Source organism: Nocardioides albidus, assembly GCF_006335005.1.
In the GTDB taxonomy this organism is placed as follows: Bacteria; Actinomycetota; Actinomycetes; order Propionibacteriales; family Nocardioidaceae; genus Nocardioides; species Nocardioides albidus.
The window spans coordinates 268,599-320,386 of sequence record NZ_VDMP01000027.1 but is presented as its reverse complement, the minus strand read 5'-3'; the positions used below and the strand labels follow the sequence as shown (position 1 = coordinate 320,386).

The following is a 51,788-nucleotide window of genomic DNA, read 5'->3' as shown; positions in this document are numbered from 1 at the left end:
GCCGGGTCGGTGCGATTCCGAGGTCAGCTTGCGCCGGGTCGACGCGATTCCCAGGTGAGTTAGGGCCGGGTCGACGCGCCTGCAGAGTCAGCCGAGCAGCCTGCCGAAGCAGCGCGAGAGCGGGGCGTCGCGGTAGAAGCCGAAGCCGGGGATCTCCTGGTAGCCGGCGCTGCGGTAGAGCTCGATCGCCTCGGGCTGGCGCAGGCCGGTCTCGAGGACGACGAGGTCGTGGCCGGCCGCGGCGGCGCTCCGTTCCAGCTCGGCGAGCACGGCCCGGGCGAAGCCCCGGCCGCGCTGCTCCGGTACGACGTACATCCGCTTCACCTCGACCGCGCTGGTCCCGCCGAGTGCGCGCACCGCCGAGCGGCGCCAGGCACCGGTGGCGACCGGCTCCCCCGCGGCGTCGTACCCGACGACGAAGAGTCCCGCGGGCGGGTCGAAGACCGCCGGGTCGACGGGCGTCTCGTCGGGCGTGCCGTAGCGGGCGACGTACTCCTGCTGGACGCGGGCGACGAGGGCGACCGCGTCCGGGTGGAGGTAGCCGACGGCGCGGAGGTCGAGGGTGGGCTGCATGGCGAAACCGATTGAACAGGGGCCGGACCGGCCTGTCACAATGGGCCCATCCCTGACAGCGTCGTCAGCCCACTCTCCGCCTCTGCCGATCGAGAAGGTTGACCCTGTGACCGACATCCAGATCCCTGCCGAGCTGAAGCCCGCGGACGGCCGGTTCGGCGCCGGCCCGTCGAAGATCCAGACCAGCCACCTCGACGCGCTCGCCGCGACCGGTGACGCGCTGATGGGTACGTCGCACCGCCAGGCTCCGGTCCGCAACGTCGTCGGCCGCGTGCTCGAGGGCCTCGGCGACCTGTTCTCCCTGCCCGACGGCCACGAGGTCGTCGTCGGCAACGGCGGCGCGACGGCGTTCTGGGACATCGCGGCTTTCGGCCTGATCGAGCAGAAGTCGCAGCACCTGACCTTCGGCGAGTTCTCGAGCAAGTTCGCCTCGTCGGTGAAGGCGGCGCCGTGGCTGGACGCACCGTCGGTCATCTCGGCCGACCCGGGCTCGCGGCCCGACGCGGTGGCCGAGGCGGGCGTCGACGCCTACGCCTGGGCTCACAACGAGACCTCCACCGCCGTGATGGCGCCGGTCCTGCGGCCCGAGGGGGCCGACGAGGGCGCGCTCGTGCTGATCGACGCGACGTCGGGTGCGGGCGGCCTGCCCGTCGACCTCGCCGAGACCGACGTCTACTACTTCGCGCCTCAGAAGTGCTTCGCCTCGGACGGCGGCCTGTGGTTCGCCGTCTTCAGCCCCACCGCGATCGAGCGCGCCGAGCGGATCGCCGCCTCGGACCGCTACATCCCGCCGTTCTTCAACCTCAAGACGGCCATCGACAACAGCCGGCTCAACCAGACCTACAACACCCCGTCGGTCGCCACGCTCTTCCTGATGGCCGAGCAGCTGGACTGGATGAACGGCCAGGGCGGGCTCAAGGGCATGGTCGAGCGGACCACCGCGTCGTCCGACGCGCTCTACGGCTGGGCCGAGCGGACGTCGTACACGACGCCCTATGTCACCGACCCCAGCCACCGCTCGCTCGTCATCGGCACCATCGACTTCGACGACGCCATCGACGCGGCGCAGGTCGCGAAGGTGCTGCGCGCCAACGGGATCGTCGACACCGAGCCCTACCGCAAGCTCGGCCGCAACCAGCTGCGGATCGCGATGTACCCCGCCATCGACCCGGCCGACGTCGAGGCGCTGACGGGTTCGATCGACTACGTCGTCGAGCAGCTTCAGGCGTAGAGGTCCACCCGGCGCGCACCGAGCGCGACGAACAGCTCGGTGCGGGCCGGACCGCGGACGGCGCCCGGCGTGGACAGCACGTCGGCGACGGTGCGCTCGAGCTCGCGGTGCTCCTGGAAGTGCCGCAGCGCCGCGGAGCGCCACTCCTCGATGTCCGGCCCCGTGCCCGGCATCGACGTGACCGCGCCGCGCGACCGGGCCAGCCAGCCCGCGCAGAGGAGAGCGAACGCCATCAGCAGGGCTGCGGTGGTGAGCTCCATCGACATGGTCGTCTCCTCTGTCGTCCGGCGGGCGGTGGACGGTGGTTCGGTGCTGGACCAACGACCCCGGGTACGACGGGTGACGACCGTGCCGCGAAGTCAGGACCGGGTCCCAGGCCGGCCACGGCCGTCGCGCGGACGTCATACGAAGCGGGGGCTCTGACCCTCGGGACGTATGACGTCCCGACCTCACCCCAGGCGTGCCGCGATGAGCTCGTACGCCGGCCGCCCGAACGCCACCATCCGGGCCAGCTCGACCGAGGTCGGTGTGGCCCGCAGCGTCTCGAGCGCCGCGTCCACGGCGTCCTCCTTGGGCCAGCCGTAGACGCCGGCGCTGACCAGCGGGAAGGCGATCGAGCGCGCGCCGAGCCCGTCGGCGACCTCGAGGGCGCGGCGGTAGCAGGACGTCAGCAGACTCCGATCGGTCTCCCCGGCGTTGCGGTTGGGGCCGACCACGTGGATCACCCAGCGTGCGGGCATCAGGCCCGCCGTGGTCCACCCCGCATCGCCGGTCGCGAGCCCCTGCGGGAAGCGGCGCACGCAGTCCGCGAGGATCTCCGGACCGCCGGCGGCGTGGATCGCGCCGTCGACGCCGCCGCCTCCGCGCATCCGCCGGTTGGCCGCGTTGACGACCGCGTCCACGTCCTGCTGGGTGATGTCGCCCTCGACGACCTCGATCTCCATCACTCGACCGTACGGAGCCGGACCGTGCACGGTCCACCCTCGACGAGGCCCTCCGCGGTCCGCACCGCCTTCTTCACCGGGAGGACGAACGTCCTCTCCTCCGCACTGGGGAACACCGAGGTCCGCCACGTGCTGGCACCGACGCTGACCTCGACGCGCACGCTTCCGAACCCCTTGCCGGGCGCGCTCTCGTCGATCGCGTCGGACACCTCGAACGGCAGGCTGACGAAGAACCACGCCCCGCCGCTCTCCTCGGCGCGGGCCCGCCACCGCCACAGCTCGGCGGTGAACTCGTACGCCTCCTCGGCCATGGGCCGATCCTGCCATCGAGCGCCGACGAGCCGGCTCGGTCCACTTCGAGGTTCCGCTTAGCGCGTCGACAGCAGCCGCAGCGTCGCCCGCTCCAGCCCGGCGCGGCGGGCGTCCTCGTCATCGTAGGTTCGCCGGACCGCAGCACGGATCGTGCGTCCCTCCTCGTAAGCGTCGATCACTCGCGGGTCGACGTACGCCGAGCGCGCCAGGGCCGGCGTGTTGCCGAGGAACTCCGCGACCTCCCGCATGGCGCCCGCGATCGCCCGCTTGCGTGCGGTCTTCGAGGCCTCCGGGCCGGGCGCATCGGCGAGCGCGGCCGCGGCCAGCACGGTGCCGTGCCAGGTGCGGAAGTCCTTCGCGGTGACGTCGAGACCGCTCGCCTCGCGCAGGTAGTCGTTGACGTCGGTGCCGCTCACGTCGAGTAGGCGCCGGTCGGCGCGTCGCCGGCGCCGCCGCCGGTCGAGCGCCTCGACCGCGATCGCGTCGTCGATCTCGACGTGGTGCTCGATCCCCGACTTGCCGGTGAACTCGAAGACGAGCACGTCGCCGGATCGCCGTACGTGCTGGCGTTCGAGCGTGGTGAGGCCGAACGAGCCGTACTCCTCGGCGTACACGTCGTTGCCGATGCGGAAGCAGCCCAGGTCGATCAGCCTCACCGCCAGCGCGCAGGTGGCGCGCGGCGCGAGGTCGTCGTCGGCCAGGTCGGCGAGCACCCGCGACCGCAGCCGCGGCAGGCGGCGCCCGAGCCCCACCACCCGGACGTGCTTCTCCGCCGCCCGCTGCTCGACCCACGCCGGGTGGTAGATGTACTGTCGCCGCCCCGCCGCGTCGGTCCCCACCACCTGCAGGTGGCCGTTGGGCCGCGGGCAGATCCACACCTCGCTCCACGCCGGCGGGATGACCAGCGCCTTGCAGCGCGCGGCGTCCTCGGGCGGCAGCGGCCGGCCGTCGACGTCGAGGTGCACGAAGCCGCGGCCCGCGCGGCGCCGCGTCCAGCCCGGCTCGTCAGGAGAGGTACGACGCAGCCGGGCCACGTCGGTCAGGTGCCCGGAAGTCGGCGGCTCAGACGGTCAGCGCGGCCGCAGCGAGCGGATGAGGACGACGACGATCACCAGCCCGGCGACACCGCCGAGGGCCCAGGGCCACAGCTGCCGCTCGATCTCGACCGGGCCGCGCCCGCTGCCGTCGTCGGTCTCCTGCAGCGGCGGGGGTGCGGCCGGGGCGTCCCCGACGGGCAGGTCGACGCGCAGCACCTCGGCGCCCGCACCCTCGGAGCCGACCAACACCTCGCCGTCCTCGCTGATCGCGATCCCCTCGCCCTGCTGCTGACGCGGCAGGTCCACCTGCGCGACCCGCTGCAGCTCGGGCCAGGTGTAGACGGCCGCCTGGCCGTAGTTGCGCAGCACGAGGCGCTCGCCGTCGGGCGAGAAGGTGCCGTCGGTCGCGATGCCGAGGACCTGGCCGACCTCGGAGAGCTCGTTGGGCCGGTCGGGGTCGAGGCGCTCGGGCGCCGCGTAGAGCCGGCCGATGAACTCCTTGGCCACCAGGTAGAGGCGGCCCGTCGCGGGGTCGGCGAGCAGCGCCTCGGCGTCGTGCGGGCCGTCGGGATAGGCGAGCTGGTACGTCGGCGCGTCGACCTCGCGCTCGCCCCGGCCGAACGGCACGCGGGCCACCTCGACGTGGTCGCGGGAGGCCGCGTTGTCGCCGATGTCGCCGACCCACACCTCGCCCCTGCCCGCGGGGGCCAGCGCCTCGATGTCCGTCGCGTCGCCCTGCCACCGGGTCACGCCCACGGTGTCGCCGGTGGCCGGGTCGACGGTGAAGATCCGGTTGCCGTCGCCGGAGTCGTTGACGGTGACGACCAGTCCGTCGCGGGCCACGAGCCCGCTGGACTCGGTGATGTCGGGGTCGGTGAAGCGGAAGACCGGGTCGCCCGGGGGCGGCTCGACCGCGGCGCCCGGCGCGAGGAGGCCGATCGCGAAGGGCGCCAGCAGGACCAGCCCGAGCAGGCCCCTCACCCGAGGAGCTCCCCCAGCCGGGGCCGGATGCCCCACGCGGCCACCAGGTCGTCGTACTCGCCGTCGTCGGTGGCGCTCCCGGTCCGGACCGCGCGCAGCAGGGTGTTGCGCGGCGTGTGCTGGCTGTCGACGAACTCCATCACGTCGACGCGGTAGCCCGCCCGGCGCAGCAGCAGCGCGCGCAGCGTGTCGGTCAGGGTGTCCGCGAAGCGCTCGCGCAGGATGCCGTCGCGCACGAGGGAGGAGTACGGCGCCGGCGCTGTCGAGCCGCGCAGCTGGGCCGCGATGTCGTGGTGGCAGCAGGGGGCGGCGAGCACGAGCGGCGCCTCCCACTCGACCGCGCGGGCGAGCGCGTCGTCGGTGGCGGTGTCGCAGGCGTGCAGGGCGAGCACGACGTCGGGCGCCTGCTCGAGCACCGCGCCGCCGATGGTTCCGGCCACGAAGGTGGCCTCGATGCCGAGCTCCCGCGCCACGGACGCGTTGTGGTCGCGCGACTGCTCCTTGACGTCGACCCCGGTCAGCCGCACGGGCAGGCCACGTCGCTCGCTGAGATAGCGCTGCGCGGCGAAGGTGAGATAGCCGTTGCCGCAGCCGAGGTCGACCACGCGCAGCGGGTCGGCGTCGGTCGGCCTCCGGAGGCGGCCCTTGGCCATGGCCTCGGTGAGCGAGCGGTCGAGGATGCGCAGGAAGTCCTCGACCTGGCGGTACTTCGCCATCCGGCTGGGCTTGATCCGGCCCTGCGCGTCGGCGAGGCCGAGCGCGGCGAACACGGGATCGTCCTCGGGCAGCAGCCGGTCCTTGGCCCGGTCGTGGCCACGCTCGACCGGCACCTCGCCGGACCGGGCGGCGACGTGCACCGCCGCGGCCCCCTTCTTGGTCACCCGCAGGCTGAGCTGCTGCTCGGCGGTCTCCACCGTCCAGTTCCCGAACGGCTCGGCCAGCAGGCCGTCGACGGCCTCCTCGGCCGCCTCCCCGACCGGGTGGTTGGCCGTGTGGGCCTGGGTGGCGTCGTACCGGACGATCTGGAGGTGCCGGCCGGCCTTGAGGTCCACCCAGCGCAGCTCGACCCGCCGCCACGGAGGTACGGCGCCGCGCCGCCGTCCCGAGGCGACGGCGCGCACCAGGCGCTGGTCGGCCAGCAGGTCGGCGCGGACCCGGGCCAGCCCCTCGTCGAGGGAGAGCGTGCTCATTTGACGAGCGCCGCCACGATCACGATGAGCAGGAGCGCCACCAACGCGGCCGGGATGATCAGGCGGCGGTGGCGTGGGTTCACCCGTCGATCCTACGGGGGCGATCTGCTCGGGCCGCGATCACCAGTGCTCGAGCGAGGCGGTCATGATCGTGGCGAGGTCCTCACCGGCGACGTCCTTGGGCGCGGTGGCGAGCAGGCGCTGCTGCTGGAGGGCGCCCTCGACGAGAGCATCGACGTCCCCGGCGCCGTATCCCACCTCGCCGAGGCCGTTGGGGATGCCGATGTCGCGCATCAGCGACGCGATCACGCCGGGCAGCACGTCGGCGTCCGCGCCGGAGGCGGACGGGTCGAGGAGGCGTGCGGCCCGCAGGTGGCGCTCGGGGGCGGCGTCGAAGGTGAACCGGAACGCCTCCGGCGCGGTGAGCGCGACGGCCATGCCGTGCGGCACCATCGCCTCGTCCTGCGGATAGTCCGCCGGGCGGAAGTCGCGCACCCGGCCGGCGATCGGGTACGCGTTGGCGTGCGGGATGTGCACGCCGGCGTTGCCGAAGCCGAGTCCGGCGAAGGTCGCGGCGAGCGCCATCTGCTCGGCCGCCTCACCCGACGACGCCGGCCCGTCCTCGCGCGCCTCCCGTACGGCGGCCCGGAACGCCGTCGACAGCATCCCCATCGCGCGCTCCGACCACAGGTCCGAGATCGGGTTCGAGCCGCAGTAAGGCACCCGCTGCTGGGGCTCCTTGGCCGCGAAGTCGGCGTACCAGCGGGCCGTGTAGCTCTCGAGCGCGTGACACAGGATGTCCATCCCCGCGGCGGCGATGACGCCCGGCGGCTGGGTCGCGGACAGGGACGGGTCGACGACCGCCAGGCGCGGGCGCAGCGCGGGGTGACTGATCCCGGTCTTCACCTTGAGCGCGAGCACGTCCATCACGCAGATCGTCGTGGACTCCGCGCCGGTCCCGGTCGTGGTCGGCACCGCCGCGAGCGGCAGCACCGGCTGCTGGGGGGCGCGGGCCTTGCCGATGGGCGCGTTGACGTAGTCCATCAGCTCACCGGGGTTGGTCACCAGCAGCGCGACGGCCTTCGCGGTGTCGATCGCCGACCCTCCGCCGACCGCGACGACCGCGTCGAACGGGCCCTCGCCGCGCGCGAACGCGACCGCCTCCTCCAGCGAGGCGTCGGTCGGCTCGACCCGGGCGCCGGCGTAGGTGACGACGTCGACGTCGTGGGCGCGCAGGGAGGACGCGACCGTCTCCGCGTGTCCGGCGGCCTCCACGCCGGGGTCGGTGACGAGCAGGGCCCGGCGCGCGCCCCAGCCGCGGACGTCGTACCCGACCTCCGCGGCGGCACCCCGGCCGAACTTGAGCGCCGGTGCGGCGTAGGTGAAGACGGTCTCGTTCAGCTGGCTCACACGGTCACGTTATCGCCGGCCGCCTCGATCGCTGCACGGACCGAGCCGTAGACCTTCAGCCGACCGGCCGCGATGTCGGCCAGCGGCACCCACGCCACGGCGTCGGTGGTGCCGCCCTCCTCCACGACACGCGGCTCCCCCGGTCCGACCTCAGCCCGGTAGATGACCCCGATCGCGTGGAAGTCCTCCTCGCGACCGTTGGGCGCGGTGCCGGTGAAGTGGTGATCGAGCACGGTCAGCAGGTCGACGGCCTCCCCCTCGAGCCCGCACTCCTCCCACAGCTCGCGGCGGATCGTGTCGCGCGGCGACTCGCCGTGGTCGATCCCGCCGCCCGGCAGGTGCCACGTGCCGGGGTCCGGCGCCAGGTCCGAGGTCCGGGTCAGCAGGAGCGCGCCGTCCTTGACGACATACGCATAGGCGGCCGTGCGCTGGCGCTGACGCACGGCGTACGACGCCAGCGCCTCGCTCACCAGGCCGACCGTGGGCACGGTGCCGTCGAGCACGGCCGCGATCGGCTTCCACGCCGCCTCCGCGGTCGATCCGTCGACCTCGGTGACGTGTGGCTCGGGCGCGTCGGCCGGCACCCAGCCCTCGTAGACGATCCGCACCGAGTGCGCGTCGACGCGCCGTCCCCGCCGCCACGAGTCCGCGACGTGCAGGGAGTAGACGTGGGCGGTCTCGCCGACCTGCGCGTGCAGCCCGGTCTCCTCGAAGATCTCCCGCACCACCGCGTCGCGCGGGTCCTCGCCGTGGTCGACCCCGCCCCCCGGCAGCGACCACAGCTCCCGCTTGGTCACCCGCTCCGCGAGGCGTGAGAGCAGGATCTGGTCGCCACGGACGATGACGGCGTACGCCGCCAATCGCTGCACCCGCTGCACCATGCCCCGCCCCGTCCGTTGAGTTGCCGCTTTCTCACCCTCGAGTTGCCGCATCCGAGCCTATGCCGTCCCGCCGCGTGCCGAGGGGGCGGGCGCGCGGGCAACTCGAGGGTGAGATCGGGGCGACTCGACGGTGAGAAAGCGGCAACTCAACTGAAGGGGGGACGGCTGTCGCGGGCCAGGGAGTGGCGCCCGGCCCAGCGCCAGATCCGGGCCGAGCGGTCGCGGTCCTCGTCGGTGACCAGGTTGCCCATCCAGCGCAGGGCGAGGGTCATGAGGAGGTCGGAGCGCATGCCGACCGGGCCCAGGGCGGGCAGCAGGCGGGGAACGGTCACCAGCCCGGCGAGACGGCGCGCGATCGAGAAGGACTCGCCGTAGTGCTCGCGCAGCAGCTGCGGCCATGCCGTCCCCAGGTCGACGTCGGCGGACGCGGCGAGCAGCTCGGCGACGACCCGGCCGGTCTCGAGGCCGTAGTCGATGCCCTCGCCGTTGAGCGGGTTGACGCAGGCCGCGGCGTCACCGATCAGCGCCCAGTTGCGCCCCGCGACGTTGGACACCGCTCCCCCCATCGGCAGGAGGGCCGAGGTGGGGGCGCGCAGCTCCTCGCCCAGCCCGAACTCCTCGCGGAGCCGGTCGGCGTAGAGCCTCATCAGCGGCTTGATGGCCACGTCGGCGGGCCGCTTCGCGGTCGCGAGCGTGCCGGCGCCGAGGTTGACCTCGCCGCTCTGCTTGCCGAGGGGGAAGATCCAGCCGTAGCCGGAGAGGATCTCGTTCTGCTCGCCGCGCAGCTCGAGGTGCGAGCTGATCCAGGGGTCGTCGGCGCGGGTCGAGGCGACGTACGAGCGCCCGGCCACGCCGTACACCGTGTCGCGGTGCCACTCCCGTCCGAGCACCTTGCCCAGCGGCGAACGGACGCCGTCGGCCACGATCAGCCGCTTGCAGGCGACCTCACGGCCGTCCTTGAGGACGACCGCCACGACCCGCTCGCCGTCCCTGCGTACGTCGACCGCCCGGGCCCCGTCGAGGGCGGTCGCCCCCGCCTTGAGCGCGGTGGTGCGCAGGTGGTCGTCGAGCTCGGTGCGTGCCACGGCGCTGCCCCAGTCGGGCAGGTTGCCGCCCGGCCACGGCAGGTGCAGGGTCTGGCCGAAGCCGTGGGCGCGCAGACCCTGGTTGACCGTGTGCGAGCGGACCCAGTCGCGCAGCCCGAGCCGCTCGAGCTCGCCGATGGCGCGCGGCGTCAGCCCGTCGCCGCAGGTCTTGTCGCGCGGGAACACCGCCGCGTCGGCCAGCACCACGTCGAGGCCCGCGCGCGCCGCCCACGCGGCCGCCGCCGACCCGGCGGGACCGGCGCCGACGACGAGGACGTCGGTGCTCAGGTCTCCTGCTGCGCTCATGGGCGCCATTGTCGCAGCGCAGGCGTCAGCGCCCGCCTTCGGGACCGACGAGTGCGGACGGCACGAGGGTCAACCACCCAGTACGCCGGGATGCCTGCCCGCTCGTAGCGCTTGAACTTCGTGTTGAGGTCGTAGAGGGCCGTGCTGGGCGAGAGGATCTCGATCACCAGGGTCGGCAGCACCGCGATGGGTTCTTCCCCGACCAACGCGGTCGGGTCGAACACCACGACGTCGGGTTGGACCGCCGTGTCCACGGACAGAACGTCGAAAGGTTCTGCCAGCACCTCGAGGTGGGACGGTTGACTTGCGAACAACAGGCGCAGCAACTTCGCCTGGGTGGCGGTGCGGCTCCCACAGCTCCGCGACGTCGTACGCCGTCAGCACCTGCCCGTGAGGCAGGTCGTGTCCACCGTCATGGCTCCCATTGTGTGCCTCGCCTCCTCGACCCGAGTCATGCGTCGATCCTCGGCCGCGTCGACCAGCACGACGAACAGCTCTCCGCAGCCCCGAATGCCCGTAGTCCGCGGTGGCTCGCTACGCACAAGGCCCTCGCGAGCAAGCTCGCGAGGGCCTTGTGCTACTCGATCCGGCTCGTCACACCAGACCTGACGACTTCGTCGTCAGTTCTGGTAGGAGCCGAAGTCGAAGTCGTCCAGGGCCACGGCCTGGCCCTGGTTGCCGAACTCGTAGTCGTAGGACTCGTAGCCCGTGACGGCGTACGCCGCGGCGCGCGCCTCCTCGGTCGGCTCGACGCGGATGTTGCGGTAGCGCTCCAGGCCGGTGCCGGCCGGGATGAGCTTTCCGATGATCACGTTCTCCTTCAGGCCACGCAGGCTGTCGGAGCGGCCGTTGATCGCGGCGTCGGTGAGGACCCGGGTGGTCTCCTGGAAGGAGGCCGCCGAGAGCCACGACTCGGTCGCGAGCGAGGCCTTGGTGATGCCCATGAGCTCGGGACGACCCGAGGCCGGCTTGCCGCCCTCGGAGACCACGCGGCGGTTCTCCTCCTCGAAGCGGACCCGGTCGACGAGGTCGGACGGGAGCAGGTTGGTCTCGCCCGACTCGAGCACCGTGATCCGGCGCAGCATCTGCCGCACGATGATCTCGATGTGCTTGTCGTGGATCGACACGCCCTGCGACCGGTAGACCTCCTGGACCTGGTCGACGAGGTGCTGCTGGGTACGGCGGACGCCGAGGATGCGCAGCACCTCCTTCGGGTCCTCGGTGCCGGCGGTGAACTTGTCGCCGACCTCGACCCGGCCGCCGTCCTCCACCAGGAGGCGCGAGCGGCGGGACACCGGGTACTCCTTGACCTCGCTGCCGTCGTCGGGGGTGACGACGATGATGCGGGCCTTGTCGGTCTCCTCGATCTGCACGCGGCCGGCGGCCTCGGAGATCTGGGCGTGACCCTTGGGGGTGCGGGCCTCGAAGAGCTCGACCACGCGGGGCAGACCCTGCGTGATGTCGTCGGCCGAGGCCACACCACCGGTGTGGAAGGTACGCATCGTCAGCTGCGTGCCGGGCTCACCGATCGACTGGGCCGCGATGATGCCGACGGCCTCGCCGATGTCGACGAGTTTGCCGGTGGCCAGCGAGCGGCCGTAGCACTTCGCGCAGGTGCCTGTGCGGGCGTCGCAGGTCAGGACCGAGCGGACCGTGACCTCCTCGATGCCGGCCTCGATGAGCTCGGCGATCTTGACGTCGCCGAGGTCCTCGCCGGCGACGGCGAGGATCTCACCGGTCGTCGGGTGCGCGATGTCCTTGGCGGCCGAGCGGGCGTACGCCGCGGTCTCGGCGTTCTCGTCCTTGACGACCACGCCGTTCTCGTCCTTGACGCCGATGACCTTGGGCAGGCCACGCTCGGTGCCGCAGTCGTCCTCACGGATGATGACGTCCTGCGACACGTCGACCAGACGACGGGTCAGGTAGCCCGAGTCGGCGGTCCGCAGCGCGGTGTCCGCCAGACCCTTGCGGGCGCCGTGCGTGGAGATGAAGTACTCCAGGACGGACAGACCCTCGCGGAAGTTGGCCTTGATCGGGCGCGGGATGATCTCGCCCTTCGGGTTGGCCACCAGACCGCGCATGGCGCCGACCTGGTTGATCTGGTTGAAGTTACCCGAGGCGCCCGAGTGGACCTGGACGTAGATCGGGTTGGTCGGGTTCGCCTCGAAGGTCGAGCGCAGCGCCCGGCCGACCTCCTGGCTGGCCTTCGTCCAGATCTCGATGAGCTCCTGGCGGCGCTCCTCGTCGGTGACCAGACCGCGCTCGTACTGCTTCTGGATCTTCGCCGCCGACTCCTCGTGCACGGCCAGGATCTCGGCCTTGTTGGGAGGCGTGATGACGTCGTCGATCGAGACGGTGACACCGGAGCGGGTCGCCCAGTAGAAGCCGTTGTCCTTGAGGGCGTCCAGGGACGCCGCGACGACGACCTTGGGGTAGCGCTCGGCGAGGTCGTTGACGATCGCGCCGAGGCGCTTCTTGCCGACCTCCTCGTTGATGTAGGGGTAGTCGGCCGGCAGCGCGTCGTTGAAGATCGTGCGGCCCAGCGTCGTCTCGACCAGCGTGGTCTCGCCGGCCTCGACACCCTCGAGGGCGTAGTCGGTGAGGCGGATGCGGACCCGGTCCTGCAGCGCGATCTCGCCGCGGTCGTAGGCCATGATCGCCTCGGCCGGGGAGGTGAAGGTGCGCAGGCGCACCTCGCCGTCGATCTCGACCGTCGCCTCGCCACGCTCGGTGGTGAGGAAGAACAGGCCGATGATCATGTCCTGGGTCGGCATGGTCACCGGACGGCCGTCCGACGGCTTGAGGATGTTGTTGGTCGACAGCATCAAGATCCGCGCCTCGGCCTGGGCCTCGGCCGACAGCGGCAGGTGCACGGCCATCTGGTCACCGTCGAAGTCCGCGTTGAACGCGGTGCACACGAGCGGGTGGAGCTGGATGGCCTTGCCCTCGATCAGCTGCGGCTCGAAGGCCTGGATGCCGAGGCGGTGCAGGGTGGGCGCACGGTTGAGCAGCACCGGGTGCTCGGTGATGACCTCTTCGAGGACGTCCCACACGACCGGGCGCGCACGCTCGACCATCCGCTTGGCGGACTTGATGTTCTGCGCGTGCGAGAGGTCGACGAGCCGCTTCATGACGAACGGCTTGAAGAGCTCCAGCGCCATCTGCTTGGGCAGACCGCACTGGTGCAGCTTCAGCTGCGGACCCGACACGATGACCGAGCGACCCGAGTAGTCGACGCGCTTGCCGAGCAGGTTCTGGCGGAAGCGACCCTGCTTGCCCTTGAGCATGTCGGAGAGCGACTTCAGCGGCCGGTTGCCCGGGCCGGTGACCGGACGACCGCGGCGGCCGTTGTCGAACAGCGAGTCGACGGCCTCCTGGAGCATCCGCTTCTCGTTGTTGACGATGATCTCCGGCGCGCCGAGGTCGAGCAGCCGCTTGAGGCGGTTGTTGCGGTTGATGACGCGTCGGTAGAGGTCGTTGAGGTCGGAGGTCGCGAACCGGCCACCGTCGAGCTGCACCATCGGGCGCAGGTCCGGCGGGATGACCGGGACGGCGTCGAGGACCATGCCCTCGGGCTTGTTGCCCGTCTTGCGGAAGGCCTCGACGACCTTGAGCCGCTTGAGGGCGCGGACCTTGCGCTGACCCTTGCCGGTGGCGATGGTCTCGCGCAGGCTCTCCACCTCGGCGTCGAGGTCGAAGCTCTGCAGGCGCTTCTGGATCGCCGTGGCGCCCATGTGGCCCTCGAAGTACTTGCCGAACCAGTTCTTCATCTCGCGGTAGAGGACCTCGTCACCCATGAGGTCCTGCACCTTGAGGGTCTTGAACGTGTCCCAGACCTCGTCGAGGCGGTCCAGCTCGCGCTGGGCGCGGTCGCGCAGCTGCTTGAGCTCGCGCTCGGCGCCGTCGCGCACCTTGCGGCGCTGGTCGGCCTTGGCACCCTCGGCCTCGAGCGCGGCGATGTCCTCCTCCAGCTTCTTGGTGCGGTCCTCGAGACCGGCGTCGCGCCGCTTCTCGATGGACTCGCGCTGGAGCTGGATCTTGCCCTCGAGCGAGGACAGGTCGCGGTGACGCGCCTCCTCGTCGACGGCGGTGATCATGTACGCCGCGAAGTAGATGACCTTCTCGAGGTCCTTCGGGGCGAGGTCGAGCAGGTAGCCGAGCCGGCTCGGGACGCCCTTGAAGTACCAGATGTGGGTCACCGGGGCGGCGAGCTCGATGTGGCCCATCCGCTCGCGGCGGACCTTCGAGCGGGTCACCTCGACGCCGCAGCGCTCGCAGATGATGCCCTTGAAGCGCACGCGCTTGTACTTGCCGCAGTAGCACTCCCAGTCCCGGGTGGGACCGAAGATCTTCTCGCAGAAGAGGCCGTCACGCTCGGGCTTGAGCGTGCGGTAGTTGATGGTCTCGGGCTTCTTGACCTCGCCGTGGCTCCACGTGCGGATGTCGTCCGCGGTGGCCAGGCCGATCTGAAGCTGGTCGAAGAAATTGACGTCGAGCAACGTTGTTCCTTAGTTCGCTCTGAAGAAAGAAGAGAGGGAGGACTTCAGCGGGGAGGTACGCCGGCGGGGCCGGCGCACCTCCGCACGCATCAGACTTCTTCGACCGAGGGGTTCTCGCGACGCGACAGGTCGATGCCGAGCTCCTCCGCCGCGCGGAAGACGTCCTCGTCGGCGTCCTTCAACGCGATGGTGGAGCCGTCCTGGGACAGCACCTCCACGTTGAGGCACAGCGACTGCATCTCCTTGACGAGAACCTTGAACGACTCCGGGATGCCCGAGTCGGGGATGTTCTCGCCCTTCACGATGGCCTCGTAGACCTTGACGCGACCGGGCACGTCGTCGGACTTGATGGTCAGCAGCTCCTGCAGGGCGTAGGCGGCGCCGTACGCCTCCATCGCCCAGACCTCCATCTCGCCGAACCGCTGGCCACCGAACTGGGCCTTACCGCCCAGCGGCTGCTGCGTGATCATCGAGTAGGGGCCGGTCGAGCGAGCGTGGATCTTGTCGTCGACCAGGTGGTGGAGCTTGAGGATGTACATGTAGCCGACCGACACCGGGGACTTGAACGGCTCGCCGGAGCGGCCGTCGAAGAGGTTGGCCTTGCCGTCCTCCTTGATCATCCGCTCGCCGTCACGGTTCTTGTGCGTGACCCGGAGCAGACCGGTGATCTCGTCCTCGCGCGCGCCGTCGAAGACCGGCGTGGCCAGCTTCGTGTTGGGCGCGGCCTCGTCGGCGCCGATCGCGATCAGGCGCTTGGCCCACTCCTCGTCGCGCAGGTCGGCGTCGATGTGCCAGCCCTGCTTGCCGAGCCAGCCGAGGTGCAGCTCGAGGATCTGGCCGATGTTCATGCGTCGCGGCACACCCAGCGGGTTGAGCACGACGTCGACCGGCGTGCCGTCCTCCATGAACGGCATGTCCTCGATCGGCAGGATCTTCGCGATGACGCCCTTGTTGCCGTGACGGCCGGCGAGCTTGTCACCCACGGAGATCTTGCGCTTCTGCGCGACGTAGACGCGCACCAGCTGGTTGACGCCCGGCGGCAGCTCGTCGCCCTCCTCGCGGTCGAAGACGCGCACGCCGATGACCGTTCCGGACTCGCCGTGCGGCACCTTCATCGAGGTGTCGCGGACCTCGCGCGCCTTCTCACCGAAGATCGCGCGGAGCAGGCGCTCCTCGGGGGTCAGCTCGGTCTCGCCCTTGGGCGTGACCTTGCCGACGAGGATGTCACCGGTCGACACCTCGGCGCCGATGCGGATGATGCCGCGCTCGTCGAGGTCGGCGAGCATCTCCTCGCTGACGTTGGGGATGTCGCGGGTGATCTCCTCCGGACCCAGCTTGGTGTCGCGGGCGTCGACCTCGTGCTCCTCGATGTGGATCGAGGTGAGGACGTCCTCCTGCACCAGGCGCTGGCTGAGGATGATCGCGTCCTCGTAGTTGTGGCCCTCCCACGGCATGAACGCGACGAGCAGGTTGGTGCCCAGCGCCATCTCGGCCATGTCGGTGCACGGACCGTCGGCGATCGGCGAGCCGACCTCGAGCCGGTCCCCGGCCTCGACCAGCGGACGCTGGTTGATGCAGGTGCCCTGGTTGGAGCGCTTGAACTTCGCGAGGCGGTACGACGAGTAGGTGCCGTCGTCGTTCATGGTCTCGACGAGGTCGGCGGAGACCTCCTTGACCACACCGGCCTTGTCGGCCACCACGACGTCACCGGCGTCGACCGCGGCACGGAACTCGATGCCGGTGCCGACGATGGGCGAGTCGCTCTTGATGAGCGGCACGGCCTGACGCTGCATGTTGGCGCCCATGAGCGCGCGGTTGGCGTCGTCGTGCTCGAGGAACGGGATCAGCGCGGTCGCGACCGACACCATCTGGCGCGGCGAGACGTCCATGTAGTCGACGTCGTCGCCCGGGATCTCGGAGACCTCGCCGTGGCGCAGGCGCACGAGCACCCGGTCCTCGGCGAACCTGCCCTCGGCGTCGAGCACCGCGTTGGCCTGCGCGATGACGTACTTGTCCTCGTCGTCGGCGGTGAGGTAGTCGATCTGGTCGGTGACCTTGCCGTCGACGACCTTGCGGTACGGCGTCTCGACGAACCCGAACGGGTTGATCCGGCCGTAGGAGGCGAGCGAGCCGATCAGACCGATGTTGGGGCCTTCCGGCGTCTCGATCGGGCACATGCGGCCGTAGTGCGACGGGTGGACGTCGCGGACCTCCATGCCGGCGCGGTCACGGGAGAGACCGCCCGGGCCGAGCGCGGAGAGGCGACGCTTGTGCGTCAGGCCCGCGATCGGGTTGGTCTGGTCCATGAACTGCGAGAGCTGCGAGGTGCCGAAGAACTCCTTCAGCGCCGCGACCACGGGACGGATGTTGATCAGGGACTGCGGCGTGATGGCCTCGACGTCCTGGGTCGTCATCCGCTCGCGGACCACCCGCTCCATGCGGGCCAGGCCGGTGCGGAGCTGGTTCTGGATCAGCTCGCCGACCGTGCGCATGCGCCGGTTGCCGAAGTGGTCGATGTCGTCGGCCAGGACCGGCAGGTCCTTGCCGTCGGCGTCCTTGAGGATCTCGCCGCCGATGGCGGTGACGAACTCGTCGTTGTTGTGCAGCTGGACGATGTACTTGATGGTCGCGACCATGTCGGCGATCGTCATCGTCTGCTGGTCGAAGGCCTCGTGCTGACCGAGCTTCTTGTTGACCTTGTAGCGGCCGACCTTGGCCAGGTCGTAGCGCTTCGGGTTGAAGTAGTAGTTCTTCAGCAGCGTCAGCGCGGCCTCGCGCGTCGGCGGCTCGCCCGGGCGGAGCTTGCGGTAGATGTCGAGCAGGGCGTCGTCCGGGCCCTGGGTGTTGTCCTTCTCCTCGGTCAGCTGGATCGACTCGTACTGACGCAGGTCGGCCATGACGGCCTCGTAGTCGTACTCCTCGCCGGTGTCCTCGGCGATGGCCTGGAGGGCCTTGAGCAGGACCGTGACGTTCTGCTTGCGCTTGCGGTCGAGGCGCACGCCGACCATGTCGCGCTTGTCGATCTCGAACTCCAGCCACGCGCCGCGGCTCGGGATCAGCTTGGCGGTGAAGATGTCCTTGTCGGACGTCTTGTCGGCGGTGCGCTCGAAGTAGACACCGGGCGAGCGGACCAGCTGCGAGACGACGACGCGCTCGGTGCCGTTGATGACGAAGGTGCCCTTGGGCGTCATGAGCGGGAAGTCGCCCATGAAGACCGTCTGGCCCTTGATCTCACCGGTCTCGTTGTTGGTGAACTCGGCGGAGACGTAGAGCGGGGCGGAGTAGGTGAGGTCCTTCTCCTTGCACTCGTCGACGGTGTACTTCGGGTCGTAGAACACCGGGTTCTCGAACGAGAGCGACATCGTCTCGGAGAAGTCCTCGATCGGGGAGATCTCCTCGAAGATCTCCTCGAGTCCGGACTTGAACGTGGCGGCGACGCCGGATGCGATCCGGGCCTCGATGCGGGCCTTGTGGGCCTCGTTGCCGATCAGCCAGTCGAAGCTGTCGGTCTGGAGCGAGAGGAGCTGTGGAAGCTCCAGCGGCTCGGTGATCTTCGCAAAGGAGATGCGGGACTTACCGGGGGTGGTGCGCGCGGCCAAGAGTTGTCCTTCGACGGGTTCGACTCTTCGAGAGCGCCCGGCCCACCACGTCATCGGCCACCGGGCAGGCCGAAGCGCATCTGAGGGCAGGCGCAAGGAGCCACGATACACGACCAGCGAGCGCTCCACAATATCGGCTGCGCAAATCGTCGCGCAGCCGGGGCGGCCCATCGGTGTCCGGCGCAGACCGGTCCGCCGATCATGCTCGGGCGCCGCCCCGAGGTCAAGGCCGCCGCGCCCGGAGCGGGTGGGTCAGCCGTTGTCCAGGTCGTCGCAGGAGTCGTCGGTGCACAGGTCGTCGAGGAGCCACTTGGACTCGCTGCCCGCTGCCCTCAGCAGGGAGAAGGTCGCCCACATCCGCAGCACGAACGGGTCCTTGCCCGCCTTCGTGACGTGCTGGTCGATGAACACCACCACGGTGGCGCGCCGGCCGTTCTCGGAGACCCGGGTCAGGGCGGTGCCGGCGGACCTGGCGACGACCACCACCTTCTGGGCCTCGGCCTCCTTGGTGAGCTCGGGCCAGCCCCTGGCCTGCTTCTCGGCCATCTTGTCGGTCATGAAGCCGCGCAGGCGCTCGAGGTCGGTGGCCATGGTCCGGTGGTCGTAGGAGAGCACCGGGGCGACCATCTGCTCGGCGGCGCCCTCGGCTTCGAGCGCCGCGCGCTCGACGCGGACGTTGCGCGCGCTCAGCTCCCGGGCGGAGTCGTCGCCGCGCGCGCCGGGCAGCGTGACGACGACCACGGCGAGGATCACCGACAGGACCGCCGCGACGGCCGCGGCGGCCAGGGCGATCGGACCGGGGCCGCGGCGCTCGGCGGGGGACGGGGTCGGGTCGTCCGCGGTCGCCGTCTCGGCGGGCTCCGTCGCAGCCGCGGGAGGCACGGCGGGCTCCGCCGCCGCCTCGTCCGCCTCGCGCTCGGCCGCCAGCTCGGCGTCGTACGCCGCGCGCTTGTCGGGGTCGAGCAGGACGCCGGCGGCGTCGTTGTAGGCGCGGAAGCGGCGCTCGGTCGGGTCGAGGTCGGCGATCGCGCGCTTCCAGGCCGCCCGGATCTCGTCGGCGCCGGCCGTCTCGTCGACGTCGAGAAGGTCGTAGAGGTTGGTGCTCACTGCTCGTCCTCCCCGGTGCGGCTCGGGGACGGCGTCGTCGCGGGAGCGGACGGCTGGCCCGAGGGCTGCTCCCCCGCTCCCCCACCTTCGGGGATCGACGCCTCGCCGAAGGAGGGCAGCTGGTCGTCGAGGTCGTCGAGGTCGTCGACCAGCCAGGTGCCGTGCTGCTTCACCAGGGATACCTCGTAGCGGAACCGGAGCGGCTCGAGCGGGACCCGCTTGGAGGCGTCGGTCGGAGCGGAGGGGTCCGGCAGCGTGAACTGGACGATGCCGGCGACCAGGACCACGGCGGAGTCGTCGTCGATGCTGGCCACGCCGACGGCGTACGGCGTGCCGACCCGGTCGGTCTGGGTCTGCTTGACGGTCTCCTCCGCGTAGCCGACGTTCTTGTCGAAGACGGTGCGGAACTTCGCGGTCATCAGCTTGCCGAGCGAGGCGTAGTCGGGCATCTTGCCCGACGTGTCGAGCATCTCCGGGCCGTAGGTGTTGAAGCGCTGCACGAAGGTCCGGCCGGCGGCGAGCACCTTCTCGCGGTCGGTGCTCTCGTCGCGCGGCGGGTCGATGAGGGAGTCGAGCCTCTTGCCCGGGTTGGATCCGGCGCCCTTGTCGACCAGCGTCCACACACTGACGCCGAGCGCCGCGACGACGACGCCGAGCAGCAGTCCGATCACGCTCCAGCGGAGCGTGGCACTGGTGCCCTTCACGCGATGTGCCTCGACGCGCTCAACGGGCGGTCGGGTCGAGCAGCGGTTGGAGGTAGAGCCACTTCCAGGAGTCCTTCCCCAGGGACGGGGGCGCCACGTTACCGCGCGTGTCGGACCACGCCTCGCCCTGGGCCGTCACGCCCCAGGTCAGCTCGCCGGTCGCGGGGTCCACCCGGACCCCGACGTCGTAGCCCTGGACCCCGGGTGCGACGCGCGGGAGGTTCTGCGTGCCGCGCGGGTTGCTCTTGGTGATCGGCTCGGTGCAGCCGACGTTGTCGGGCATCGGCGCGTTGCCGCGGTCCGACTCCGGGTTGCGGCGCGCCTTGAGGTAGCCCGCGTAGCAGGGGGTGGAGCTCGGCGAGAGGATCAGGCCGAAGTGGGCGTCCCAGAAGCCGCTGCCCCCCGCCTGCTTGGACTTGCGGCCGACGACCACCTGGCCGGCGGCGACGGCGTAGGGGTAGACGACGAGCATCTGCTTGAGGGCGTCGAGGTGCTGGACCACGACCTCGCCGGTGGCGACCAGGTTGGCGAGCAGCTCGCTGAGCTCGACGCCGTTCTGCTCCAGGAAGGTCCGCAGCTGGGTCGCGGCGACCGAGCCGGAGTCGATCACCTGGCGCAGCGCCGGGTCGGCGCCGGCGAGCGCGGAGCTGAACAGCGAGAGCTGCTGGGCGAAGGTGCGCAGTGAGGACTCCGAGGCGACCTGGCCCCGCAGGACGGTGTTGCTGTCCTTGATGAGGGCCGTGGTGAGGTCGAAGTTCTCGTCGGCGGTCTCGATGAAGGAGTTGCCGGTGTCGATGATGCGCTGCAGGTCCGGCCCGGTGTCGGCGAAGGCCTGGCCGAGCTCGCTGACGGTCGTCTGCAGCGCCTGCCGGTCGACGCTGGCGACGGTGGCCGAGAGATCGCCGAGCAGCTTCTCGGTGGCGATCGGGGTCGCGACCTCGGAGATCTCCGAGCCCTCCCGGAGGTAGGGGCCCGCGTCGGTCTGGGGCTGCAGCTCGACGTACTGCTCGCCGACGGCCGAGCGGTTGCCGACCAGGGCCAGGCTGTCGAGCGGGATCTTGTCCCACTTCTTGTCGATGTCGAGGTGGACGTCGACACCCTCGTCGGTCAGCACGAGGTCGCCGACGCTGCCGATCCCGACACCGCGGTAGGTCACCTCGGCGCCGGTGAAGATGCCACCCGACTGGGGGTAGTGGGCGGTGACCGTGTAGGTGCGGTCGACGACCATCCGGTCGAGCTTGGCGTAGCGGGCCCCGACGAAGGTGACGCCGAGCAGGGTGATGAGGGCGAAGACGAGGAGCTGGATGCGAGTACGACGGGTGATCACTGCGCCGACCCCACCTTCTGCTCGATCTGGCGACTGGCGACCAGGGGTGCGGCGTACAGGCTGACGAGACCGGCGTCGTACGTCGTGTCGAAGTCGCGCCACAGGACGTCGGACGGGCTGCTCCCGCCGGGCGCCGGACGGCCGAGCCCGCCACCGCCGAGCACGGTCGACAGCAAGGTGCCCAGCTGGTTGTCGGTCGCGCTCGGGCTGCCGGCCGTCGGGCCGGTCCTCGCGGCACCGGTGAGTCCGCCGGTCACGCCGCACAGCAGCTTGACGGCCTCGCAGACATCGTCGAGCAGCGCACCCGGCAGCTTGAGGCACGCCTGCGGGTCCGGCGGCGTCTTCAAGCAGGCCTGAAGGCTCTGCGTGGCTGCCGGGCACAGCGTCTTCAGGTCGATCAGCACGTCCAGCGGCAGGTCGGGCAGCTGGTCGGTCGCGATGCAGGCGACGCCGGGGAGGCGCAGGTTGCCGAGGTCGAGCGCGAGATCGACCGACAGGTTGACGTAGTCACCCATGTGGAGGTTGCGCGCGACCTGCGGGTCCCGCCCGACGGACTCGTCGATGAACGGATAGGTCAGGAAGGTGCTGAATCCCTGGGCGAAGTCGTCCCCGGCCTGGGCGATCTGGAAGAGCACCGGGTTGAGCATCTTCAAGGTGTCGATCGTTGCGGCCTTGGTGGTCTTGATGACGCGGACGCCGACGTCGCTGAGCTGGGTGAGCCCGTCGAGCATCCGGACCAGGTCGTCGCGCTGCCGGTCGAGGGACTCGAGCGCGCTGGGCAGCTCGTCCAGAGCCCGGTCGATGCTGGCCTGGTGCGTGCGGGCGGTGATCGCGAGCCGGTTGACCGACTCGATCGCCGCGACGATGTCCTGCTTGCGCTGGTCGAGCTGGCCCATCAGCGACGAGACCTGGGTGAGGACCGACTTCGCGGAGTCCTCACGGCCCTCGAGCGCGAGGTTGAGCTCGCTGGTGATGGTCTTGAGCTGGGCGATGCCGCCACCGTTGAGGACCAGGCTCAGCGCGCCGAGCACCTCCTCGACCTCCGGGTTGCGTCCGCCGTCCTTGATGACGTCGCCGTCGGAGAGGTGGCCCTGGGCGCCGGTCTCCGGAGCCGCCAGGGACACGAACTTCTCGCCGAGCAGGCTGGTCTGGCGGATCGAGGCGACCGGGTTGTCCGGCAGGTCGACGTCCTTGCGCAGCTCGAGGGTCACCACGGCCTGGTAGCCGTCGAGGCGGACGTCGGTCACCTTGCCGACGGCGACGTCGTTGACCTTGACCGAGGACTTGGGCACCAGGTCGAGGACGTCGTCGAAGCGCACGCTGATCGTCATCGGGTCGTCGCCGGTGTCGGCGCCGCCGGGCAGCGGGAGCTCGTAGACGTCGAAGTCGCAGCCCGTCAGCAGGAGCGCTCCCGCGAGCAGCGCGACGCCGGCCCGCAGCCGGGTCCGCAGTGAGGTGACGCGGCTCATCGGTCCACCTCCACGAGGCCGTTGAGCGTGGGGTCGTAGGGCTGGCCGTACCAGGAGCCGGTGCCGAACGGCGCGCCTCGCGGCAGCAGCGTGTCGACCAGGTCGCACAGGTCGCCGCTCTGGTCGGCACCCGACACCAGGGCGCAGACGACCGCGGACGGGTTCGACGTCAGCTCGTGCACCAGGTTGCCCAGGTTGGCGTTGGTGTCGAGCGTGCCGTCCTTGGGGTTGTAGGTGTGGTAGAGGTTCGTCAGCGCCAGCGGGCCCGCCTGGAGCAGCTCGTCGAGCGCGCCTCGCTGGCGCACCAGCACCTTGGAGACGCGGTTGAGGTCGCGGATGTTGCGGCCCAGCACCGCGCGGTTGCGCTTGACGAAGCGGGCGACCTGGTCGAGCGCCGTACCGAGGTTGGACAGCGCGGACGTGAGCTCCTGGCGCTCGTCGGCCAGCAGGCTGGAGACGTCGCCGAGCGACTTGTTGAAGTCGCGCACCGTGGTGTCGTTGTCGGCGAGCGTCTTGAGGAAGGACTCGAGCTGCCTGGCCGACTCGAAGAGGTCGTCCTTGTTGTTGTCGAGCGTCTCGCTCAGCCGGCCGAAGTCCTCGATCGTCTGGTGGAACTGGGCGCCCTGACCACCGAAGTTCTTCGCCGTCTGCTCGAGCAGGTCGCTGAGGGCGCCGTCCTTGTTGGCGCCGTCGGGACCGAGGGCGACGGTGAGCCTGTCGATGCTGCCGTAGATCTCGTCCAGCTCCAGCGGGATGGCGGTCTTCGTCGCGTCGATGACGGTGTTGTCGGCCATCGGCTCGTCGCCGTCCTCGAAGGCCGGAGAGAGCTGGATGTAGCGGTCACCGACGACCGAGGGCGACACGATGACGGCGTCGGCGTCGGCCGGCACCCGGACATCGGAGTCGTAGGCCATCACGACCTTGACCTTGGTGCCCTCGGGCACCACCTCGCGAACCTGCCCGACGGGGATCCCGAGGACCCGGACCTCGCTGCCCTCGTAGACCGACACGGTCCGGGGGAAGTAGGCGGTCACGGTCTTGTCGCTGCTCCCGCTGCCGAGCATCCAGACCAGGCCGGTGACGATCAGGACGCCGATCACGGCCAGCGGCAGCCAGCGCCGCGCGCCACTCATGGCGTCACCGTCCCGGGGACGGGGGGCAGGTTGAAGATGTAGGTGTCGAACCAGGGTCCGTTGCCGAGGGTGCTGGCGAACACGCGGTAGAAGGGCGCCATCAGGCGGATCGAGTCCTCCAGGTTGTCCTCGTTCTTCTTCACGACCTGCAGCACCGAGTCGAGGTGGTCCAGCGCGGGCTTGAGATCGGCGCGGCTGTCCTTGATCAGTCCGGTGAGCTTCGTGCTGAGGGTGCTCGTCGACTCCAGCAGGCGGTGGATCTGCGCCTTGCGCTGGAGCAGCGCGGTGAACAGCGTGTCGGCGTCCTTCATCAGGGCCACGATGTCCTCGTCGCGCGAGTCGAGCACGGTCGAGACCCGGTTGAGGTTCTTCAGCAGCGAGTTGATCTCGTCGTCGCGCGAGGCGACTGTCTGCGCGAGCGCCGAGAGCCCGCCGAGGGCCGAGCGGAACTCCTCGGGCGTGTTGCGGGTCAGGTCGGCCAGCGTGGTCAGCGCGCCGGCGAGCTGGTCGGTGTCGATGTCGGCCGAGGTCTCGGCCAGCCCGGTGAAGGCCTCGACGACGTCGTACGGCGAGCTCGTGCGCTCGACGGGGATGACCGCCTCCTCGGCGAGCTGGCCGTCGCCCGCCGGGTGCAGGGCGAGGTACATCGAGCCGAGGATGGTCTTCACCTTGATGTCGGCCCGGGTCTGGTCGCCGAACTCGGCGTCGGTCTTGATCTTGAACCCGACCTTGACCGAGTTGCCGTCGAGCTCCATCGAGGTGACCTGGCCGACCCGGACCCCGGCGATGCGGACCTCGTCCTTCGGCTTGAGGCCCCCCGCCTCGGAGAAGGAGGCGTAGTAGGTGTCGCCACCGCCGATAAGCGGCAGGTCGTTCGCGCGGAAGGCGGCGACCAGGCCGAGCAGCAGGACGGCGATGCTCACGGCCCCGATCAGCACGGGGTTGCGCTCGCGGAAGGGCTTCATTCGACTCCTCCCCTCATCCCAGCGTGCATCGGTCGGCGGTCGCGCCATAGGTGGCGCCGACCGGGTTGGCGAGGCCGGGGACCTTGATCGTGGCCTTGAAGTGGCACAGGTAGAAGTTGAACCACGACCCGTAGGTCGCCGTACGCCCGATCTTGGTCAGCTTGATCGGCAGGACCTGCAGGGCGCGGTCGATCTCCTGACGGTTGTCGTCGAGGCTGCCTGCGACGCGGCGCAGCTCCTTGATGTCCTTGACGAACGGGTCCTTGATGTCCGTGACGAGAGCGGCGGTCTGCACCGACAGCTCCGAGATCGAGTCGAGGGAGCCCAAGATCGCCTCGCGGTCCTCGTTGAGCCCGCCGACGAGGGAGCGGAAGCTGTCGATGAGGTCGGTCAGCTGCTTGTCACGGTCGGCGACATGGTCGAGGACGTAGTCGAGGTTGCTCAGCAGCTCGCCGATCACCTTGTCGCGGTCGGCCAGGGTCTGGGTGACCGACGCGGTGCTCGACAGCAGTCCCTCCACGGTGCCGCCCTCGCCCTGGAAGACCTGGACGATCTCGTAGGACAGCTTGTTGATGTCGTCGGGAGACAGCGCCTGGAAGAGCGGCTTGAAGCCGTTGAAGAGAACCGTCAGGTCGAGCGCACCGTTGGTGCGCTTGACCGGGATCGTGTGCTTCTCCTGCAGCCGCTGGCTCCCCTCGCCGTCCTGGTAGAGCGAGATGTAGCGCTGACCGAGCAGGTTGCGGTACTTGATCTGGGCGTGGGTCGCGTCGTCGAGGCGGGTGTCGGCGTCCACCGAGAAGGTGACCCGGGCCCGGCTGGCCCCGACGATCTCCACCTCCTCGACCGTGCCGATCTTGACTCCCGCGATCCGGATGTCGTCGCCCTTGTTGACTCCCGTGGCGTCGACGAAGTCGGCGGCGTACTCCTTGGTCGCACCGAAGGAGAGGTTGCCGATCGTGATGATGAGGACACTGGTCGCCAGCGCCGTGGACACCATGAACACGACGAGGCGGATCAGGTCGCCGCCGGTCTTCTTGTCCATCCCGCGCGCCATCAGCGAGCACCTCCCGCCAGGAGCGGCCCGGCCAGCAGGACGTTGAGGTCGGTGCCGGCGCCGGCGTACTCCTGCTCGAGGGCGCCGCGCAGCGCGGTCACGTCGTCCGGGCTCCCGGTGTAGCCGAGCGGGCCGGGGGCGGGACGCAGGTTGCCCTTCTCGGTGCTGCCGTTCATGCCGTCGTTGAGGTGCGGCAGCGGCGGGAAGGGGTTGTCCTGGCTCCACGGGATGTCGGGCAGGCCGTGGCAGTTGGGGCCGCGGTCGTCACCGAACCTCGGCCGGTCGGCCGCGGTGTACTTGCGGGGCTGGTCCTGCAGGGTCTCGAGCACGATGTGGAGCTCGTAGCCGCGGAAGGCCTCGGCGAGCCGGCCCTGCGCCTTGACGACGCCGGCGGCCATGCACGGGATGGTGGGCGCATAGCGGGCCACCACGCGGAGGACCTCGGTGCTCAGCTCGCCGGCGCGGCGCAGTCGCACGGCATTGGCGTCGAGGAAGGAGCGCGCGGTGTCGGAGAAGCTGCGGATGTCGCGCAGCGTCGCGGTCAGCGCCGCCTCGCGCTCCTCGATCGTGCCGGTGGTCTTCACGGTGTCGTCGAGGATCTGGGCCACCTGGGGGAGGATGTCGGCGTAGGTGTCGGAGACCTGGGCGGTCAGCTTGAGGTCCTCGAGCAGAGCGGGGATCTGCGGGTTGAGCTGCTTGAGGTAGCCGTCGAGGGTCTCGAGGTTCTTGCCGAGCAGCTCGCCCCGGCCCTCGAGCGCCGTCGCGATCGCGGTCAGGGTCGCGTTGAGGTCGGCCGGCTGGACCGTGCGCAGCAGCGGATAGAGGTCGGAGAGGACCTCCTCGAGCTCGGTCGCGACCTCGGTGCGGGCGATCGTCTCACCGGCGCGGATCGTGCCGGACGGGCCGGTCTCGGGAACGACGAGCGAGACGTACTTCTCGCCGAACAGCGTCTTCGGGACGATCGAGCCGGTGACGTTGGCCGGGATCACGCCGATCTTGTCGGGGTAGATCCCCAGCGTCAGCACGGCACCTTCGGGACCCGAGCGGGCCTCGAGCACCTCCCCCACGATCACGCCGCGGACCTTCACGTCGGCGCGGGTGGGGAGCTGGAGACCGATCGTCGAGGTGTTGAGCGTGACCTCGTCGTAGTCGGTGAACTTCTTCGTGAAGGTCGCATAGGTCAGCCACACGCCGAGCAGCAGCATCGCCACGAAGACGACGCCGAGCGCCTTGTGGGCAGCGAGGATCCGGTTCACCGCGCGCTCACCCCGCCAGCCTGACCGTCGTCGAGGCGCCCCAGATGGCCATCGACAGGAACAGGTCGATCACGTTGATCGCGACGATGCTCGTGCGGACGGCGCGACCCACGGCGACGCCCACGCCGGCGGGACCACCCGAGGCGGTGTAGCCGTGGTAGCAGTGGATGAGGATGACGACGACCGCGAACACCAGGACCTTGCCGAACGACCACAGCACGTCACCGGGTGGCAGGAACTGGTTGAAGTAGTGGTCGTAGGTGCCGCTCGACTGGCCGTAGAACTTGGTCACCACGAGCCTGCTCGCGACGTACGACGACAGCAGGCCGACGACGTACAGCGGGACGATCGCGATGAGACCCCCGATGACCCGGGTCGTGACCAGGAACTGCATCGAGGGGATCGCCATGACCTCGACCGCGTCGATCTCCTCGGAGATCCGCATGGCGCCGAGCTGGGCGGTGAAGCCGCAGCCGACGGTCGCGGCGAGAGCGATGCCCGCGACCAGCGGGGCGATCTCGCGGGTGTTGAAGTAGGCGGAGACGAAGCCGGCGAACGCGGCGGTGCCGAGCTGGTTGAGCGCGGCGTAGCCGGACAGGCCGACCTGCGCGCCGGTGAAGAAGGTCATGCCGATGATGACGCCGACGGTGCCGCCGATGACCGCGAGGGCGCCCGAGCCGAGGGTGACCTCGGCGAGGATCCGCATGATCTCGCGCGGGTAGCGCTTGACCGAGCGGGGCGCCGCAAGGAGCACCTTGATGTAGAAGGACAGCTCGTGACCGAGGTTGTCCAGGCCCTTCATGGGCCGGTCGTAGATCGCCTTGACGCTCGCCATCGCGCTAACCCGTCTTCGGGGGCACGAGCTGCAGGTAGATCGTGCTCAGAGTGAAGTTGACGACGAACAGGAGGAGGAAGGTGATGACGACGGACTCGTTGACGGCGTCGCCCACGCCCTTGGGACCGCCGCCGGCGTTCATGCCCTTGTAGGCGGCGACGATGGCGGCGATCAGTCCGAAGACGAGGGCCTTGATCATGCCGACCCACACGTCGGGCAGCTGGGCGAGCGCGGTGAAGCTGGCGATGTAGGCGCCGGGCGTGCCGTCCTGGAGGATGACGTTGAAGACGTAGCCGCCGGCGACGCCGACGACGCTGACCATGCCGTTGAGGAACACCGCGACGAGCATGCAGGCGAGCACGCGCGGCACGACGAGACGCTGGATCGGGTCGATGCCCAGCACCATCATGGCGTCGAGCTCCTCGCGGATCTTGCGCGCTCCGAGGTCGGCGGCGATCGCCGAGCCGCCCGCGCCCGCGATGAGCAGCGCGGTCGCGATCGGACCGGCCTGCTGGATGACCGCGAGCACGGAGGCGGAGCCGGTGAACGACTGGGCGCCGAACTGCTTGATCAGGCCACCGACCTGGAGGGCGATGACCGCTCCGAACGGGATCGCGACGAGAGCGGTGGGGATGATCGTGACCGAGGCGATGAACCAGGCCTGCTGGATGAACTCGCGGCCCTGGAAGGGACGACGGAAGAGTCCACGCCCCACGTCGAGCGCGAAGGCGAACAGCTTGCCCGCGGTGCCGATCGGGGCGACCACGCGTGCAGCAGTGAGCGACACCTACCGCCCCTTCCTGTCTGGTCCTGTGTCCTGGTCTCGTGTCGGGTGCTTGCTGTCGATGCTTGCTGTCAGGGGGACTCGCTCAGCTCTGGTGGCCCGAGGCGTGCTCGGCCTCGCGGGTGAACGATCCGGGAGGAGGGGTCACGCCGTTGAGGCGGCACCATTCGCCGGCGGGGCGCTGCGCGCGGCGGGGGATGCCGTTGGACGGCTCCATCTGCAGCGGGATCGGCGGCAGCGGCGGGAGGTCCATGTCCTTCTCGGCCGCGAGCTGGTCGGCGTCCTTCTCCTCCGACATGCCGATCGGCCCGATCGTCTGCGCGTTGAGGAACTGGCGCACGACGGGCTCGTCGGAGGACAGGAGCATCTCGCGCGGGCCGTACATCGCGAGGTGCTTGTGGTAGAGCAGGCCGATCTGGTCGGGCACCACGCGCACGCTGTGGATGTCGTGGGTGACGATGAGGAAGGTCGCGTCGATCTGTGCGTTGAGGTCGACGAAGAGCTGGTTGATGAACGAGGTGCGCACCGGGTCGAGGCCGGAGTCGGGCTCGTCGATCAGCAGGATCTCCGGGTCGAGGACCAGCGCCCGGGCCAGACCTGCGCGCTTGCGCATGCCGCCCGAGATCTCGCCGGGCAGCTTCATCTCCGCGCCGAGCAGACCGACCATGTCCATCTTCTCCATGACGATGTCACGGATCTCGGACTCGCTCTTCTTGGTGTGCTCGCGCAGCGGGAAGGCGACGTTGTCGTAGAGGTTCATCGAGCCGAACATCGCGCCGTCCTGGAACAGCACGCCGAACAGCTTGCGGATCTCGTAGAGCTCCTTCTCGGAGCAGGAGGCGATGTCGGTGCCCTCGATGACGATCGAGCCCTCGTCGGGCTTGATCAGGCCGATGAGAGCCTTGAGGAAGACGGACTTGCCGGTGCCCGACGGGCCCAGCATCACGGAGATCTCACCCGCGGGAAGGGTCAGCGTCACGCCCTTCCAGATCAGCTGCTTCCCGAACTGCTTCGTCAGGTTGGTGACCTGTACGTCGACGCCCATGATTGCCCTCTCCTACGTCCGCTCGCCGGCCCCGGCTGCGATAGGAACAACGCAACCACGCGGCGCACGTTACGCGGCCACCGTGTCACGCGTCACGTGCACCTGGCCAACGTGACCCGAAAGGTACTGGCGAGTAGGCCTAGTGTCCAACTCACGAGTAGTGCTAGGCGTCCACGCGCCGTCCGCGTCAGGACCGGGGAAACGACGGGGGAACGACGGGGAGAACGACGGGGGAAATGGCACGAGGCCGGCAGAGCGTGTGCTCTGCCGGCCTCGTGACCGGAGTGTGTCGTGTCAGCGACGCGTCACTTGAGGGTGACGGTGGCGCCGGCGCCCTCGAGGGCCTCCTTGGCCTTGTCGGCCGTCTCCTTGTTGACCTTCTCGAGGATCGCCTTGGGGGCGCTCTCGACGAGGTCCTTGGCCTCCTTGAGACCGAGGGAGGTCAGCGCGCGGACCTCCTTGATGACGTTGATCTTCTTGTCACCGGCAGCCTCGAGGACGACGTCGAACTCGTCCTGAGCAGCGGCCTCCTCGGCGCCACCGGCGGCACCGCCGGCGGCGGGGGCAGCGGCGACGGCGACCGGGGCGGCGGCGGTGACGCCGAAGGTCTCCTCGAACTGCTTCACGAACTCGGAGAGCTCGATGAGGGTCATCTCCTTGAACGCGTCGAGGAGCTCGTCGGTGGTGAGCTTCGCCATGGTGGCGTGTCCTTTCTCAGATGGCCCGACCGCGCTCGGCGCGGGCGGCCCGGGTTTCAGGTGGTGTACGTCGGCCTGGATCAGGCTTCGGTGGACTCGGTCGCCTCGTCGGCAGCCTCGGCCTCGTCGGCCTCGGCAGCGGGCGCCTCGACCTCCTCGGCGGGGGCGGCGTCCTCAGCGGCCGGGGTCTCCTCGGCAGCGGCCGGCGTACCAGCACCACCTGCGAGGATCGAGGGGTCCTCCTGCGCCTTCGCCTCCAGGGCGCCGGCGAGCCGGGCAGCCTGGGCGAGCGGGGCGTTGAGGAGGTAGACGGCCTGGCTCAGCGAGGCGAGCATCGCGCCCGCCAGCTTGCCCAGGAGCACCTCGCGCGACTCGAGATCGGCCAGCTTGGCGATCTCCTTCGCGTCGAGGAGGTTGCCGTCCAGAACGCCACCCTTGATCACAAGGGCGGGGTTCGCCTTGGCAAAGTCACGCAGACCCTTCGCCGCCTCGACGACGTCGCCCTGGATGAAGGCGATCGCGGTCGGGCCGGTGAGCAGGTCGTCGAAGCCGTCGATCCCCGCCTCCTTGGCGGCGATCTTGGCCAGCGTGTTCTTGACCACGGCGTAGCTGGCGTTCGCACCGAGGGAGCGGCGAAGGTCCTGCAGCTCCTTGACGGTGAGACCGCGGTACTCGGTCAGCACAGCGCCTGCGGACTCGCTGAACGACTCAGCGATCTCCGCGACGGCGGCCTGCTTGTCTGCCCGCGCCATGGGTCTCCTTCCGGATGGGGACCACCGCGAAGGATTCGCCACCATGACGAACGCCCCGAGCGCAGGCGCTCAGGGCGTGGACCTCGCGCACCTGACGGTGCACTCGGCGATGCTCTGATTCCCTGCGCAGGCCGTCCGCCCTTCGGCGGAACCTTCGGTCAGGGCTGGGAGCCCGGACGACCGGCGGTCTTGAGGTTTCAGTGGGCAACGGTACGGCGCCCGCGCGACTGCGCCAAATCCCGGCGACCGGGACCGCCGGCCGCCGTACGCCGCCCCATGCCGACGATGCGGTCATGACCGACATCCCGAGCACCGTGGCCCGCTACCTCGACCTCGTCGCGAACGCCAGCAGCGGAGCGGAGATCGCCGCGCTGTACGCCCCCGACGCCACCCTCGAGGACCCGGTGGGCACGCCCGCCCGCAAGGGCACCGAGGAGATCGCCGCCTTCTACGAGGTGCTGACCTCCCGGCAGCGGAGCACCGAGCTCCTGGCGCTGCGGGTGGCCGGCGACGAGGCCGCGTTCTCCTTCCGTGTCGTCTCGGGCACGGGCGCGGAGCGGTCGGTCATCGAGCCCATCGACGTGATGACCTTCTCCGAGGACGGGCTGATCACCAGCATGCGGGCGTTCTGGTCGCGCCAGGACGTGCGCCGCGGCGCCTGAGCCCTCGAGGCCGGTCCGCCCGGCGCACCCTGACCGTTCACCGGACGCGGTGGGGCGACCCGAGCGGGGAGTTGGCACGATGGACCTCGTGACCACCTCCCCGCTCTCCGCCCTGTCCGCCGACGAGCTCGCTGCGCGCCTGACGAGCGTGCGCGAGGAGTACGACGAGCTGAAGGCGCGCGGACTGAAGCTGGACCTCACGCGCGGCAAGCCGGGGGCCGACCAGCTCGACCTGTCCAACGACCTGCTCGGCCTGCCGTCGACGTACCAGGACCGCTCGGGCACCGATGTGCGCAACTACGGTGGGCTCGAGGGTCTGATCGAGATGCGGGAGATCTTCGCGGACCTGCTCGGCGTCGACGTCGCCAACGTCGTGTGCGGAGGCAACTCCAGCCTCACCCTCATGCACCAGGTGCTCACGGCCCTGCTGATCAAGGGCGGGCCGGACTCGCCGCGCCCCTGGTCCCAGGAGCCGGTCGTGAGGTTCGTCTGCCCCGTGCCGGGCTACGACCGCCACTTCACGATGCTCGCCGAGCTCGGCATCGAGATGGTGACCGTCCCGATGAACGCCGACGGACCCGACGTCGCCGCTGTCCGGGCCGTGGTCGCCGACGACCCGAGCGTCAAGGGCATGTGGATCGTGCCGACGTACGCCAACCCGACGGGCTCGGTCTGCTCCCCCGAGGTCGCCGCCGAGCTGATGGCGATGCCGACGGCCGCCCCGGACTTCCGCATCCTGTGGGACAACGCGTACGCCGTGCACCACCTCACCGAGGACGAGGCCAAGAGCGCCGACGCCCTCAGCCTGGCCGAGGCGTCGGGCCACCCCAACCGGCCGATCATGTTCGCCTCGACCTCCAAGATCACCTACGCCGGCGCCGGCGTCGCCGCCCTCGCCGCCTCGGCCGAGAACAAGGCGTGGTACCTCCAGCGGCTCGGCTTCGCCGCCATCGGCCCCGACAAGGTCAACCACCTGCGCCACGTCGAGTTCTTCGGCGACGCGGACGGCGTGCGCGCGCACATGCGCAAGCACCGCGACCTGATCGCCCCCAAGTTCGCGGCGGTCGAGGAGGCGCTGTCCTCGCGGCTCTCCGGCCTGGGCATCGCCGAGTGGACCGTCCCGACCGGCGGCTACTTCGTGAACCTCGATGTCGTCGACGGGACCGCCACGCGGGTCATCGAGCTCGCCAAGGAGGCCGGCATCGTGCTGACCCCCGCCGGCTCCGCCTTCCCCCACGGCAACGACCCGAACGACCGCAACATCCGCCTCGCCCCGACCTACCCCGGGCTGGACGACGTCAGGGCCGCGATGGCCGGCGTCGCCCTCTGCGTCGAGCTCGCCGCGCTGGAGTCGCTGACCCGCGGGTGAGCTGCGAGTCCGCGGGTCCGCGGATCGGCGGGTCGGCGGATCGGCGGGGGGCGGTTTCACCACGGGATGTAGGTGAGTCCTCGCTCCAGTAGCGGAACTCCGCACGGGGAGCGACGCTTCGCCTACATCCCGTGGTGAAACCGCTCCAGCCGCGCGCCCACCCACGGCGACGACGACCAGGAGCGACCCGAGAAGGTGCTTCACGCCGCTCGCCCTGGGAAGTACGCCGGGAACGCGCGACGCCCGCCGTCCCCGGGGGGAGCGGCGGGCGTCGTACGAGCGGAGCTGGTGCCTGACTCAGGCCTCGTCCTCGGCCGCGACGTTCTTGACGCGGTTGGGGTCGACCTGGACGCCGGGGCCCATGGTCGTGGAGACGGTGACCTTCTTCAGGTAGCGGCCCTTGGAGCTGGACGGCTTGAGCCGCAGCACCTCCTCGAGGGCGGCGGCGTAGTTCTCGGCGAGCTGCTGCTCGGAGAAGGACGCCTTGCCCACGATGAAGTGGAGGTTGGCGTGGCGGTCGACGCGGAACTCGATCTTGCCGCCCTTGATGTCGGTCACGGCCTTGGCCGGGTCCGGCGTCACGGTGCCGACCTTGGGGTTCGGCATGAGGCCACGGGGACCGAGCACGCGGCCGAGGCGACCGACCTTGCCCATGAGGTCCGGGGTGGCGACGACGGCGTCGAAGTCGGTCCAGCCGCCGGCGACCTTGTCGATCAGGTCGTCGCTGCCGACGAAGTCGGCGCCGGCCTCGCGGGCGGCGTCGGCCTTGTCACCGTTCGCGAACACGAGGACGCGAGCGGTCTTGCCGGTGCCGTGGGGCAGGTTGACGGTGCCGCGGACCATCTGGTCGGCCTTGCGCGGGTCGACACCCAGGCGCATGACGACGTCGACGGTCTCGTCGAACTTCTTCTTGCTGGCGGCCTTGGCGATCTTGATCGCGGCCAGCGGGCTGTAGAGCTCGTTCTTGTCGAACGTCTCGGCAGCCGCGCGGTAGGTCTTGCTGCGCTGCATGGTGATTCCTTAGCTAGGAGAGGAGGTGTGGTCAGCGGGCCAGCGCGGCCCTTCCACAGTTGTTCAGGCCTCGATGGTGACGCCCATGGAGCGCGCGGTGCCCTCCACGATCTTCATGGCGGCGTCGACGTCGTTGGCGTTGAGGTCGGGGAGCTTGGTCGTCGCGATCTCGCGCACCTGGTCCTTGGTCAGCTTGCCGACCTTCTCCTTGTGCGGGACGCCCGAGCCCTTCTGCAGACCGGCGGCCTTCTTGATGAGCTCGGCGGCCGGCGGGGTCTTCGTGATGAAGTCGAAGGACCGGTCCTCGTAGATCGTGATCTCGACCGGGATGACGTTGCCGCGCATGGACTCGGTCTGGGCGTTGTACGCCTTGCAGAAGTCCATGATGTTGACGCCATGCGGACCGAGCGCCGTACCGACCGGCGGAGCCGGGGTGGCCGAGCCGGCCTGCAGCTGCACCTTGACCAGTGCGGCGATCTTCTTCTTGGGAGGCATTCCTGTGTCTCTTTCTTCTCGTGGTCATGACGAGGCGTACGTCGTACGTCTCTGCCACCTGCGTTCACCCGGCCGTCGGACATCGGGCCGGGCAACCCGGACATTCTCCGCGCGGAGGCCCGGAGATGCGAAATTCAGACCCGCTGGATCTGGGAGAACGAGAGCTCGACCGGGGTCTCGCGGCCGAAGATCTCGACGAGCGCCTTGACCCGCTGGGCCTCGGCGTTGATCTCGGTGATGGTCGCGTGGAGGGTGGCGAACGCGCCGTCGACGATGAGGACCGAGTCGTTGACGTCGAAGTCGGCGACCTCGATCGGCTTCTTGGCCGGCGTGGTGGCCGTGCCGCCACTGCTGGCGGCGGCGGCCTCGGCCTCGGCGGCGGCCGCGGTGACGACGGCCGGGGCGAGCATCTTCTCCACCTCGTCCATGCTCAGCGGCACGGGCTGGTGGCTGTGACCGACGAAGCCGGTGACCGAGGGGGTGTGGCGTACGGCGGCCCACGACTCGTCGGTCAGGTCCATGCGGACCAGGACGTAGCCGGGGAGAACGGTGCGCTTGACCATCTTGCGCTGGCCGTTCTTGATCTCCGCGACCTCCTCGGTGGGGACCACGATCTCGTGGATGTAGTCCTCCATGTTGAGGGAGTGGATCCGGTTCTCGAGGTTCTGCTTCACCCGGTTCTCCATGCCGGAGTAGGTGTGCACCACGAACCAGTCGCCGGGCTTGGCCCACAGCTCACGGCGGAACGCCTCGAGCGGGTCCTCGGCGGACGCCGCGTCCTGCTCGTCGTGCTCGTCCTGCTCGGCACCCTCGACGTCGTCGGTCTCGTCGGTGGCGACGGTCTCCTCGAGGGCGGTGTCCTCCGCATCCTCGACGTCGGCGACGTCGTGGGCCGCCTCGGCGAGCGCGTCGTCAGCCTGGGCAGGGTCGTACTGCTCGGACACGTGCTGCTCCATCAGTTGTCGAAAAACATGGTCTGCCGACGCGGACGCGCGGCGGCTCAGATGTCGTCGGCGCCGGTGAAGACCTCGAACGCGAGCTTTCCGAGCGCGAGGTCGAGGACGGACACCAGGGCGATCATCACGAGGACGAAGGCGATGACGACGACGAAGTACGTGCCGAGCTGCTCCCGGGTCGGGTACACGACCTTGCGGAGCTCGGCGACGACCTGGCGGTAGAAGGTCACCGGTCCGGTGCGCTTCTCGGTCTGCTTGCCGCCCGAGGGTTCCTTGCGGCCCCCACGGACTGCCGGAGCATCCGCCACGCTGCTCACCTTCTCCTTCTCGGCAGCCGACCCTCCGGCCGGCTGGTCGTCACGTCTTGCAGGGCACGAGGGACTTGAACCCCCAACCTTCGGTTTTGGAGACCGATGCTCTGCCAGTTGAGCTAGTGCCCTCCGCGGCTTCTCCCGCTCGATCGACACCCGGTTCAGGGCGCGACCCAGCATGGGGGAGATCCACCGGGGAGCACTCTACAGATGCAGCCGGTCGCGACCAAAGTACGGGGCAGGTCCCAACTCCCCCGCGGCATGCCGGAGCAGGACCATCAGGGCCGTCGCGGCGGGCCTCCTAGGATGACGCCGTGCGGGATCTCAAGGCGTTGCCCAAGGCCCATCTCCACCTGCACTTCACCGGGTCGATGCGTCACGCCACGCTGCTCGAGCTCGCCGTCCGCGACCGGATCCACCTGCCCGACGCGCTCGTCGAGGAGTGGCCGCCGCAGCTGACGGCGGCCGACGAGAAGGGCTGGTTCCGCTTCCAGCGGCTCTACGACGTCGCCCGGTCCGTGCTGCGCACCGAGGACGACGTACGACGTCTCGTGCTGGAGGCCGCCCAGGACGACGTCGCCGACGGCGGCCGCTGGCTCGAGATCCAGGTGGACCCGAGCGGCTACGCCGCGCGCTTCGGCGGCATCACCGCGTTCACCGACCTGGTCCTCGACGCGGTCCGCGACGCCTCCGCCCGCACCGGGCTGGGGATCGCGGTGGTCATCGCCGCCAACCGGACCCGCCATCCGCTCGACGCCCGGACCCTCGCCCGCCTCGCCAGCCAGTACGTCGACCGCGGGGTCGTCGGCTTCGGCCTGTCCAACGACGAGCGGCGCGGACGGACCACGGACTTCGCCGGGGCCTTCGCGATCGCCGAGCGGGCGGGGCTCCTGCTCGCGCCGCACGGCGGCGAGCTGCGCGGTCCCGAGCACATCCGGGAGTGCCTCGACACGCTCCACGCCGGACGCCTCGGGCACGGCGTACGCGCGGCGGAGGACCCGGAGCTGCTGGCGCGCATCGTCGACGCCGGCGTCGCGCTCGAGGTCTGCCCGGTCTCGAATGTCGCCCTCGGCGTCTACAGCGACCTCACCTCGGTCCCCCTGCCGACCCTGCTGGACGCCGGTGCGACCGTGGCCCTCGGCGCGGACGACCCGCTGCTGTTCGGCTCCCGCCTGGCCGGGCAGTACGCGACGATGCGCGCCGCCCACCACCTCTCCGACGAGCAGCTGGCCGAGCTCGCTCGCATGTCCTTCCGCGCCAGCCGCGCGCCGAAGGACGTCGTCGACGCCGCTCTCGACGAGATCGACGCCTGGCTGGGCCAGGGCTGAGCCGCCTGTTCGCCTCAAGGCCGGTCATCGACAGGGATCGGGTCAACCGGCTTGATGCGATCCCGGTCGTTGACGTCTGGACGCACTGCGGGCCCGACCAGGTGGTCGGGCCCGCAACACTCATCTGCTCTTCAGCAGGTCACCTGCAGGGCAGGTAGGACCTGGTCGCCTGCACGCGGCGGCCGTTCTTGAGCGTGATCTTGACCTTGACCTTCGAGACGGCCGTCGGGTTCGTCGGGACGACGATGGTCCGGGCCTTCGGCTTCTTGCCCATCAGCTTCTTGCCCTTGAGGACCGAGGACTTCTTGCCGTCGACGCGGACCACGACCCGCTCGGCCTTCTTCACCGTCTTCTTGCTGAGCGAGACCGGGACGTTGCCGCTGGCGCAGTCGCGCGCACCGAACTGGACCTTGGACGCGCCCTTGCCCGTGACGGGCGATGCGGAGCCGGCGGGCTTCATCTCGATCTTGAAGGCGCCGGTGTAGGTGGCACTGCCCTCCTGCACCAGCGCATCCTCCCCCTCGTCGAAGATCTGGTGCGTCGATGCGATGGCGAACGCGCTGAAGCCCACCCCGTACTCGCCCGGCGGCAGCAGGGTGGTCGCGGTCGCCGAGCCACGGTCCCCGGTCGAGACCGTGAGTCCATCGGCTCCGAAGTAGAAGAAGAGCGGGTTGGACGCGAATCCGTCGGCGATGCCGATGCCGACGACGCTGGTGCCGTAGGCCCGGCCCTGACGTTGTCCCTGACCATTGGCGGTGACGGTGACCCACGTGGGCTGGGTGAGCGTGAAGAAGCCGCTGGCCGACGCAGCCGCGTGGGCGGTGACGTTGCAGGCGGTCTCGGTGCCGCTCGCGAGCGCCGACGCCGTGGCGGACGCCGAGCCGGTGATGGTGGCCGAGCCACTGCCGAGGGGCGAGGAGGTGACCGTGGCGCTCATGGAGGTCGCGGCGTCGACGGTGTCACCCTCCGCGCCGGTGAAGGTGGAGGAGTCCGACGTGCTGGCGGAGTAGGGGGTGCCGTCGTCCTTCCACGGCACGGCGTCCGGGTCGATGGCGCCCTTGTCCTCGCCGACACACAGCGAGCCGTCGATCGTGTACTGGGTGCCCACCGCCGCGTCGTCGACCGTGGCGTTGGCGGGGGCGGGCACGGTGGCGAGGCCCGCGGCGGCCAGTGCGCCGAGGGAGAGTCCGGCGAGCGCGCGCCGGACGTGCAGGTTCTTCATGAGAGATCGGCTCCTCGAGAAAGCGCGACGGGGCACGGGAGCGGCGCCCGTCTGGGGGTGTTCGGCACGCTAGGGCCTGAGCGGCAACTTCGGGAGGCTTTGGCAAGAATTCACCCCCGATCTCACCCCTGGAGCGATGCCGACCGAGGGGACCCCGTGGTCAGAGGGCGCAGCCGACCAGCACCGGCTCGTTGACGAGCTCGATGCCGAAGCGCTCGAGCACCCCGTCACGAACCTCCCGGGCGAGGCCGAGCAGAGCGGCGGTCGTGCCGCCGCCGCGGTTGGTCAGGGCCAGGGTGTGCTTGGTCGAGAGCGAGACCTGCGCCCCGGGTCGGTCGAGGCCGAAGCCCTTGCCGAAGCCGGCGCGCTCGATCAGCCAGGCGGCGCTGGTCTTCACACTGCCGTCCGGCTGGGGGTACGACGGTGCGCCGGCCGGGAGGTCGGCGACGTCGACGAAGGGGTTGGTGAAGAAGGAGCCCGCGCTCCACGTGTCGTGGTCGGCGGCGTCGAGGACCATGCCCTTGCTCCGGCGCAGGTCCAGCACCGCCTCGCGGACGGCGGCGAGCGGCGCGCGCTCCCCCACCACGACGCCGAGCGTGCGGGCCAGCTCGGCGTAGGCGACCGGGGCCGACAGGGCGCCCCAGGAGAGCCGGAAGGTCACGTCGAGCACGAGATGGCGTCCGCTCCAGGCGTCGACCCGGTCCGCCTTGAACCGCGACTGGCGGTAGGAGAAGCCGCACTCCTCGGCGGCGAAGGTGCGCTCGCCGCGCAGGAGCCGGTCCCAGACCCGCACGGACGAGATCGTCTGGGCGACCTCCTGGCCGTAGGCGCCGACGTTCTGGATCGGGGTGGCGCCGGACGTGCCCGGGATGCCGGAGAGGGCCTCCACTCCGACCCAACCCTCGGCGACGGCACGCGCGACGAAGTCGTCCCACGGCTCACCGGCGGCGACCGTGACCGTCACCTCGTCCCCGGTCTCCACGACCCGCACCCCACCACCGGTCAGGTGGAGGACGGTGCCCGCGAAGCCGTCGTCGGCGACGACCAGGTTGCTGCCGCCGCCGACCAGGAGCAGCGGATCGCCCGCAAGGTCCGCCTCGCCGACAGCTTCGGCGATCGCCTCGGCGTCGGGGGCGACGACGTACCTGCGCGCCGGGCCGCCGAGGCGGAGGGTGGTGAGATCCGCCAGAGCGGGATCAGGCACGGACGAGGACCTTGGGCGCGCCCAGCACCTTGGTGCCGTCCGAGGTGATCTGCAGGCTCAGGGGGACCAGACCGTCGGCGTTGCGCTCGCCGACGGTGCCCTCGACCGTGATCCGGGCCGAACCGTCAGCGGGTACGACGACCGGCGCGACGAACTTCGCGCCGAGCTCGACGACCTCGGCCTCGTCGGTCCAGGTCGCGACGGCGCGGCCGACCAGCGCGAGGGTGTACATCCCGTGGGCGATCACGCCGGGCAGGCCGACCGCGCGCGCGATCTCCTCGTCCTGGTGGATCGGGTTGTGGTCGCCGCTCGCGCCGGCGTACGCGACCAGGTCGGCCCGGGTGATCTCGTAGGTCAGCGGCTCCAGCGCGGAGCCCGGCTCGAGGACGGTCACGACGCACCTCCGCGGTGGACGAGGGTGGCGGTGGCCGTGCAGACCACCGCGCCGGAGGCGTCGGTGATCTCGCTCGACGTGCTGATGATGTCGTTGCCGCCGATCGAGCGGACACCGGTGACGGTCAGGGTCGCGGTCAGCTCGTCGCCGACCACGACCGGGCGCTCGTAGCGGAAGCGCTGGTCGCCGTGGACGATCCGGGACAGCTCGACCTGCTCGGCGGCGAGGAAGTCCTGGAGGGCGGCGAAGGTGACCACGATGGGGAAGGTCGGCGGGACGCTCGCCGTCGCACCGCCGCCGATGGCCGTCGCGAAGGCGGTGACGGCCTCCGTCGTGACCGGCACCGGCGAGGTGGGCGGGAAGGCACGCCCGACCAGGGACGCGTCGATCGGCATGGGCCGACCCTAGACCGCGGGTTCGGCTACTCGCGAGTCCGTGAACGCCGAAGGCCCGCCTCCAGGGGAGACGGGCCTTCGGTGCGCTCGGCGAGCCGCTGGATCAGCGGGTCTCGCGGTGCGCGGTGTGCTTGCGGCAACGCGGGCAGAACTTCGACAGCTCGATGCGGTCGGGGTCGTTGCGCCGGTTCTTCTTGGTGATGTAGTTGCGCTCCTTGCAGTCCACGCACGCGAGCGTGATCTTGGGGCGAACGTCGCTGCTCTTGCTGGCCACAGGAAGTCCTGTGAGTTGCAGGTGGTGGTGCCGGGGTACTCGGTAGCGGGAACGGGGATCGAACCCGTGACCTCACGATTATGAGTCGTGCGCTCTAACCGTCTGAGCTATCCCGCCACGTGAGGAGGGCGCCCTCCGCGTCCCCGCCCAGGATGACCCCGGGCGAGAGGTGCGGCCGGCGCCCCATCTCAGAGCCCCTTTACGGAATCGAACCGTAGACCTTCTCCTTACCATGGAGACGCTCTGCCGACTGAGCTAAAGGGGCAACGGCGCAGAACGATACACGCGCGGGCCGGCGGCCAAAAATCGACGTCGCATTTCTGGATCCGGACCGTCCCTCAGTCCTGGATCCGGGCGAACGGGCGGGCCTGTTCGAGCTCGTAGGCGAGCTCGATGAGCACCGCCTCCTGGCCCGGCGCGGCCCCGAACATCATCCCCTGCGGCAGGCCGGTCGCGGTGCTCGCGAGGGGCAGCGAGACCGCCGGCGCGCCGGTGACGTTCTGCCAGGGCGTGAAGGCGACCCAGTCACGCAGCCGGGCCATGATGGTGTCGTAGTCCTGGCCCGGGTCGAGGTGGCCGACCTTCGGGGTCGCCGTCGCCAGGGTCGGCGTCAGCGCGACGTCGTACTTCTCGTAGTAGAGCTCGGCCTGGGCGTTGGCGCGCTTGAGCCGGGCGATCGCGCCCGGGAGGCGGTGCAGGTTGCGCCGCGCGTGGCGGGCCAGTCCGACGGTCAGGTTGTCGTGCCTGGAGCGGTCCCAGGTGCGTCCGTGGAACGCCCGGCCGCCGGTGAGGAGCGCCCCGGCGAGCATCGCCCAGTAGAGGACGAAGTCGTCGGCGAAGGACTCGGTGACAGGCGCGTCCGTCTCGGTCACCGTGTGGCCCAGCTCCTCGAGCAGGCTCGCGGTCTTCTCGGTCAGGGTCCGGGTCTCGGCGTCCGCGCTGTGCCCGGCACCGCTGGTGTTGAGCGCGATCCGCAGGCGGCGCTTGATGGGCCGGGTCAGGTCGCCGATCGGCGGCAGGTTGAGGTTGCGGTAGTGCCGCTCGGCCTCACGGCAGAACGCCGCGGTGTCGCGCACGGAGCGGGTGACGACGCCGTCGGAGACGATCCGGATCGGCATCTCGCGGAACTGCCGGTCCTGGGCCCATCGCCCGCGCGTCGGCTTCAGCCCGACGAGACCGTTGACCGCGGCGGGGATCCGGATCGAGCCGCCGCCGTCGTTGGCGTGCGCGATCGGTACGGCGCCGGCGGCGACGAGCGCCGCGGAGCCGGAGCTCGACGCGCCGGCGGTCCGCTCGGTGTCCCACGGGCAGCGGACGGCGCCGAGGCGCGGGTGCTCGGCCGAGGCGCTGAAACCGTACTCGGAGAGCTGGCTCTTGCCGAGCGCGACCAGTCCGGTCGCCAGGAACATCCCCGCGAAGTCGCCGTTCTGCTTGGCCGGACGCGGCTCCCATGCGTCGGTGCCCGAGCGGGTCGGCATGCCGGCGACGTCGACGTTGTCCTTCACCAGCGTGGGGACGCCGGACAGGAAGCCCGGGTGCGGGTCGCGGGCCTCGGCGCGAGCCCGGTCGAAGTCGGCGTACGCCATCGCGTTGAGCTCGCCGTTGACCGCCTCGATCCGCGCGATCGCGGCATCGACCGCCTCGGCGGCCGAGAGCCTGCCGGTGGCGAGGTGCTCGGCGAGGCCGACCGCGTCGAGATCGGCGAGGGCGTCGTCGGTGAAGGCATGCACGCGCATGCAGGGAACCTAGCGCCTGCTCGGTCTCCGCAATCCGCACGCTGCGATAGTCCCTGCCCGAAAGCACCGAAGACGGCCGGGTGGCCGTGCTTTCGGGCAGGGACTGTCGCAGCCGGGTCAGAACAGCACGAGCGCGAGGAGCGGGACGAGGAGACTCGTGATGAGCGCGGTCAGGCCCATCGCGAGGCCGGCGAAGGCGCCCTCGGTCTCGTCCTCGCGCAGCATCCGGGAGGCACCGACCCCGTGCGAGACCGCGCCCATGGCGAGGCCGCGGGCGCGGCGGTCCCGGATGTGCAGCAGGTTGAGCAGCGCGGGACCGATGACCGCGCCCACGATGCCGATGCCGATCGTGAAGACCGCGACGAGGGGCGCGATCCCGCCGAGCGCGTCGACGACCGCGATCGCCACGGGCGTGGTGGCCGCCTTCGGCGCGAGGGTCTTCTGCAGCGCCTCGTCGGCGCCCAGCGCACGGGCGATCAGCACCGCGGTGACGATGGAGGTCACCGCGCCGAGCACGAGCGCGACCAGCATCGGGACGACGAAGCCCTTGAGCCGGTCCGTCTGCCGATGCAGCGGGACGGCCAGGGCCACGGTCGCGGGACCGAGCCAGAAGGCGACCAGCTCCGTGGCGCCGCGGTAGTCGGCGTAGTCGACGTCGAGCACCGTGATCGCCGTGCCGACGACGGCGATCGCGACGAGGACGGGCTGCGCCAGTGCGTGGCCGCCCGTGCGCGTCCGGATCCAGCGGCCGGCCTGGTAGCCGGCGACCGTGAGGAAGAGGAGCACCAGCGGTGAGCGGGCCAGGTCGAGCAGGTCGTCCCTCACGCCGGGTCACCGAGGTCGTCGCGTGGCTTGCCGAGGAGGCGCTCCAGGCCGGTCGCCGTCCCTCCGACCACCGCGAGGCCGAGGAGCCAGGACCCGAGGGCGGCAGCGGCGATCGGCAGGGCGTGCTCGCCCACCAGACCGAGGTAGACGACGATGCCGACGCCGGCCGGGACGAAGAACAGCTGCAGGTGGTCCAGCAGGGCGGTTCCCGCGCGGACGATGGGTCCGTCGTCGCCGTACCGGCTCAGGCGCAGGACCACGAACAGCAGCAGCATGCCGACGACCGGCCCGGGCACGGCGACGTCGAGCACGCGCACGACCAGCTCGCCGAGCACCTGGAATCCCAGCAGCCAGGTCAGGCCTCGGATCACCGGCGCTCCCGCAGGCGGGCGTTCGGCAGGCCGGGTGCGGGGATCGGCCGCAGCGGCTGGTCGGGTACGACGCCGAACCGGCCCGGCGCGACAAGGCGGCTGTCCGCGACGACCGCGCCGTCGGCGCCGGTGATCTGCTGCTGCCAGGCAGCTCGGTAGGCGACGACCTCGTCATGGGTGCGGCCCACGAAGTTCCACCACATCACGATGGACTCGCCGAACGGCGGACCGCCGAGGAGCAGGATCCGTGCGCCCTCCGGGCCGGCGCCGAGGACGAGCTCGTCGGCGCCCGGCGGGACGTAGGCGAGGTCCGCGGCGCCCGCGTGCACGCCGTCGACGCTCACCGCGCCCACATCGACGAGGACGCCGTGCTCGAAGGACGGGTCGACCGGTGCCCGCAGCGTGGCCCCGGGGTCGAGCACGATCTCCGCGCCCAGCAGGGGCGTGAAGGTCGCGACGGGCGAGGTGTCGCCCAGCAGGGAGCCGAGGAAGACGTGCGCCCGCCACCCCTCGCCGCTGATCTCGCTCGGCGCGTAGTGCTCGAAGCCGGGGTCGGTCTCGCGCGCCCCGTCCGGGAGTGCCACCCACAGCTGGGCGCCGTGCAGGACCGAGGTCTGCGGCGTCGAGACCTCGGAGTGGCTGATGCCGCGCCCGGCGGTCATCAGGTTGACCTCCCGCGGGCGCACCGTCGCGACGTTGCCCGCGCTGTCGCGGTGCTCGATCTCGCCGGTGAACAGCCAGCTCACCGTCTGCAGACCGGTGTGCGGGTGGGGCGCGACCACCATGCCGCCGGTCTCGCTGACCGGATCGGGCCCGTAGTGGTCGAGGAAGCACCAGGCGCCGATCAGCGAGCGCTGCCGCTGCGGCAGCGTGCGTCGTACCGTCATCGCCCGAGGTCCGCCGAGGGGGACCTCCCGCGCCTCCATCAGCTCGACACCGGCAGCCTGCCGGCCCTCGCAGACCACCTCGTCGGGATCGGCATCCGGGTTGCTCATGCCGACCATCCTCTCGCGCCTGATCGATCCGGCGGTGGTCAGGCGCGGCCCGAACCCCGATTCCCCGATCGGCGACCCCTTTCGGCACTACATTGCTGGACACCCCCCGGTGCGCCGGCCGCACCGACGACTCGAGGAGAACGCATGTCCTTCAACCAGCCGCCTCCGCCGCCCCCTCCGGGCGGGCCGCCCCCGCCTCCGGGCGGGTACGGCGACCCGCAGCCGGGCCTCGGCAGCACTCCGACGGGCGTCCCGCGTCCGGCCGAGCTCCTCAACCGGTTCCTCGCGCGCCTCATCGACCACGTGCTGCTCGGCATCGTCTACGGCGTCATCTACACCGTGTTCAGCGGGATCTTCCTGTCCGGCTTCGTCCACTCGTTCGGCGAGCTGTTCCTGTTCTGGACGGTCACCGCGATCCTCCAAGCCGCGATCTACCTCGGCTACTTCGCCTTCATGGAGTCCAACTCCGGACAGACCGTCGGCAAGATGCTGATGAAGCTGCGCACCTACGGACCCGACGGCGTCAGCAAGCCGACCATGGAGCAGGCGCTCAAGCGCAATGCCTACTCCGCACTCGGCATTCTCAGCATCGTCCCGGTCATCGGCTGGTTCTTCCTCGGCTGGGCCGTCCCGCTGGCCGCGGTCATCTACATCGCGGTCACCCTCAACAACGACCAGCCCAACCACCAGGGCTGGCACGACAAGTTCGCCGGCGGCACCCGCGTCCTGCAGGTGGGCTGAGCGACCTGATCGGACCCGGCGTACGACGGGGCGTCCTCCTTCACGGAGGGCGCCCCGTCGCCGTTCCCGGTGCCCGAGACTAGGGTTCGCCCCATGGGCCTGCTCACCCCGCTCGCGATCAAGCTCGGCGCCCAGCCCTGGATGCCGCGGCTGCTCCCCCAGATCACCTGGACCGACCGACACCTGCAGCGCCTCACCGGCCGCCGGGTGAGCCTGGTCGGGCTCGCGGGGCTGCCGAGCCTGCTGCTGACGGTGAAGGGCCGCAAGTCCGGGATCCCGCGCTCGACGCCGCTGCTGTGCGTGCCGTGGCAGGGCGGCTGGCTGATCGCCGGATCGTCCTTCGGCGCGCCGAAGCCGCCGGTGTGGTCGGCCAACCTGCGTGCCGCCGAGACCGTCGAGGTCGACTACAACCGCCGCCACCACACCTGCACCTGGCGCGAGCTGACCGGGGCGGAGAAGCACCGGGCCTGGGCGCACATGGTCACCGTCTGGCCCAACTACGACAAGTACACCGAGTGGACCGACCGGGTGATCCCAGTATTTCTTCTCACGCCGCGGTAAGGGCAGGCTTGCTTTAGCCTTCCTCCATGGGGGAAGGCACGGCAGGTGCACAGGTCGCGGCGCGCATCGCCGACGACCTCGCCTGCCACGGCGACCACCCCGCGCTGCGGACGACGAGCGGGACGCTCAGCTATGCCGACCTGGACCGCCGGGTCACCGCGGCGCGCGAGGAGCTGGCGGCGCTCGGCGGACGCCAGCTCGTCCGCCTCCGGCCGGCCGCGACCGCGGACTTCGTCGTCGCCTGGCTCGCCACCCTGACGGGCGGACATGTGGGCCTGCTGACCCGGGACGACGGCCTGGCCCGCGCCTACGCGGCCTCCGCCGAGCACGACGGCCACGAGTGGCGCCGCACCGGCACCGCGGCGCCGGAGCTGCATCCTGCCCTGCGCCTGCTGCTCAGCACCTCGGGATCGACCGGCTCCCCCAAGCTGGTGCGGCTGTCGGCCGAGAACCTCGAGTCCAACGCGGCCGCGATCGCGTCGTACCTCGGGCTGACCGGTGACGACATCGCCCTCACCACCCTGCCCCTGGACTACTGCTACGGCCTGTCCGTGCTGCACAGCCACCTGCTCGCGGGCGCCACGGTGGTGCTGGACGACCGGTCCGTGACGGAGCCCGGACTGTGGGAGCGGGCCCGGGCGGAGGGCGTCACGTCCTTCGCGGGCGTGCCCTACACCTTCGACCTCCTCGGCGCCGCCGGCTGGCCCGAGCTCCCCACGCTGCGCCAGGTCACCCAGGCCGGCGGCCGGCTCGCCCCCGAGCGGGTCCGCACGCTGGCCGAGCAGGGGGCGCGCGAGGGCTGGGAGCTGGTCGTGATGTACGGCCAGAGCGAGGCCACTGCCCGGATGGCCTATCTGCCGCCCGAGCTCGCGACGACCCACCCCGGCTCGGTGGGCGTCGCCATCCCCGGCGGCGCGTTCCGGATCGACCCCGTCGCGGACGCGGGCCCCGGGGTCGGCGAGCTCGTCTACCGCGGGCCCAACGTGATGATGGGGTACGCCGAGGCGCCGGCCGACCTCGCCCGCGGCGCCGAGCTCGACGAGCTGCGCACCGGCGACCTCGCCCGCCTCACGCCCGACGGCCTCGTCGAGATCGTCGGGCGCCGGGCACGCTTCGCCAAGCTCTTCGGGCAGCGCATCGACCTGGACCGGGTGCAGACCCTCCTCGGTCTCGGCGGCCACGACGCCGGATGCGCCGAGTCGGCCGACGGGACGCATCTCGTCGTGGCCGTTCCCGGCTCGCCCGACGCCGCGACCCTGGCGGAGGTGGCGTCGGCCGCGGCCGCCGGGACCGGCCTGCCGACGCATGCGGTCCGCGTCGTCCCCGTGACGACCCTCCCGCGACTGCCCAACGGCAAGCTCGACCAGCAGGCGGTGGCCCGGCTCGAGCCTGCGCCGGTCGCCACGGCCGACTCGCCGACGGCCTCGATCGCCCGGCTCTACGGCCGGATCCTGGGGCACGCCCACGTCGGCCCCGACGACTCCTTCGTCAGCCTCGGGGGCGACTCGCTGTCGTACGTCGAGCTGTCGCTGCGGCTCGAGAGCCGGGTCGGCAGGCTCCCGGCCGACTGGCACCGACGCACCGTGGCCGAGCTCGCCGCCCTGCTCGACTCCCGCCCCCGGCCGACCCGGCGACGCCCGTCCTGGGCCCGCGTCGACACCACGATCGTGCTGCGGGCGCTGGCGATCGTGCTGGTCGTCGGCTCCCACACGAACCTGTGGGTGGTGCTGGGCGGGGCCCACGTGCTGCTCGCCGTCGCGGGCGTGAACTTCGCGCGCTTCCACCTCGCCGACGAGGGCCCCCGCGAGCGGGTACGCCGCGTGGCCCGCGCCGCCGCGCGGGTGGCGGTGCCGTCGGTGCTGTGGATCGGCGCCGTCGCGCTGCTGACCGGGCAGCCCGGCTGGCGCAGCGTGCTGCTCCTCAACGACGTGCTCGGCTCCCACGACTGGTCCGAGCCGGACTGGCACTACTGGTTCATCGAGGTCGTCCTGATCGTCGCCGCGGCCGCCGGCCTGCTGACCGCGGTGCCTCGGGTGATGGCCTTCGAGCGCCGGCACCGCTTCCCCCTCGCCCTGGGGCTGGCCGCGCTCACCCTCGTGCCCCGCTACGTCGCCGACCTGGCGTCGTACGACGGGGACGTCATCCACTCGTCGCTGTTCGTCGCGTGGCTCTTCCTCGGCGGCTGGGCCGCCGCGGTTGCCGGCGGTCGCCGCGACCGGGTCCTGGCGACCGCGGTCCTGCTGGCCGGCTGCTGCGGGTTCACGGGCAGCACGGCGCGGGACCTCCTGATCGCCGTCGGCGTCGTCGTTCTCGTCTGGGCGCCGAGCGTCCCGTGGCCGCGCCTGCTCGTCGGCCCGACCGGCGCGATCGCGAGCGCGTCGCTCTACGTCTACCTGACGCACTGGCAGGTCTACCCGTGGTTCGAGACCCGCTGGCCGCTCGGCGGTCTCCTCGTCTCGCTCGCCGTCGGGCTGCTCGCCTGGCAGCTCGTCACGCGCGTGTCGGCGTGGGCCGCACGCGTGTCCCTCCCCCGGCCTCACTACCCTCCCGTCCAACGAATCCGACAGGTTGCCCCATGACCCTCTTCCGTACCGGTCTCGCCATCGCGAGCCTCACCCTGGTCGCGCCCCTCCTGGTGGCGTGCGGCGGCGACGACGAGCCGAAGCTCGTCGTCTACAACGCCCAGCACGAGCCGCTGCTCGAGGAGCTCGCGCCGGCGTTCACCAAGGAGACCGGCATCGAGGTCGAGCTGCGCAACGGCAAGGACCTCGAGATGTCGAACCAGATCATCGCCGAGGGCAAGGCGTCTCCGGCCGACGTCTTCCTCACCGAGAACTCGCCGGCGATGTCGCAGGTCGAGGCCGCCGGCCTCTTCGACGAGCTGCCCGCCGGGATCCTCGACGTGATCCCCGCGCAGTACCGCCCCGTCAGCGGGCTGTGGACGGGCTTCGTGGCCCGCTCGACGGTCCTCGTCTACAACACCGACCAGGTCCAGGAGTCCGACCTGCCGGCGTCGCTGCTCGACCTCGCGAAGCCGGAGTGGAAGGGGCGGATCTCGTTCTCCCCCACCGGTGCGGACTTCCAGGCCATCGTCGCCGCCGTCCTCGAGCTCGAGGGCGAGGAGGCGACCCGGGCCTGGCTCGAGGGCATCAAGGCCAACGGCAAGGTGTACGACGGCAACAACCTCGTGCTCGAGGCGGTCGACTCCGGCGAGATCGAGGTCGGCATCGTCTACCACTACTACTGGGAGCGCGATCGCAAGGAGAACGGCGACGTCAGCGACCAGAGCGCCCAGCACTACTTCGCCGGCGGCGACCCGGGCGCCTTCGTGAGCGTCTCCGGCGCCGGCGTGCTGAAGTCGAGCGACATGAAGAAGGAGGCCCGCGAGTTCGTCGAGTTCCTCGTGAACCGGGAGGGCCAGCAGGTCCTCGCCGACAGCTACGCACTGGAGTACCCCCTCAACCCGGAGGTCCGGCTCGAGGGCGTGACCAAGCCGTTCAGCGAGCTCCAGCCGCCGCAGGTCAACGTCTCCGACCTGGACGCCGAGACCGTGGTCGACCTGATGACCGAGGTCGGCTTCCTCTGACCATCCGTACGTCGAGCCGCTCGACCCCCGCCCTCCTCCTCGTCGGCCTGGCCATCGCCGGGCTCGCCCTGGTGCCGCTCGGCTACGTCCTGTGGACCACCGCCGAGCTGGGCCGGGCCGAGGCGGTCGACTTCCTGTGGCGCCCCCGCATCGGGGAGCTGCTGTGGAACACGAGCCGGCTGCTGGTCGCGGGGGTGCTGACCAGCGCCGTGGTCGGGGTGGCGGGCGCGTGGGTGGTCGAACGGACCGACGTACCGGGCCGGGGGTGGTGGCACGGCCTGCTGTGCGCGCCACTCGCCGTGCCCGCGTTCGTCAACGGCTTCGGCTGGGTGTCGACGACGCACGCGGTGCAGTCCTACCCGGGTGCGGTGATGGTGGTGACGCTGTCCTACTACCCGCTCGTCTACCTGCCGACGGTCGCCGCGCTGCGCCGCCTCGACCCGGCCGTCGAGGAGGTCGCGACCGCGCTGGGCAAGGGGCCGTGGCAGGTGTTCCTCCGGGTCACGCTGCCCGCGATCAGCCCTGCCGTGCTGGGCGGCGCGCTGCTGGTGGGGCTGCACCTGCTGGCGGAGTACGGCGCCCTTCAGCTGCTCAACTACCCGACCCTGACCACGGCGATCCTGCAGCAGTACGCCACCGTCTTCAACGGGCCCGAGGCGACCCTGCTGGCGCTGGTGCTGGTGACGTTCTGCCTGCTCCTGCTGGGCATCGAGCTCCTGCTGCGGGGGCGCCGACCGCGCTCGCGGGTGGGCGCCGGCGCGCGCCGGGAGTTCACGCCGATCCGGCTGGGCCGGGCGCGGCTGCCCGTCGTCGCCGGGCTCGGGGGGCTGGCGCTGTGGGCGCTCGGCGTCCCCCTCGCCAGCCTGGTCCGCTGGCTGGTGCGCGGCACCTCCACTGGCATCGAGGGCGGCGAGCTGGCAGAGGCGCTCGGCAACACCCTCCTCCTGGCCGTCCTCGCCGGACTCCTCACGACCGCCGCCGCGGTCCCCGTCGTGTGGCTCGCCGTACGCCACCGCGGACTGGTCACGACCGCCATCGAGCGCAGCGTCTACACGGCCAGCGCGATGCCCGGGATCGTGATCGCGCTGGCCCTGGTGACCGTCTCGATCCGCGCCGTGCCCGACCTCTACCAGACCCTGGCGCTGCTCCTGGCGGGCTACCTGATCCTGTTCCTGCCCCGTGCGGTCGTCAGCGTCCGCGGCACCTTCGAGCTGGTGCCGCCCGGCCTCGAGGAGGTCGCCCGCAGCCTCGGCTGCGCCGGCGCCGAGGTCGCCCGTCGGGTCACGCTGCCGCTCGTCGTACCCGGGCTCGCCGCGGGCGCGGCCCTCGTCGCCCTCGCCGTCTCGACCGAGCTGACCGCGACCCTGCTGCTCGCCCCGATCGGCACCGACACCCTCGCGACGAAGTTCTGGTCCGACGCCTCGTCCATCGCGTACGGCGCCGCCGCGCCCTACGCGCTCGCTCTCATCGTCCTGTCCGTCCCGTCCACCTGGCTGCTCGCCAGGCTCAGCTCCAGGGGGCACTGATGACCGCACTCGAGATCCGCGGCCTGCAGGCCGGCTACGGCCGCACCACCGTGCTGCAGGGGCTCGACCTCCGCGTCGCGTCCGGCGTCACCGCGATCCTGGGGTCCTCGGGGTGCGGCAAGACCACCCTGCTGCGGGCCGTCGCGGGCTTCGTCGAGCCGAGCGCCGGCACCATCGACGTGGCCGGGCGCCGGGTCGTCGACCGTGGCCGCGAGCATGCACCCGGCGGCGCGCGCAGCGTGCCCGCGCGCAGCCGGGGGATCGGCTACGTCCCGCAGGAGGGCGCCCTCTTCCCCCACCTCAGCGTCGCCCGCAATGTCGCCTTCGGCCTGCCGCGCGCCCGACGGCGCGACGCTGCCGCCGTGGTCGACGCGGCCCTGGAGCTGGTCGAGCTCGACCCGGCGCTGGCCCGCCGCTATCCGCACGAGCTGTCCGGAGGCCAGCAGCAGCGCGTCGCCCTGGCCCGCGCGCTGGCGCCGAGGCCGGCGCTGGTGCTGCTCGACGAGCCCTTCTCCTCGCTCGACGCCTCGCTGCGCGAGGAGACCGGGCGGGCCGTGGTCCGCGCCCTGCGGGCGGCCGACGCGGCCGCCGTCCTCGTCACCCACGACCAGGGCGAGGCGCTCTCGCTCGCCGACCAGGTCGCGGTCAT

At 70.9% G+C, this 51,788-nt stretch carries 49 protein-coding genes and 3 tRNA genes; 10 read left to right on the top strand and 42 right to left on the bottom strand.

The genetic code is table 11. From position 1 onward, the window contains the following. Nucleotides 1-87: 87 nt before the first annotated feature. Nucleotides 88-573: a GNAT family N-acetyltransferase gene (locus tag FHP29_RS19900; protein ID WP_139624595.1), complete on the bottom strand. Its 486-nt coding sequence runs from the start codon at nucleotides 571-573 to the stop codon at nucleotides 88-90. Between the two features lie 106 nt (nucleotides 574-679). Between FHP29_RS19900 and serC the strand changes: the two genes are divergently transcribed. Beyond that, a complete protein-coding gene (serC, locus tag FHP29_RS19895; protein ID WP_139624594.1) occupies nucleotides 680-1,804 on the top strand; it encodes a phosphoserine transaminase in 1,125 nt (374 codons plus the stop codon). Here serC and FHP29_RS19890 read toward each other — a convergent pair. The 25 genes from FHP29_RS19890 to rplJ form a co-directional block, all read right to left on the bottom strand. Then, a complete protein-coding gene (locus tag FHP29_RS19890; RefSeq protein ID WP_139624593.1) occupies nucleotides 1,795-2,070 on the bottom strand; it encodes a hypothetical protein in 276 nt (91 codons plus the stop codon). The two genes, serC and FHP29_RS19890, sit on opposite strands and share 10 nt — an antisense overlap. A gap of 183 nt (nucleotides 2,071-2,253) precedes the next feature. Next, nucleotides 2,254-2,748: an O-acetyl-ADP-ribose deacetylase gene (locus tag FHP29_RS19885; RefSeq protein WP_192904048.1), complete on the bottom strand. Its 495-nt coding sequence runs from the start codon at nucleotides 2,746-2,748 to the stop codon at nucleotides 2,254-2,256. Then, nucleotides 2,748-3,059 carry a DUF1905 domain-containing protein gene (locus FHP29_RS19880; RefSeq protein ID WP_139624592.1) on the bottom strand — a complete coding sequence of 104 codons (312 nt, stop codon included), beginning with the start codon at nucleotides 3,057-3,059 and terminating at the stop codon, nucleotides 2,748-2,750. The genes FHP29_RS19885 and FHP29_RS19880 overlap by 1 nt, the downstream gene beginning before the upstream one ends. A 57-nt stretch (nucleotides 3,060-3,116) precedes the next feature. Beyond that, nucleotides 3,117-4,094, bottom strand: coding sequence for a DNA topoisomerase IB (locus FHP29_RS19875; protein WP_139624591.1), 978 nt, complete (start codon nucleotides 4,092-4,094; stop codon nucleotides 3,117-3,119). A gap of 36 nt (nucleotides 4,095-4,130) precedes the next feature. Then, nucleotides 4,131-5,078 (bottom strand): WD40 repeat domain-containing protein, encoded by a 948-nt coding sequence (locus FHP29_RS19870; protein WP_139624590.1) that lies wholly within the window; start codon nucleotides 5,076-5,078, stop codon nucleotides 4,131-4,133. Beyond that, complete coding sequence (locus FHP29_RS19865) at nucleotides 5,075-6,268, bottom strand: class I SAM-dependent methyltransferase (RefSeq protein WP_139624589.1); 1,194 nt, start codon at nucleotides 6,266-6,268, stop codon at nucleotides 5,075-5,077. Before FHP29_RS19865 ends, FHP29_RS19870 begins: the two co-directional genes overlap by 4 nt. Before the next feature lie 120 nt (nucleotides 6,269-6,388). After that, nucleotides 6,389-7,678: a hydroxyacid-oxoacid transhydrogenase gene (locus tag FHP29_RS19860; RefSeq protein ID WP_240044628.1), complete on the bottom strand. Its 1,290-nt coding sequence runs from the start codon at nucleotides 7,676-7,678 to the stop codon at nucleotides 6,389-6,391. Continuing rightward, on the bottom strand, nucleotides 7,675-8,559 hold the full coding sequence (locus FHP29_RS19855; RefSeq protein WP_139624588.1) for an NUDIX domain-containing protein: 885 nt from the start codon (nucleotides 8,557-8,559) through the stop codon (nucleotides 7,675-7,677). Before FHP29_RS19855 ends, FHP29_RS19860 begins: the two co-directional genes overlap by 4 nt. A 146-nt stretch (nucleotides 8,560-8,705) precedes the next feature. Next, complete coding sequence (locus FHP29_RS19850) at nucleotides 8,706-9,950, bottom strand: geranylgeranyl reductase family protein (protein ID WP_139624587.1); 1,245 nt, start codon at nucleotides 9,948-9,950, stop codon at nucleotides 8,706-8,708. Then, the gene (locus FHP29_RS19845; protein WP_139624586.1) at nucleotides 9,947-10,276 is read right to left on the bottom strand and encodes a Uma2 family endonuclease; all 330 of its coding nucleotides are present in this window, start codon (nucleotides 10,274-10,276) and stop codon (nucleotides 9,947-9,949) included. Before FHP29_RS19845 ends, FHP29_RS19850 begins: the two co-directional genes overlap by 4 nt. A 294-nt stretch (nucleotides 10,277-10,570) precedes the next feature. Beyond that, on the bottom strand, nucleotides 10,571-14,449 hold the full coding sequence (locus FHP29_RS19840; RefSeq protein ID WP_139624585.1) for a DNA-directed RNA polymerase subunit beta': 3,879 nt from the start codon (nucleotides 14,447-14,449) through the stop codon (nucleotides 10,571-10,573). 89 nt (nucleotides 14,450-14,538) lie between these two features. Then, complete coding sequence (gene rpoB, locus FHP29_RS19835) at nucleotides 14,539-18,048, bottom strand: DNA-directed RNA polymerase subunit beta (RefSeq protein ID WP_240044627.1); 3,510 nt, start codon at nucleotides 18,046-18,048, stop codon at nucleotides 14,539-14,541. A gap of 252 nt (nucleotides 18,049-18,300) precedes the next feature. Next, a complete protein-coding gene (locus FHP29_RS19830) occupies nucleotides 18,301-19,155 on the bottom strand; it encodes a J domain-containing protein (protein ID WP_139624583.1) in 855 nt (284 codons plus the stop codon). Then, on the bottom strand, nucleotides 19,152-19,859 hold the full coding sequence (locus FHP29_RS19825; protein WP_139624582.1) for a hypothetical protein: 708 nt from the start codon (nucleotides 19,857-19,859) through the stop codon (nucleotides 19,152-19,154). Before FHP29_RS19825 ends, FHP29_RS19830 begins: the two co-directional genes overlap by 4 nt. A gap of 19 nt (nucleotides 19,860-19,878) precedes the next feature. Further along, the gene (locus FHP29_RS19820) at nucleotides 19,879-21,186 is read right to left on the bottom strand and encodes an MCE family protein (RefSeq protein WP_139624581.1); all 1,308 of its coding nucleotides are present in this window, start codon (nucleotides 21,184-21,186) and stop codon (nucleotides 19,879-19,881) included. After that, on the bottom strand, nucleotides 21,183-22,655 hold the full coding sequence (locus tag FHP29_RS19815; protein WP_139624580.1) for an MCE family protein: 1,473 nt from the start codon (nucleotides 22,653-22,655) through the stop codon (nucleotides 21,183-21,185). The genes FHP29_RS19820 and FHP29_RS19815 overlap by 4 nt, the downstream gene beginning before the upstream one ends. After that, on the bottom strand, nucleotides 22,652-23,788 hold the full coding sequence (locus FHP29_RS19810) for an MCE family protein (protein ID WP_139624579.1): 1,137 nt from the start codon (nucleotides 23,786-23,788) through the stop codon (nucleotides 22,652-22,654). The genes FHP29_RS19815 and FHP29_RS19810 overlap by 4 nt, the downstream gene beginning before the upstream one ends. Continuing rightward, complete coding sequence (locus FHP29_RS19805) at nucleotides 23,785-24,753, bottom strand: MCE family protein (RefSeq protein WP_139624578.1); 969 nt, start codon at nucleotides 24,751-24,753, stop codon at nucleotides 23,785-23,787. The genes FHP29_RS19810 and FHP29_RS19805 overlap by 4 nt, the downstream gene beginning before the upstream one ends. Nucleotides 24,754-24,766: 13 nt before the next feature. Continuing rightward, nucleotides 24,767-25,807 carry an MCE family protein gene (locus FHP29_RS19800; protein ID WP_139624577.1) on the bottom strand — a complete coding sequence of 347 codons (1,041 nt, stop codon included), beginning with the start codon at nucleotides 25,805-25,807 and terminating at the stop codon, nucleotides 24,767-24,769. Further along, entirely contained in the window at nucleotides 25,807-27,063 is a 1,257-nt protein-coding gene (locus tag FHP29_RS19795) for an MCE family protein (RefSeq protein ID WP_240044626.1), read from the bottom strand. The genes FHP29_RS19800 and FHP29_RS19795 overlap by 1 nt, the downstream gene beginning before the upstream one ends. 7 nt (nucleotides 27,064-27,070) lie before the next feature. Continuing rightward, nucleotides 27,071-27,898 carry an MlaE family ABC transporter permease gene (locus FHP29_RS19790; RefSeq protein WP_139624576.1) on the bottom strand — a complete coding sequence of 276 codons (828 nt, stop codon included), beginning with the start codon at nucleotides 27,896-27,898 and terminating at the stop codon, nucleotides 27,071-27,073. Nucleotides 27,899-27,902: 4 nt separating this feature from the next. Then, complete coding sequence (locus tag FHP29_RS19785) at nucleotides 27,903-28,685, bottom strand: MlaE family ABC transporter permease (RefSeq protein WP_139624575.1); 783 nt, start codon at nucleotides 28,683-28,685, stop codon at nucleotides 27,903-27,905. 82 nt (nucleotides 28,686-28,767) lie between these two features. Then, a complete protein-coding gene (locus FHP29_RS19780) occupies nucleotides 28,768-29,727 on the bottom strand; it encodes an ABC transporter ATP-binding protein (RefSeq protein ID WP_139624574.1) in 960 nt (319 codons plus the stop codon). A gap of 305 nt (nucleotides 29,728-30,032) precedes the next feature. Continuing rightward, nucleotides 30,033-30,425: a 50S ribosomal protein L7/L12 gene (gene rplL, locus FHP29_RS19775; RefSeq protein WP_139624573.1), complete on the bottom strand. Its 393-nt coding sequence runs from the start codon at nucleotides 30,423-30,425 to the stop codon at nucleotides 30,033-30,035. 80 nt (nucleotides 30,426-30,505) lie between these two features. Continuing rightward, the gene (gene rplJ, locus FHP29_RS19770) at nucleotides 30,506-31,177 is read right to left on the bottom strand and encodes a 50S ribosomal protein L10 (protein WP_139624572.1); all 672 of its coding nucleotides are present in this window, start codon (nucleotides 31,175-31,177) and stop codon (nucleotides 30,506-30,508) included. A 293-nt stretch (nucleotides 31,178-31,470) separates the two neighbouring features. Here rplJ and FHP29_RS19765 point away from each other — a divergent pair, with 293 nt between their 5' ends. Together FHP29_RS19765 and FHP29_RS19760 are read left to right on the top strand one after the other, a co-directional pair. Continuing rightward, nucleotides 31,471-31,839, top strand: a complete 369-nt coding sequence (locus tag FHP29_RS19765; RefSeq protein ID WP_139624571.1) for a nuclear transport factor 2 family protein — start codon at nucleotides 31,471-31,473, stop codon at nucleotides 31,837-31,839. 88 nt (nucleotides 31,840-31,927) lie between these two features. Beyond that, complete coding sequence (locus tag FHP29_RS19760; RefSeq protein WP_240044625.1) at nucleotides 31,928-33,208, top strand: aspartate aminotransferase type Ic; 1,281 nt, start codon at nucleotides 31,928-31,930, stop codon at nucleotides 33,206-33,208. 297 nt (nucleotides 33,209-33,505) lie between these two features. Here FHP29_RS19760 and rplA read toward each other — a convergent pair whose 3' ends face one another. From rplA to FHP29_RS19735, 5 genes are all read right to left on the bottom strand, one after another. Beyond that, nucleotides 33,506-34,219 carry a 50S ribosomal protein L1 gene (rplA, locus tag FHP29_RS19755; protein ID WP_139624569.1) on the bottom strand — a complete coding sequence of 238 codons (714 nt, stop codon included), beginning with the start codon at nucleotides 34,217-34,219 and terminating at the stop codon, nucleotides 33,506-33,508. A 63-nt stretch (nucleotides 34,220-34,282) separates the two neighbouring features. Then, nucleotides 34,283-34,714, bottom strand: coding sequence for a 50S ribosomal protein L11 (rplK, locus tag FHP29_RS19750; RefSeq protein ID WP_139624568.1), 432 nt, complete (start codon nucleotides 34,712-34,714; stop codon nucleotides 34,283-34,285). Nucleotides 34,715-34,848: 134 nt separating this feature from the next. Next, nucleotides 34,849-35,673 carry a transcription termination/antitermination protein NusG gene (nusG, locus tag FHP29_RS19745; RefSeq protein ID WP_420813452.1) on the bottom strand — a complete coding sequence of 275 codons (825 nt, stop codon included), beginning with the start codon at nucleotides 35,671-35,673 and terminating at the stop codon, nucleotides 34,849-34,851. A 41-nt stretch (nucleotides 35,674-35,714) separates the two neighbouring features. Further along, the gene (gene secE / locus FHP29_RS19740; protein WP_139624566.1) at nucleotides 35,715-35,987 is read right to left on the bottom strand and encodes a preprotein translocase subunit SecE; all 273 of its coding nucleotides are present in this window, start codon (nucleotides 35,985-35,987) and stop codon (nucleotides 35,715-35,717) included. Between the two features lie 50 nt (nucleotides 35,988-36,037). Continuing rightward, a tRNA-Trp gene (locus tag FHP29_RS19735) sits at nucleotides 36,038-36,110 on the bottom strand. A 185-nt stretch (nucleotides 36,111-36,295) separates the two neighbouring features. Here FHP29_RS19735 and FHP29_RS19730 point away from each other — a divergent pair. Next, nucleotides 36,296-37,309, top strand: a complete 1,014-nt coding sequence (locus FHP29_RS19730) for an adenosine deaminase (RefSeq protein ID WP_139624565.1) — start codon at nucleotides 36,296-36,298, stop codon at nucleotides 37,307-37,309. A 139-nt stretch (nucleotides 37,310-37,448) separates the two neighbouring features. Here the strand turns inward: FHP29_RS19730 and FHP29_RS19725 are convergent, their stop codons facing one another. The 11 genes from FHP29_RS19725 to FHP29_RS19675 all read right to left on the bottom strand — a co-directional run bounded on the left by FHP29_RS19725 (nucleotide 37,449) and on the right by FHP29_RS19675 (nucleotide 44,725). Beyond that, on the bottom strand, nucleotides 37,449-38,531 hold the full coding sequence (locus FHP29_RS19725; RefSeq protein WP_139624564.1) for a hypothetical protein: 1,083 nt from the start codon (nucleotides 38,529-38,531) through the stop codon (nucleotides 37,449-37,451). 160 nt (nucleotides 38,532-38,691) lie between these two features. Further along, nucleotides 38,692-39,735 (bottom strand): UDP-N-acetylmuramate dehydrogenase, encoded by a 1,044-nt coding sequence (locus tag FHP29_RS19720; protein ID WP_139624563.1) that lies wholly within the window; start codon nucleotides 39,733-39,735, stop codon nucleotides 38,692-38,694. After that, the gene (locus FHP29_RS19715) at nucleotides 39,728-40,129 is read right to left on the bottom strand and encodes a MaoC/PaaZ C-terminal domain-containing protein (protein WP_139624562.1); all 402 of its coding nucleotides are present in this window, start codon (nucleotides 40,127-40,129) and stop codon (nucleotides 39,728-39,730) included. The genes FHP29_RS19720 and FHP29_RS19715 overlap by 8 nt, the downstream gene beginning before the upstream one ends. Beyond that, nucleotides 40,126-40,524, bottom strand: coding sequence for an FAS1-like dehydratase domain-containing protein (locus tag FHP29_RS19710; protein ID WP_139624561.1), 399 nt, complete (start codon nucleotides 40,522-40,524; stop codon nucleotides 40,126-40,128). The genes FHP29_RS19715 and FHP29_RS19710 overlap by 4 nt, the downstream gene beginning before the upstream one ends. 103 nt (nucleotides 40,525-40,627) lie before the next feature. After that, complete coding sequence (gene rpmG / locus FHP29_RS19705; protein WP_028654832.1) at nucleotides 40,628-40,798, bottom strand: 50S ribosomal protein L33; 171 nt, start codon at nucleotides 40,796-40,798, stop codon at nucleotides 40,628-40,630. Between the two features lie 43 nt (nucleotides 40,799-40,841). Next, nucleotides 40,842-40,915, bottom strand: a tRNA-Met gene (locus FHP29_RS19700). Nucleotides 40,916-40,990: 75 nt separating this feature from the next. Continuing rightward, nucleotides 40,991-41,063 (bottom strand) — tRNA-Thr (locus FHP29_RS19695). 73 nt (nucleotides 41,064-41,136) lie between these two features. Continuing rightward, complete coding sequence (locus FHP29_RS19690; protein WP_139624560.1) at nucleotides 41,137-42,534, bottom strand: amidase; 1,398 nt, start codon at nucleotides 42,532-42,534, stop codon at nucleotides 41,137-41,139. A gap of 117 nt (nucleotides 42,535-42,651) precedes the next feature. Beyond that, the gene (locus tag FHP29_RS19685; RefSeq protein ID WP_205014284.1) at nucleotides 42,652-43,359 is read right to left on the bottom strand and encodes an LrgB family protein; all 708 of its coding nucleotides are present in this window, start codon (nucleotides 43,357-43,359) and stop codon (nucleotides 42,652-42,654) included. Beyond that, on the bottom strand, nucleotides 43,356-43,730 hold the full coding sequence (locus tag FHP29_RS19680) for a CidA/LrgA family protein (protein WP_139624559.1): 375 nt from the start codon (nucleotides 43,728-43,730) through the stop codon (nucleotides 43,356-43,358). The genes FHP29_RS19685 and FHP29_RS19680 overlap by 4 nt, the downstream gene beginning before the upstream one ends. Next, a complete protein-coding gene (locus FHP29_RS19675) occupies nucleotides 43,727-44,725 on the bottom strand; it encodes a pirin family protein (RefSeq protein WP_139624558.1) in 999 nt (332 codons plus the stop codon). The genes FHP29_RS19680 and FHP29_RS19675 overlap by 4 nt, the downstream gene beginning before the upstream one ends. Before the next feature lie 144 nt (nucleotides 44,726-44,869). Between FHP29_RS19675 and FHP29_RS19670 the strand changes: the two genes are divergently transcribed. The 6 genes from FHP29_RS19670 to FHP29_RS19645 form a co-directional block, all read left to right on the top strand. Next, complete coding sequence (locus FHP29_RS19670) at nucleotides 44,870-45,466, top strand: RDD family protein (protein WP_139624557.1); 597 nt, start codon at nucleotides 44,870-44,872, stop codon at nucleotides 45,464-45,466. Nucleotides 45,467-45,559: 93 nt separating this feature from the next. Continuing rightward, nucleotides 45,560-46,027 (top strand): nitroreductase family deazaflavin-dependent oxidoreductase, encoded by a 468-nt coding sequence (locus FHP29_RS19665; RefSeq protein WP_139624556.1) that lies wholly within the window; start codon nucleotides 45,560-45,562, stop codon nucleotides 46,025-46,027. A 26-nt stretch (nucleotides 46,028-46,053) separates the two neighbouring features. Then, on the top strand, nucleotides 46,054-48,606 hold the full coding sequence (locus FHP29_RS19660; RefSeq protein WP_139624555.1) for a non-ribosomal peptide synthetase: 2,553 nt from the start codon (nucleotides 46,054-46,056) through the stop codon (nucleotides 48,604-48,606). Next, nucleotides 48,603-49,613 carry an iron ABC transporter substrate-binding protein gene (locus FHP29_RS19655; RefSeq protein ID WP_139624554.1) on the top strand — a complete coding sequence of 337 codons (1,011 nt, stop codon included), beginning with the start codon at nucleotides 48,603-48,605 and terminating at the stop codon, nucleotides 49,611-49,613. The genes FHP29_RS19660 and FHP29_RS19655 overlap by 4 nt, the downstream gene beginning before the upstream one ends. 71 nt (nucleotides 49,614-49,684) lie before the next feature. After that, complete coding sequence (locus tag FHP29_RS19650; protein WP_240044624.1) at nucleotides 49,685-51,139, top strand: ABC transporter permease; 1,455 nt, start codon at nucleotides 49,685-49,687, stop codon at nucleotides 51,137-51,139. After that, nucleotides 51,139-51,788: ABC transporter ATP-binding protein (locus FHP29_RS19645; RefSeq protein ID WP_139624897.1), on the top strand; the 650-nt coding region annotated here is incomplete at its 3' end. The genes FHP29_RS19650 and FHP29_RS19645, both read left to right, overlap by 1 nt.

Bases quoted from the DNA above. Each gene is read 5' to 3' on its own strand.
- FHP29_RS19900 (WP_139624595.1), bottom strand. From the start codon at position 573: ATGCAGCCCACCCTCGACCTCCGCGCCGTCGGCTACCTCCACCCGGAC.
- FHP29_RS19890 (WP_139624593.1), bottom strand. From the start codon at position 2,070: ATGTCGATGGAGCTCACCACCGCAGCCCTGCTGATGGCGTTCGCTCTC.
- FHP29_RS19885 (WP_192904048.1), bottom strand. From the start codon at position 2,748: ATGGAGATCGAGGTCGTCGAGGGCGACATCACCCAGCAGGACGTGGAC.
- FHP29_RS19880 (WP_139624592.1), bottom strand. From the start codon at position 3,059: ATGGCCGAGGAGGCGTACGAGTTCACCGCCGAGCTGTGGCGGTGGCGG.
- FHP29_RS19865 (WP_139624589.1), bottom strand. From the start codon at position 6,268: ATGAGCACGCTCTCCCTCGACGAGGGGCTGGCCCGGGTCCGCGCCGAC.
- FHP29_RS19855 (WP_139624588.1), bottom strand. From the start codon at position 8,559: ATGGTGCAGCGGGTGCAGCGATTGGCGGCGTACGCCGTCATCGTCCGT.
- FHP29_RS19850 (WP_139624587.1), bottom strand. From the start codon at position 9,950: ATGAGCGCAGCAGGAGACCTGAGCACCGACGTCCTCGTCGTCGGCGCC.
- FHP29_RS19815 (WP_139624580.1), bottom strand. From the start codon at position 22,655: ATGAGCCGCGTCACCTCACTGCGGACCCGGCTGCGGGCCGGCGTCGCG.
- FHP29_RS19810 (WP_139624579.1), bottom strand. From the start codon at position 23,788: ATGAGTGGCGCGCGGCGCTGGCTGCCGCTGGCCGTGATCGGCGTCCTG.
- FHP29_RS19805 (WP_139624578.1), bottom strand. From the start codon at position 24,753: ATGAAGCCCTTCCGCGAGCGCAACCCCGTGCTGATCGGGGCCGTGAGC.
- FHP29_RS19800 (WP_139624577.1), bottom strand. From the start codon at position 25,807: ATGGCGCGCGGGATGGACAAGAAGACCGGCGGCGACCTGATCCGCCTC.
- FHP29_RS19790 (WP_139624576.1), bottom strand. From the start codon at position 27,898: ATGGCGAGCGTCAAGGCGATCTACGACCGGCCCATGAAGGGCCTGGAC.
- FHP29_RS19780 (WP_139624574.1), bottom strand. From the start codon at position 29,727: ATGGGCGTCGACGTACAGGTCACCAACCTGACGAAGCAGTTCGGGAAG.
- rplL (WP_139624573.1), bottom strand. From the start codon at position 30,425: ATGGCGAAGCTCACCACCGACGAGCTCCTCGACGCGTTCAAGGAGATG.
- rplJ (WP_139624572.1), bottom strand. From the start codon at position 31,177: ATGGCGCGGGCAGACAAGCAGGCCGCCGTCGCGGAGATCGCTGAGTCG.
- FHP29_RS19765 (WP_139624571.1), top strand. From the start codon at position 31,471: ATGACCGACATCCCGAGCACCGTGGCCCGCTACCTCGACCTCGTCGCG.
- rplA (WP_139624569.1), bottom strand. From the start codon at position 34,219: ATGCAGCGCAGCAAGACCTACCGCGCGGCTGCCGAGACGTTCGACAAG.
- rplK (WP_139624568.1), bottom strand. From the start codon at position 34,714: ATGCCTCCCAAGAAGAAGATCGCCGCACTGGTCAAGGTGCAGCTGCAG.
- FHP29_RS19725 (WP_139624564.1), bottom strand. From the start codon at position 38,531: ATGAAGAACCTGCACGTCCGGCGCGCGCTCGCCGGACTCTCCCTCGGC.
- FHP29_RS19710 (WP_139624561.1), bottom strand. From the start codon at position 40,524: ATGCCGATCGACGCGTCCCTGGTCGGGCGTGCCTTCCCGCCCACCTCG.
- FHP29_RS19690 (WP_139624560.1), bottom strand. From the start codon at position 42,534: ATGCGCGTGCATGCCTTCACCGACGACGCCCTCGCCGATCTCGACGCG.
- FHP29_RS19675 (WP_139624558.1), bottom strand. From the start codon at position 44,725: ATGAGCAACCCGGATGCCGATCCCGACGAGGTGGTCTGCGAGGGCCGG.
- FHP29_RS19670 (WP_139624557.1), top strand. From the start codon at position 44,870: ATGTCCTTCAACCAGCCGCCTCCGCCGCCCCCTCCGGGCGGGCCGCCC.
- FHP29_RS19665 (WP_139624556.1), top strand. From the start codon at position 45,560: ATGGGCCTGCTCACCCCGCTCGCGATCAAGCTCGGCGCCCAGCCCTGG.
- FHP29_RS19660 (WP_139624555.1), top strand. From the start codon at position 46,054: ATGGGGGAAGGCACGGCAGGTGCACAGGTCGCGGCGCGCATCGCCGAC.
- FHP29_RS19655 (WP_139624554.1), top strand. From the start codon at position 48,603: ATGACCCTCTTCCGTACCGGTCTCGCCATCGCGAGCCTCACCCTGGTC.